Origin of the sequence: Rhodococcus jostii RHA1, from assembly GCF_000014565.1 — a bacterium.
GTDB classification, from domain to species: Bacteria; Actinomycetota; Actinomycetes; order Mycobacteriales; family Mycobacteriaceae; genus Rhodococcus_F; species Rhodococcus_F jostii_A.
Window position 1 is genome coordinate 2,346,004 of record NC_008268.1, and the last position, 55,092, is coordinate 2,401,095.

Consider the following 55,092-nt stretch of genomic DNA (forward strand, 5'->3'; position numbering starts at 1 on the left):
CGTCGCTGCGGATCATCTGGTCGACGAGTTCGTACCGCCCGGTCTCCGACGTCGTCAGCAGGACCGCGGCGGCGCCGTCGCCCAGGAGCGTCATCGGCGACCGGTACCGCGACCGGGTCGGGGTCTTCGCCGCTGCGACGACGAGGACGTTCTGGCACCGGGGGTCGCCGAGGAGCAACGCCGACGCGAGCGCGAACGCCGCCGAGACGGACACGCACCCAAGGTCACCCACACCGGTGGTGAACGCCTGGGTCGCGCCGAGCCGGTGCTGCAGGCGCGTGGCCTCGGACGCGAGCAGATACTGGGGAACCCGGCCCTGGACGAGCAGCAGCGCATCGAGCTGGGTGGCGTCGAGGCCCGCCTTCCGGAGTACCTCGTCCGCCGCGGCGTGCGCCAGATCCACCTCGGAGAGCCCGATTCCGATCCGCACCGTGTCGATGCCCAGTGCCAATGCGTGCTCGCGCTGCGCGATCGGCAGTTCGTCGAGCTCGGGCAGTCCGGCTACGGTGACCTCGTCGTCCGGGAACCAGAGCGCGACCGAGTCGATCGTGACCGGTCGGTCGGCCGTCATGGCGCACCTCCCCCGAGCACGTAGTCACCGATCTGGAGTTCGGCGACCTCCGTCGCGCCCTCGATGATCTGCATGACCTTGGCGTCGCGGAAGAAGCGCCCCACCCTGCTGCCGGGGGCGCATCCCACGGCCCCGAGTACCTGGACCGCCTGCTGGCTCACCGACGCGGCGACGCGGGCCGCGGCGTACTTCGCGGCGATCGTCGTGAACAGCGCGCTCGGCTCGTGGGCGTCGCGTTGTTCGGCGGCCCGTTCACACAGTGCGCGGGCGCCGGCGGCATCGACCCAGCTGCGACCGAGGATCGCGCGGACCGAGTCGTGCTCGGACAGCACGGCGCTGCCCTGCACCCGGGTGGACGCGTGCGCGACGGCGTCGGCGAGGCACCCGCGTGACATTCCGGCGCACCCCCAGGCGATGGTGTACCGGCCGTGGTCCAGGGCGGTGCCGACGACGTGGGACAGTCCGAATCCCGGCGGTGCGATCAGGTGGTCGGCGGGGACGACGACGCCGTCCAGCGCGATGTGTGCGATCCGGGCGCCGCGCATGCCCAGCTGCCCGTGGATCGGTTCGACGGTCACTCCGGGTGCGTCCGTTTCGACCAGTGCGGTCGTCAGCCCGGCCTGCGACCGGCCGAGGACGAGCAGTACGTCCGCGACCTCGCCGAACGTGACCCACAGTTTCCGTCCGGAGATCCGGTGATCCGAGCCGTGCGCTTCGAAACGGGTAGTCACAGAGGAGAGGTCGCTGCCGGCTCCGGATTCGGTGGCGGCGAATCCGGCGAGGAGTTCGCCGGTCGCCAGGGCCGGCACCCACTGTGCCCGCTGTTCGGCGGTGCCCCACCGGTCGAGGGCGGCGTTCACCATCCCCTGCACGGTCAGCAGCGAACGCAACGACGTGCAGACCGCCCCGAGTCTTTCTGCGACCGAGCCCAGTTCGGCCGCGTTCAGGCCGAGTCCCCGGCAGTCCGTCGTCCGGTCCAGCCCGAGGACCCCCGCCCGCGCGGCGGCCTCGATGACGTCGACCGGCAGCCCGGTCTCGTCCCAGGTGCCGGCGTCGGTCTCGGCGGAGGCGACCAGTGTGTCGATACCGATCACGGCGACGCCCCGTCCGTCGCACGAAGCTGCTCGCCCCGCTTTCTCCGAATGAAGCCCGCTACCCGCGCTGCGGTACGGAAGTTGTCGAGATCGAGATCCTCCACCTCGACCACGACGTCGTGGGAGCCCTCGATGTACGTGACGATCTCCAGGGCCCGCAACGAACTCACCAATCCCAGGGTGAAGTAGTCGTCGTCGGGACCGAGTTCCGTCGACGTGATCGAGCTCAGGTACTGCCGTAGCTGCTCGACCAGCTCGTCACGGGACTCGGGCACAGGGGCATTTGCTGTGTCCATGGGCGTGGGATTCCCATTTGGACCAGCGTTCAATCATCGTGCCCTCAGGCGGCCAGCAGGCCCGGCAGTCCCCACTCCGCTGCGAGCAGCTCGTAGGAGCGCAACCGGTCGCCGTGATCGTGGGTGACGCTGGTGATCACCAGTTCGTCGGCGTCGGTGAGCCTTCGCAGACTGTCGAGTCGGTCCGCGACGGTGGCCGGCGCCCCCACGAACTGGGTGATCAGCCGGTCCTCGACCGCCGCGCGTTCCGCCTCGCCGAGCGGTGCCGTGTGCGCCGGGTCCGGATACGGGATTGCTCCGTGGCCGCTGCGGATGCTGTGCGTCCAGTGCGCGAACGTCGACGCCAGTTCCTTCGCCGTCGCGTCGTCCTCCGCCACGACCGCGTCGGCGGAGACGACGACGTACGGCTTCTGCAGGTTCGGCGACGGGCGGAACGCGGCGCGGTACGCCTCGACCGCCTCGATGGTCGTCGACGGGCTCACGTGGTAGTTCGCCCCGAAAGGCAGCCCCAACCGCCCGGCCAGTTCGGCGCTGGGCCCTGCGCTGCTGCCGAACACCCATACCTCGACGTCGGCGCCCTCGCCCGGGCTGGCGTGAAGTTCGATCCCGTCCGGGGTGCTGTACGTGCCGCCGAGCAGTGCCAGGATGTCGTCGACCTGCTGGTCGAACGCCGGCGACAGCGCGCCCGGCTGCTGCAGTACCGACTGCGCCGCCGTGAGCCGCGGAGACAGCAGGAGCCCGGACGGATCGAACGGTGCGGGGATCACGACGCCGTCGCGGATCTCCGTTTCCCGGCGGGGCGGGGCCGGCAGGTTGTTGCGTTCCGCAACCGCTTTCAACGCCTCGGCCCGGCGCTGACCCGACCGTCCGAGCCCGAGGTCCAGACGACCCGGGTACAGCGCGTCGACGGTGCCGAACGCCTCGACCACGGCCGCTGCGGTGGTGTGGCCCAACTGCACCGCGGCGGCGCCGACCCGGAGGGTGCTGGTCGCCGCGGCCAGGATCCCGACGAGCACGGCCGGCGAGGAACTGGCGACGCCCACGAAGTGGTGTTCGGCAACCCAGTACCGCTTGTATCCCCACGCTTCGGCGTGCCGGGCGAGGTCGACGGTGTTCCGCAGCGCGGTGCGGGCGGTGGTGCCCTCGCTGACGGGCGACAGGTCGAGGACGGACAACGGAGTGGTCATGAGGGCACCTTCTGGAGAGAGCGGGGATTGACAGCGCGATGGCTGCGCGGGGCACCGAGTCCGAGGTGCTGCCGCAGCGAGGCGGTGGTGTATTCGGTGCGCAGGACGCCGCGGTCCTGCAGCAACGACACGACCGTGTCGACGAACAGGGCGAGTTCGTCCGGGGTGAGAGAGGAGGGCAGGACGAACCCGTCCGCTGCGTCCTCACGGACCCACCGGACGATCCGGTCCGCGACGGACGTGGCGGTACCCGCGAACGGCGTGGCGGACAGAACCTTCACCGCACCGGCGGTCCTGCCTGCCTCGACCGTGCGGCGTGCGAGGTCGTCGTAGAACTCGCGACCGGCCTCGAACGTGCCGAGCGGCGCGATGATCACGTCACCGTGCCGGGCGGCGAGATCCCGGGCCTGCGGGCCGTCACCCGACACGATCACCACCGGTTGCGCTTGCGGGCTCCGGGGGACGGTGAAGCGTCCACCGATGTCGAAGTGCCTGCCCCGGTGGTAGAACGCGCCTGCGGTGGGATCCGAGACGAATCGCCCCGCGCCGCGGTCGATGGTCACGACCCCCTCGGCCCAGGAATCCCACAGCGTGCGTGCGGTGTCGACGAACTCCGCGGCCCGCTCGTCGCCGAAGGCCCCGGTGTTCCACGCCGCCCGCCCGCCGGACAGGTGATCGAGTGAGGCCAGCCGGCGGGCGACGTCGTACGGTTCGGCAGAGGTCGTGTCCAGCGTCGCCGCGAGCCCCACCGTGTCGGTGAACCCGGCCAGCGCGTTCGCCGCGGTGACGCCGTCGGCGAGGAAGAAGTCGAATCTCCCCCGCTCCGCGGTGCGGGCGGCATCCGCGAGGACGGCGAAGTCCGTCCGGCCGGCGGGTGCCGCCGCCCCGAGCACGACCTGCTTCTCGGCCATGCCTACCGCGGGTTCTTCTCGCCGGCCTCGACCGCGAGCGTCAGCCGGTTCTCGGCGGGCGCGACCGGGCAGGTGGCGTAGTCGGTGAACGCGCACGGCAGGTTGGCCGCCCGGTTGAAATCGAGGATCACCCGGCCGTCGGAGGCGGGAGCGTCCACGGCCAGTGACCGCGCCGCAGGGTACGTGCTGACCCCGCTGGTGGCGTCGGTGAACAGAATGTGCAGCCCACCGTTCTTGCCTGCGAACGCGACGAGTTCGTGTGCGGCGCCGTCGTACTCGAATTCCAGCGTCCCCAGCGCCGTGTGGTGGTGCTCGAGCCCCTCGACGACCGCACCCGTCGTGACGACGCGCGATTGCGGGAACGGGCTGAACGTCGCCGGCACGGCCCACTGCCGCGCGGGCAGGAACGTCGGGATGCCGGTGAACGCGGCGAGGGTGCCTGCCTCGGGGTCGTGGATCCGGAGGGCGACGTCACCGGTTCTCCGGATCACCTCGATGTTGCGGCTCCCGTGCCGCACGAGCAGACCGGGTGCACCCTCCAGGGGTGCGAGGGTCGCCGTGCCGTCGACGGGTTCGCCGTCGACCTCGAGCCCGGCGTCGGCGGTCGCCGTGATCACCACACCGTCCGCGTCGGCCCGCCACTTCCCGGGCAGGTCGGGGAACGTGGTGTCGGTCTCGACGAGCCAGTGCAGGGCGGTGAGACTCAGCCATCCCAGCGGATCGCGGAAAGACTCCTCCCGCCCCGAATGCCAATCCTGCCAGTCCTGCTCGAATGTCGCGCCTGCCGTGACTGCGGTCATGATGCCCGAACTCCTTCTGTCTGGTGATGCGGATGGCGCAGTCCGAGATGACTGCGCAGGGTCGTCCCCGAGTACTCGGAGCGGAAACTGCCGCGGTTCTGCAACTCCGGGACCACCTTCTCGACGAACTCGTCGAGCCCGGCCGGAGTGAGGTGCGGTACCAGGATGAAGCCGTCGCACGCGTCCGCCTGCACGTAGCGGTCGATCTCCTCGGCCACCTGGGCGGCGGTGCCGACGAACTGCTGGCGGGTGGTGACCGCGATGATCAGTTCCCGGATGCTGAGCTTCTCGGCTTCCGCTTTCGCCCGCCACGCGGCAGCGATCTCGCGTGGGTCCTTCGCGTGCCGCACCCGGCCGCGGGTGATGTTCGTGTCGTCGGCCGGTTCGACGTCCGGCAGCGGACCGTCCGGGTCGTACGCGGAAAGGTCTCGGCCCCAGACCTGTTCGAGAAACGCGATCGCCGTCTGTGGGCCCACCTGCTGGTGCCGGATGTGAACGGCGCGCTCGGCCGCGTCCGCCGCGGAGTCGCCCAGCACGAACGTCGCCGCCGGCAGCACCTTGAGATCGCCGTGGCTGCGCCCGTACTTCGCCAGCCTGCTCTTGACGTCCGTGTAGAACTTCTGGCCGTCCTCGAGCGACCCGTGGATCGTGAAGATCGCGTCCGCCTGCGCGGCGCCGAATTCGCGGCCCTGATCGGAGTCGCCCGCCTGCAGCAGCACCGGGTGCCCCTGCGGGCTCCGGGGAATCGTGAACCGTCCCCGGATGTCGAACTGGGAGCCGGAGTGCGTGACGTCGCGGATCGAGTTGTCCGCGGCGAACACTCCCCGGGCGCGGTCGATCTGCAGCGCATCCTGATCCCAGCTGTCCCAGAACTTGCGGGCGCCCTCGATCAGTTCGCCTGCGCGGACGTACCGGTCGGCCGTGTCGAGGTATCCCCCGCGCCGGAAGTTCTCCCCCGTGAACGCGTCCGAGGACGTCACCATGTTCCACGCGGCCCGGCCGTCGGACAGATGGTCGAGCGAGGCGAATTGCCGTGCCAGCTCGTACGGTTCGTTGAATGTGGTGTTGATCGTCCCCGCCAGGCCCAGATGCGTGGTGACTCCGGCGAGTGCGCCGAGCACCGTCAACGTGTCGGGGCGGCCCACCACGTCGAGGTCGTGGATCTGTCCTCGGTGCTCACGCAGGCGCAGGCCCTCGGCAAGGAAGAAGAAGTCGAACAATCCGCGTTCGGCGGTCTCCGCGAGGTGCACGAACGAGTCGAAGTCGATCTGGCTCTTCGATTCGGGGTCGCTCCACACGGTGGTGTTGTTGACGCCGGGAAAGTGCGCGGCGAGATGAATCTGCTTGCGCTGGTTGCTCATGATGTCAGTCCTGTCCGGCGAAGTGATTGACGGGACGGGCGAAGCCGAGCCGCTCCCGGAGCACTCCGCTGTCGGGCGCTCGGTCGCCCGGCCGCAGCAGCGGCAGGACGCGCTCGGTGATCTCGTTCAGGCCGGACGCCAGCGCCAGCGGCCGGAGGGTCACGCCGTCGACGCCCCCGGCGCCCACCACGTCGGTGATCAGGCGGGAGAGGCCCGGCGCGTCGCCGCGGTGGAGAATCGACGCCGGCTCGTACCGGCTGCCGGACCAGTTCTCGAGCTGGGCGAGGTCGCGTTCCGCGGCGTCGGCGGTGTCGGCGATCACCACCTCGACGTCGAGCAGGATCCGCAGCGAAGCGGGGTCCCGGCCGGCCTCGGCGGCGGCACGTCGCACGCGGTCCGCGACGTCACGGGCTGCGTCCACGGTGGGTGCGCCGATGCGGATCACGTCGGCGCGCGCCGCGGCGACCCGGGTGGAGTGCTCGTCCCGCGCGCCGATCACGATCAGCGACTGCCCCTGCGGCGACCGCGGCGTGATCGAGGGACCCTTCACGGAGAAGTGCGTGCCCTCGAAGTCGATGTAGTGCAGCTTGTCCCGGTCGATGAAGCGGCCGGTGGCGACGTCGCGGATCTCGGCGTCGTCCTCCCAGCTGTCCCACAGCAGGCTCACGACCTCGATCGCGTCGGCCGCCTCCGCCCACAGACTCTCGGCATCCTGTGCCTCCTTGCGTCCGAACAGATTCGCCTGCGCCTGACCGGCCGACACGTCCACCTGCCATCCGGCGCGGCCGAGCGACGCGTGGTCGAGGCTCGCGATGGCCTTGGACACGTGGAACGGTTCGGTGTGGGTGACGGTCACCGTGGGAACCAGCCCGATCCGCTCGGTGGACGCGACGGCCCGTGCCGCGATCGCCACGGCGTCCAGTTGCCCACGCTGCTCGGCATGTCCCGTCGTGGCGATCGCGAAGGTATCGCCGACGAACGCGAGGTCCACTCCGGCCGAGTCGGCCAGCCCGAGCAGGCCGGTCCAGTAGCCGGCGGTGAAGAGGTCCTCGGCGCGCGAGTCCGGACGACGCCAGGACTGTGGGTGAATCCCCGTGCCGTACAGATCGACGGCGACGAGCGGGTCGTGTGGCTCAGGCATGAATCGATTCCTCCAGCTGTGCGGAACGTGGACGCACGACGGATCGTCCCGGGATGGCGTCGAGCAACTGCCGGGTGTAGTCGTGGCGGGGATTGTCGAATATTTCTGCCGCGGTGCCCGATTCGACGATGCGACCGGACCGCATCACCGCGACCGTGTCGCTGATCTGCCGGACCACGGCGAGGTCGTGCGAGATGAATAGGTAGCTGAGCCCGAGTTCCCGCTGCAGGCCCTCGAGCAGCCCGAGGATCTGCGACTGCACCGAGACATCCAGTGCGGACACCGGTTCGTCGAGCACGACGAGTTCCGGGTGCAGCGCGAGCGCGCGGGCGATGGCGACCCGCTGCCGTTGCCCACCGGACAGCTCCGCCGGTCTGCGTTCGAGGTAGATCCGCGGCAACGCGACCTGTTCGAGCAGTTCGGTGACTCGTGCCGCCCGTTCCGCCCGGGTGCCGACACCGAACGCGCCGAGCGGTTCCGCCACGATGTCCGCGATCGCCAGTTTCGGATCGAGGGACGCGTAGGGGTTCTGGTACACGATCTGCACTCGGCGGCGCAGGGCTCGCAGCGCGCCGCCGCGCAGGGTGGTGATGTCCCGGCCGTCGAACTCGACGCGGCCTGCGGTGGGAGATTCCAACCGGATCGCAATCCGCGCCACCGTGGACTTGCCGGACCCGGACTCCCCCACCAGCGACAGCGTGCGCCCGCGGGGAACCTCGAACGACACGTCCTGGACGGCGTCGATGGCAGTGCGCCGGTCGATCCGGAATGTCTTGGACACCCCGGACACCCGCAGCAGGACAGCAGGGTCGGCTCCCGTCTCCGCGGCGCGGCTGGGCCCCCGTCCCACCGCGAGACTCGGCGCCGCGGCCAGCAGGGTGCGGGTGTACTCGTGCCGGGGGTTCTCGAGGACCTCGCGGGTGGGGCCCGCTTCCACCACCTCGCCCTCGCTCATCACCACGATCCGGTCGGCACGGTCGGCGGCGACACCCAGATCGTGCGTGATCAGCAGGACCGCGGTGCCGGCCTCGGCGATCCGCGCGTCGAGGTGATCGAGAATCCGGCGCTGCACGGTGACATCGAGTGCGCTGGTCGGCTCGTCCGCGATCACGAGTTCGGGGCTGCACGCCAGCGCGATCCCGATCAGTACGCGCTGCCGTTGCCCGCCCGACAGGTCCTGCGGGTACTGCCTCGCCCGCACCTCGGGCTTGTCGATCCCGGCCTCGGCGAGAATGCGCACCGCCTCGATGCCTGCCGTCCGGCGGTCGGCGAGACCGTGGATCCGGAGCACCTCCGCCACCTGGGTGCCGACCCGCAGGACGGGGTTGAGCGACGTCGTCGGGTCCTGGGGAACCAGGCCGATCCGGGCGCCGCGGACCCGCTCGAGTGCGCGCTCCGACTTGGTGTCGAGACGCTCACCGTCGAACGTCACGGTGCCGGCCACGGCCCGCCCGGATCCGCTGAGCAGTCCGAGGATGGCGTGCGCCGTGGTGGACTTTCCGGAGCCGGACTCGCCGACCACGGCCACCACTTCTCCGCGCGAGACCGTGAGGTCGACGCCCTTCACGGCCACGACGGGATCGCTCACGCTCCCGTACGCCACCCGCAGTCCGGAGACCTGGAGGAGCGGCGCCGTGGCACCTGCCTCAGCACTAGTAGTCGAACTCATCGCACTTCCCTCTGTTCGAGTGCATGTCCGAGTCGGTGCGCCGACAGCACGACGGCCACGATCACCAGTCCGGGCAGGGTGGTCATCCACCACGCGGTGGCGAGGTAGTTCCGGCCCTCGGAGATCAGCGAGCCCCATTCCGGGGTGGGCGGCACCGCGCCGAACCCGAGGAAGCTCAGCGACGACACCGCGAGGACCGCCATCCCGAACTCGACGGCGGCAAGTGCCACGACGGGCGCGTACGAGTTCCGCAGAACGTGGCGGCGCAGCACCGTGTGCCAGCGGACACCCGACGCGAACGCCGCCTCGACGTACAGCGACCGGCGCACTCGCAGCACCTCCGAACGCATCACGCGGGCGAAGTTCGCGATCAGCGACACGCCCACCGCGATGGCCACGTTGACCGTGCCGAACCCCAGCGCGGTCACCAGAGCGAGCGAGAGCAGCAGGGCAGGGATCGACAGGAGGACGTCGACGACGCGCATCAGGGCGGCGTCCAGCGCACCGCCGACGGCACCGGACAGCAGGCCGATCAGCGAACCGACGACCAGTGCGATACCCACGGCCAACAGCGTTGCGGTCAGCGACAATCCGGCGCCGTGGACCACGCGGGTATACACGTCACGGCCGATGTTGTCGGTGCCGAACCAGTGCGCGGCACTCGGCGCCTGCAGTTTCTGGGCGGGCACCCCGACCAGCGGGTCGCCGCTCGCGAACACCGACGGCGCCACCGCGAATCCGACCGCGACGAGGAGCACGGCGGCCGAGGCCACCAGCACGAGATTGCGACGCAGCCACGTCACCACGCGGCGTCCGCGGCTGTCCGACTCGGACGCGATCACGGGAGGCGGTTCGACCGGCGGAGTGCCGAACCCCTCGGCCTCGTCGATCAGTTCCCTGGTGAGGATGTCAGACATGAACCTTCTCCTCCACATCCGCGGAGTCGGTGCTCCAGCCGGAACTGCGTCTGCCCTCGACGATCCTGGGATCGATCAGCGGATAGAGCAGATCGACGGCGAGATTGACGAGTACGTAGACGACCGAGCTCAGCACCACGATTCCCTGGACCACCGGAATGTCCTGCGCCATCACGGACGTCTGGGTGAGCCGCCCCACGCCGGCGCGCGAGAACACCGTCTCGACGACGACCGATCCGGCCAGCAGATTACCCACGAGCACACCGGCGATGGTGAACGCCGGAATGCTCGACAGGCGCAGCGCGTGCCGGGTCTGAATCTGCCAGCGGGACGCACCCTTCGCCCGCGCGGCTTCGATGAACGGCTGTCGCCACGTGGTCTGCAGACTCGCCGCGAGCACCTGCGCGATCACGGCGCCGGTCGGCAGCGCGAGCGTCACCGCCGGGAGCACCAGTGTCGCGATCCCCTGGTCACCGAACGCCGGGAACGCCTTCAGCCGGAACGAGAACAGCTGCAGCAGAATCAGTCCCACCCAGAACGTCGGCACCGCGACACCGAGCGGAGGCAGTGAGAACAGCAGATTCCGCACCCAGTGGACCCTGGTGTAGGTGGCGAGGAACGCGACCGCTGCCCCGACCACGACCGCGAGAACCAGCGCCGCCGACGCCAGCGCGAGCGTGCTGGGGACCGCGTTCCCGATCGCCTCGGTCACCGATTGCCCGGTGGCGATCGAGTACCCGAAGTCACCGCGGACGGCGTGGCTCAGCGAGTTCCAGTACTGCACCCACACGGGCTGGTCGAGGCCGTACCGCGCCTGCAGCTCCGCGACGGCGGCCGCGTCGACCGTCGTTCCGGTGGACGCCGAGTCGACGGCGATACTCACCGGGTCGGACGGCAGCAGGAACAGCACGGCGAACGACACGGTGAACGTCGCCCACAGGACGGCGATCGCCTGCAGCACGCGGAGTCCGAGGTAGCGAATCATGGCTCAGCGTCCGCTGATCCAGGTGTCGAAGAACTGGAGCCGGGCCGAGGCCTCGAACTTCAGGTCCTGCACGTTGGGGCCGGCGCCGATCGCCTGCGACAACTCCACCGTGGGGATCCACAGGCCGTTGTCGAGCACCTGCTGCTGGGCGTCGGCGACGAGCGCGCTCCGCTCGGTGGTGTCGGTGGCGGCGAGTTGCTTCGCGAGCACGTCGTCGAGCGCGGGAATGGGTCCGCGGTTGTTCAGGTTGCGGCCGTCGAGGCCGAACTGGGTGCGGAGGATGTCACCGTCGGCGCGGGTGCTGTTGTAGTAGGTGGCGTCGAAGTCCTTGGAATTCTGGCGGGCGGTGGCCTCCGGAGTGGACACGAGATTCAGCTGCAGATCCACTCCCACCTCTTTGAGCTGCTGCTGCACCAGTTCGAGGATGGCCTGGTTGCCGGCGAACACGGAGCTGAACAGAACGGGGAAGCTCAGCTTCTGACCGCCCTTCTCGCGGATGCCGTCGGCACCGGGAACCCAGCCCGCCTGATCCAGGATCGACTTCGCCTTCTCCGGGTCGTACGTCACGTCCGGCAGCGCCACGTAGCCCGGGGTGCGGCTGGCCAGCGTGCTGGTGGCGGGTTTGAAGTTGGGCCCGAGTACGGTGTCGACCAGTTCCTGCCGGTTGATCGCCGGGACCAGCGCGCTGCGCACGACGGGGTCGACGAGCGGTCCGCGAGTCACGTTGGGCTGGAAGCCGAACGGGGTCCCGGGGTTCGACGTGGTGAGCACCTGCCCGCCCGCGCCTTCGATCTGCGGGGCGTCCTGCGGCAACGCGTCACTGATCGCGTCCAGCTGTCCCGAGGACAGGCTGCCCGTGCGGACACCGGATTCGGGCACGACACTGAACTCGATGGTGTCGAGGTACGCCTCGCCGTCGTGGCCGAACACGTCCGAACCCCAGTTGTATCCGGCGCGCTTGGCGAGGGTCACCGACTTGTCCTGCTGGTAGTCGGCGTACGTGAACGGCCCGGTGCCCGAGATGTTGCCGGTGCACCGCTCTTCGGCGGACTTCGCGACGGACGCATCGGACAGGATGCCCAGCTGCGGGGTGGACGACGCCTGCAGGAACTGCGCGTTGGGTGCGGCGAAGTCGACCTGCGCGGTCAACGGGTCGATCACGGTGGTACCGGTGTAACCGGCGAGGTAGCTGGCACCGAGCGGGGCCTTGGCGCCGGAGAGGGTCTTCACGATGGCGTCGAGATTCTTCTTCACCGACTCCGCGGTGAAAGGTGTTCCGTCACTGAACGTGACCCCCTCCTTCAGGTGGAATGTGAAGGAGGACGCGTCGGCGTCGGTTTCCCAGTTCTCGGCGAGCCACGGTTTGAGTTCGCCCGTCTCCGGGTCCTGGTCGGTGAGCGAGTCCACCACCTGACGAGCCACGTAGATCGTCTGATTCGTGCCCGACTGCGCGGGGTCGGCGCACGTCGGTGCCTGGGAGAGGCCGTAGCGGAGTGTTCCGCCCGGCTGTGCGGGGCCCGCATCCGCGGAGGAACTGCTGGAACCGCCACCGCAGGCGGTGAGCGCCGTGGCCAGCACGGCGGCGGCGCCGATACCTGCTGCGATGCGGGCACCGCGGTGGGGCGAGGACAAAAGCACTGATGGCACCGAGAACTCCGTGATCTCGAAGAAGTGCCGTGCGCGCTGCCCGTCGTATCGGCAGCGCTCACGCGCACAGGAAGGTGAAGGACACCGGATCCGACGCGGATGCGGTGTGAAGAGCCGGAACCCCGAGGGATCGAGGTGGCAGGTCAGCTGTGACAGATCGAGGTGGACAGCCGGCAGAGATCGACGTGCAGGCGCCCCCAGGCGCTCACGAAACCTTCGGTCAACATCGTTCCTCCATCGATCCCGGCGGTAGCACCCGCACCCGCAGGGCGGGGGGTTGCTGCGACGTCAACGAGCCAGGTCTCTCGGTCGCTCTGGATGGTCGTTACCGAGTGTAAGAGATCGCCGGTCGTGGCGCCACACGGACCCCCGCTACCCGACCACCTGCCGGGACTCGACCTCCCGCCGCGACAGGGCGGGCCGGAGCCCGAGGTGCTCACGCAGGGTGGAGCCTTCGTATTCCGTTCGGTACGAACCTCGCTCCTGCAATTCGGGCACCAGCAGGTCGACGATCTCGTCGAGTCCGGTGGGCACCAGATACGGCGAAATGTTGAACCCGTCCGTGGCGCCACTGCGAACCCACCGGGTGAGTTCGTCGGCGACCTGCCCGGGAGTACCGGCGAAACCGGAGCGCTGGGTGGTCGCGATCGCAACCTGACGCAGCGACAGGCTCTGCGCCTCTGCCAGGGCCCGCCATTCCCGGGCGATGGCGAGCGGATCCTTTCCGTCACGCGCCGCCCCACGGGTGACGGAGATCGGCGCGGGCACCGGATCGAATTCGGGCAGTGGGCCGTCCGGGTCGCGATCGGACAGATCGCGGCCCCACACCTGACCCACCAGCGACAACGCCGTCTGCCCGGTGTACTGGCCCTCGAGAACCCAGCGCACCTTCTCCTCCACCTCGGACGCGTTCTCCGCGAGCACGATCTGCGTGCCCGGCAGAATCTTGACGTCGTCCTCGGGACGCCCGGCACGACGCAATCTCGCCCTGATGTCCTCGGCGAAAGCGAGCGCCTCGTCGAAATGCGTTCCGTGCCGGGAGAAGATCACGTCGGTGTGCGCGGCCGCGAAGTCCCGGCCCGCCGGTGAGTCGCCGGCCTGGAAGATGACGGGATGCCCCTGGGCGCTGCGCGGCAGCGTCGGAGTGATCGTGACGTCGAACTGCGACGTGCGCCGGGACACCTCCCGCACCCCGTCCGGGGTCGACCACGACGGTGCGTCGGTGCTCGTCGCGACCGCGCCGTCGGCCCACGCATCCCAGATCGCCCGGGCGGTGTCGAGGAACTGCCCGGCCCGCTCGTACCTGTCCGCGTGATCGAGGAAGCCGCCGCGCCGGAAGTTCTCACCGGTCCACGCGTTGTCCGTGGTGACGGCGTTCCAGCCGGCACGGCCACCGGACAGCAGGTCCAGCCCGGACAGCCGCCGGGCGAGGTCGGCCGGCTCGTTGTAGGTGGTGTTCTGGGTGGCCACCAACCCGATGTGCCGGGTGATGCCGGCCAGCGCCGAGAGCTGGGTGATCGCGTCGGGCCTGCCCACGATGTCGAGATCGAGAATCTTCCCTCCCTGTTCCCGCAGGCGCAGGCCCTCACCGAGGAAGAAGGCGTCGAACAGGCCACGCTCGGCGGTCAGTGCCACCCGCCGGAACGTTTCGAAGTCGATCTGCGATCCGCTCGACGGATCGGACCAGATCGTCGTGTGGTTGACGCCCTGGAAGAAGACACCGAAGTGCACCTGGGCGCCGGGTCTGGCGTACGAGTTGTCGGTCATGTTCTCCACAACCTTTCAGCGAGAAGAGTCTTCGAGGCGCTCGGCCTGGAATCGGGTGACGGGACGGTCGAGGCCCAGCGTGCTGCGCAGGGTCGAACCGGGGACGGGACGGTGGGCGATGCCGGCACGGAGAAGTGCCGGGACCACGTACCGCGCGAGCACCGGAAGATCCTCGTCGACGACGGCGGGATGCAGGCGCACACCCTCGACGTGCGCATCCAGGGCGCGGAACAGTTCCACCAGCCCGCTGGCATCGCCGGCGAACGACAACCGTCCGCTCGGCGGGGCAGGCGTCGACGAGCCGAGCGCGACATCCAGTTCGGCGACCACCAGCGGTGCGCCGCCGACCTTCGCGCGCCCGGCGGCCTCGACGGTGTCCTCGAGTGTCGGTCCGGACACCAGCACCACGTCGACCAGCGACGGATCGGTGTCCCCCTCGACGCCGAACACCACCAATTGCCCCTGCGGTGGCCGGGGCACGATGGCCGGACCCTTCACCGAGTACGTCTCGCCCCGGAAGTCGATGTAGTGCAATCGGTCGCGGTCGACGAAACGCCCGGTGGCGTAGTCGCGGATCACCGCGTCGTCCCCCCACGAATCCCACAGGTCCCGGACCACGGTGATCGCGTCCCGTTCCTCCCGCGCGAGGTCGGCGGGTGCGGTGACCTCGGCCCGGCCCAGTGCGCTCGCGACCCGCGGGTCGGTGTCGCGTGCCGGGATCCAGCCGCCGCGACCACGCGACGCGTAGTCGAGCGTCGCGAGTTGGGAGGACGTGTGGAACGGCTCGGCGTACGTCGTGCCGACGACCGGTACGAGTCCGATCGTGCTGGTGGTCGCGGCAACGAACGCCGCGCGGTTCACCGCGTCGATCCGGCCGACGGGTCCCCCGTGGGCGCCGGGCGGCAGCAGGGAATCGTCGAAGGAGGCGAACGTGAAGCCGGCGTTCTCGGCTGCCGCGACGCGGTCCGCCACCGTTCGCCCGGTCAGCAACCGGTCGGGTGTGTGCGCGGCGCGCCGCCAGGCTTCGGGATGCGCACCCTCGCCATCGAGTTCGATGCCCAGAAACAGGCTCATGCGTCTTCCTCCTCGGTGCCGGCCGCGAGGGGGCGGCTCGGAATGGTCTCGCGCAGCGTGGGTGCCACCTCGGCCTGGAACAGCTCCAGGCTTTCGCGGTGCTGCTTGTCGCTGCCGACGCGGTCGGCGCTCAGGTGGATCACCTCGTGGCCGAACTGCTCGTGGTAACGCTGCACCTTGTCGATCACCTGCTGCGGGCTGCCGATCAGTGCGGAGCTGCGTTCGACGAAGTCCTCCACGGTCTCGAACACCACCGGAAGCCCTGCCCTGCGGGCGAAGTCGAGGCGAGCCGCGTGAATCGGCCGCCACACGTCCAGCGCATCCTGCGAGTTCGCCGTCACGTAGAACCCGGCCGTTCCAGCGCCGACGAGGGCGTCGGCGGGATCGTGACCGTAGTGCGCCCACCGTTCGCGGTAGTGCCGGACGAGTTCGGCGTACGAGTCGATGGGATACGTGACGTTCGCCGAGAAGATCGGATCACCGTAGCGGGCGGCGAGATCCACCGACTCCTTGCTCGTCGCGCTGCCGTGCCAGATCCGGATCCGCCGCTGCAGCGGGCGCGGAAGGGCGACAGCGTGCTCGAGAGACGGCCGGAACGTGCCTTCCCACGTGACGTCCTCGCTCTCCCACAACTGCCGGAACAGTTCGTAGCCCTCGCGGTTGCGGTCCCACTGGTCGTCCGGGGTGACGTGGAACAGCTCCGCCTGCGCGGTGCCGTTGCCCTTGCCGATGATGAGCTGCAACCGGCCGCCCGACAGGTTGTCCAGCGTCGAGTAGTCCTCGAACGCGCGGACCGGGTCGAGCAGGCTCAGCGTGGTCACCGCCGTCCACAACTGCAGCGTGCTGGTGCGCGCCGCGATGGCGCTGAGCACCACGGGCGGGGACGACGACAGGAAAGGATGCTCGTGGCGCTCGCCCACCGCGAACCCGTCGTACCCCAGTTGCTCGGCGAGGACGGCTGAGTCCACAACCTCCTGCAGCCTGGCCGCGGTGCCGATCCTCTCCCCGGTCACCGGGTCCGGGTGGTGGGTGATCAGGCTCATCAACAGAAACTTCATACAGACTCGTACTCCTTTGCGGCCCAGGCGGAAGGCAGAGCGGTAGGGGTGTGCAGGATCTTCTCGAATCCGTGGATTCCGACGTCCTGCGGTGGGAGGGAGCGGTCGAACAGCGCCGTGTACCCCGCGGCCAGGTACAGGGCCACCGCCTCGGGCTGCCGCGGCCCCGTGGTGAGGAAGATGCGGGAATACCCTGCTCGGGTGATCGCGGCCTCGAGCTCCCGCAGCACGATTCGTCCGAGGCCGCGACGGCGGTGCGCCGACGAGGTCCAGATCCGTTTGAGTTCGGCCGTCGTGTCGTCGTAGCGGCGGAACGCCCCGCCCGCCACGGATGTCCCGTCCTCGACCAGAACGAGCAACGCGCCACCCGGTGCGGCGAACTCCTCCGCCGGATACGTGCTGAGATCGTCGTAGATCTCGTCGCGGGTGCGCCCGTACCGGGTGCTGTACTCGATCGCCAGTTCTTCGAGCAGCGGCGCGGCCAGCGGATCGGCCTGATCGACGAACACGGTCTGCACGGATTCGGCCCTCTCGGTCACCGGTCCTCCTGTCAGCTGGTCTTCGGGAGTCCGGGCGGGTTGACGACCGACGTGTCGACGGCCTCGCTCGCGATGTTCCAACGGTCGAGAACCTGTGCGTACGTACCGTTCTCGATGATGTGGTTGATGGCCTCGTTGACGGCGGTCACCAGTCCGTTGTCCTTCTTGGTGAGCACGGCGATCTCACCCTGGAGGGCGTCGCCCGCCCCCGAGAACGTTCCGGCGATCTCGCTCTCCCCGGCCTGCGCCACGTGAAACGACGAGGACGGGTTGGGCCCGAAGTAGGCGTCGATCCGGCCCGACGCGAGGGGCAGGTAGTAGTCGGTGACGTTCTGGTAGTACGTGATGTCGGTCGGTTCGAGCCCCGCCGCGACGTTCTGCTCACTCCACTTCACCAGCAGCGCTTCCTGATTGGTTCCGGAGGAGACCGCGATCTTCAGACCCGCGACGTCCTTGGGCTCCTTGATCTGGATGCCGCTGCCCTTCTTCGTCTCGAACGCGACCGTGTCGAGGCGGTACGTCGAGAAGTCGTACTTCTCCTTCCGCTCCTCGGTGACGGTGACGTTGGAGATGAAAGCGTCGGCCTCCCCCGAATCGATGCGAACGAAGTTCTGCGCCCAGTCCGCGGCCTGGAGATCGACCTTCAACCCGAGAACGTCGCCGATCAGGTACGCAAAGTCGGTCTCCGAGCCGATGAGCGTCTTGTCGTCGTCGGCGTAGAAACGCAGGGGCGGGGCGGAACCGGCGCTGCCCGTCACGATGAGGGTGCCGCGGTCGCGGATCTGCTGGGGGACCTTCGCGGCGATCGACTCGACCTCGTCGGTGGTGATGCGATTCTGGTCGGCGGTGAGGTTGTATCCGGCAGCCGAGGTCGGCCCCGATCCCTCGTCCTCGACGTCGCCGCCCCCGCACGCGGCGGCGAGCAGCGCGACGGTGGTGAGGGCCGAGGCCAGAATTTTCGTACGGAACCGTGCGGTGGACATGTGTGCCTTTCGGGTTTCCACACCGAGGTGTGGAGAATCAGAGAACTCGGGAGAGGAATGCTGTGGTGCGGTCGTGCTGCGGGTTGTCGATGACCTGCGAGGGCGGGCCCTGTTCCACCACGACGCCGGCATCCATGAAGACCGCCGTGTCGGCGACCTCCCGCGCGAAGCCCACCTCGTGGGTGACGATCACGAGGGTCGCGCCGTCCCGTGCCAATTGCTTGATCACGGCGAGGACCTCGCCCACCAGTTCGGGGTCGAGGGCCGACGTGGGCTCGTCGAACAGGATCACCGCCGGGCGCAGTGCGAGGGCCCTGGCGATCGCGACCCGCTGTTGCTGGCCGCCGGACAGTTGTCGCGGGTACTCGTGAGCCTTGTCACCCACGCCCACCCGTTCGAGCAGCGCAATCGCCTCGGCCTCGACCTCGGCCCGGTCGCGGCCCTGCGCCGACACCGGCGCCTCGATCACGTTCTCCAGCACCGTGAGGTGGGGGAACAGATTGAAGTTCTGGAAGACGAATCCGATCCGGGAACGCTGCTTCAGGATGTCGCGTTCACGCAGTTCGTGCAGTTTGCTGCCCTTGCGCCGGTAACCGATGAGGTCGCCGTCGATGCGAATGGTGCCGCGGTCGACCTTCTCCAGGTGGTTGAGCGTGCGCAACAGCGTGGACTTGCCGGAACCCGACGGCCCCAGGATCACCGTCACCTCGCCCTTGCGGACCAGCAGGTCCACACCCCGCAGGACTTCGAGTGCGCCGAAGGACTTGTGGACTCCGCGAACTTCCACCGCGTACTCCGCCGGATGGGCTTCGGTTGTCATTTCGTGGCACCTCTCGGTACGGAGACGCCGGCGTCACGGATCTCGGCAAACTTTCGGGTGAGCTTCTGCCACGGAGTCGGCGGCAGCGCCCGTGCCGATCCACGTGCGTAGTGCCGCTCGACGTAGTACTGGCCGATCGACAACAGCGTGGTCAGGATGATGTACCAGATCGTCGCGACCATCAGCAGTGGCACGACGCGGCCGTTGCGGCCGAAGATCACCTGAACCTGGTAGAACAATTCGGCAATTGCCATCGTCGACACGATCGAGGTGCCCTTGAACAGGCTGATCACCTCGTTCGCGGCGTTCGGCAGGATGCCGCGCATCGCCTGGGGCAGAACGATCTTGAAGAACTGACGTCGGCGCGGGATGCCCAGCGACTGCGCCGCTTCGATCTGCCCGTGGTCCACCGAGATGATGCCGGAGCGGATGATCTCGGCGGAGTACGCGGCCTGGTGCAGGGCCAGACCGATGACGGCGGCGGTGAAGCCGCTGATGACACCGTTGACCTCGAACGTGAAGAAGCCCGGACCGAACGGAATGCCCAGCGACAGAGTCTGATACAGGTACGTGATGTTGAACCAGAACAGAAGCTGCACGATCAGCGGAATCGACCGGAACGCCCAGATGTACACCCAGGCGATCACCTGCAGCACCGGGTTGTGCGACAAGCGGCTGACCGCCAGCACCACACCGAGTGCGAATCCGAGGATCGTCCCCCACAGTGTCAGCTTCACCGTCATCCACAGGGCCTGCAGCACGGAGCCGGCGGTGAAGTACTTGGCGAACGTCGCCCAGTCCCATCCCGGGTTGGTCGCGAGGCCGTGGACGAACTGGGCGAGCAGTACCAGCACGGCTGCGCTGACGACCCACCGCCACGGATGCCACCTCCGCGCCACTTCCAGCGCGGCGTCCCCGTCGCCGGAGGGCACTGAATCGAGGGGCGCGGCCGAACGCGCCCGGACGGGGGCGCTCACGCTCCCTCACCACTTACGACAGACATCACTGAGGCGGCCTTTCACCTGGAAACGGGACTGCAGGAGGGCGCGTCTTCCGCGGGATGCGGGCGCGCGTCAGGCACTCACCGGGCGAAATGCCCGGTGAGCGTGCTGTGAGACCTCGTCAACAGTGGCAGGAGGTGGTCCGGCACAGGTCGATGTGCCGTCTGCGCCACGCAGGGCGCGCGAGGTAGTTCATGTGCTGCCTTCCATCGATCCCGGCGGTAGCACCCGCACCCGAAAAATTCGGAAGGGTTGCTGCGACGTCAACGAGCCAGGTCTCTCGGTCGCTCTGGATGGTTGAAGCGAACACTAGCCGCATTCCCGAACCCCGTCAACACGGGGTATTTCCCTGCAACACAGGGAAAATGGTGCCGATCGCCCGCAAGAATCACCGTGCGCAGAAGTACTGACAGACGGAGATCCATGCGGTTGGATGATGCGTGCAGCCCTGTATCTCCGTGGTCGTGCGACCCGGCTGCCGGGCCTTCCGAGGCCCTTGTAACGTCGCCTCGGTGACACCACTCGAAGTCATCGCGATCCTGGTAGCCGGTGTAGGCGCGGGCGCGATCAACGCCATCGTCGGCAGCGGCACGCTCATCACCTTCCCCACCCTGGTGGCGTTCGGGTTCCCTCCGGTGACCGCCACGATGTCGAACGCGATCGGCCTGGTCGCCGGTGGCGTGTCCGGCACGTGGGGGTACCGGCGGGAACTGGCCGGGCAGGGGCCGCGGCTGCGGTGGCAGATCCCGGCGTCACTGTGCGGTGCGGTTCTCGGCTCGTGGCTACTGCTCCACCTACCCGAAACTGTGTTCGAACTCGTCGTCCCGGTGCTGCTGATCCTCGCCCTGATCCTGGTGGTGTTGCAGCCGAAGATTCAGGCCTGGGCGAAGCAGCGCGGCAGCCACGAGGCGGGGCTGAGCCCGGCGCGCCTCACCCTGCTGACCGTCGGGACGTTCGCCGTGGGAGTGTACGGCGGATACTTCACCGCCGCGCAGGGCATCCTGCTGATGGGTGTGATGGGCGCGATCCTGCCGGAGAGCCTGCAACGGATGAACGGCGCGAAGAACCTGCTCTCGCTCATCGTCAACGTCGTCGCCGCGACCGCGTACACGCTCGTGGCCTTCGACCGGATCAGCTGGGCGGCCGCCGGCCTGATCGCGGTGGGCTCGCTGCTCGGAGGCGTCCTCGGCGCCCGTTACGGCCGCAGGCTGTCGCCGACCGCATTGCGGGGAACCATCGTCGTCGTCGGCCTCATCGGTCTGTTCCGGCTGCTCGCATAGTCGCGCATGCACCCTCCCGCTCCCTCATACTGAGTCGGTGAGCAAAGACGTAGAGCACCCGGGCTGGACCTATCTGATGGACATGGACGGCGTTCTCGTCCACGAAGAGCACCTGGTCCCCGGGGCAGACCTGTTCCTGGCCGAACTCCGGGAGTCGGGTACCCCGTTCATCGTCCTCACCAACAATTCGATCAGGACTCCGCGCGATCTCCGCGCCCGTCTGCTCCGCACCGGCCTGGACATTCCCGAGGAATCGATCTGGACGTCCGCCCTGGCCACCGCGACGTTCCTGGCGAGCCAGCGACCCGGTGGCAGCGCCTACGTCGTCGGCGAATCCGGGCTCACCACCGCACTGCACGACATCGGGTACGTCCTCACCGACAACGATCCCGACTACGTGGTCCTCGGCGAGACCCGCACCTACTCCTTCGAGGCGATCACCACCGCAATTCGGTTGGTGGAGAAGGGCGCTCGCTTCATCGCCACCAACCCCGACCCCACCGGCCCGTCCCGGGAGGGTTCCCTTCCGGCCACCGGATCCGTTGCCGCACTGATCAGCAGGGCCACCGGTCGCGACCCGTACTACGTGGGCAAGCCGAATGCTCTGATGATGCGCTCGGCGCTGCGGGCCATCGGCGCGCACTCCGCGAACACGCTGATGATCGGCGACCGCATGGACACCGACATCGTCTGCGGGCTCGAGGCCGGGCTGCAGACCATCCTCGTCCTCACCGGAATTTCGACGCGGGATTCGGTGGAACTGTTCCCGTACCGTCCCACCGCGGTGCTCAAATCGGTCGGCGATCTGGTCGGCCGCACGTCGGATCCGTTCGGCGATGCGGCTCCGCCGCCCGTGAGTACTTCTTAACCGCGGGACGTTAACAAGTACTCACGGGTGGCGGCAGCCGGTGATGCCCCTGATCGTCGCTGCCCTGTACGTCCCGAACGTGATCCGGTTCCCGTCCCCACCGGCGAACGTCACGTCGTGATGTCCGGGTCGGTCGGCCTGCACGTCGAGCCGGTCCATTCCGGCGTCGGCGGTGATCGCACGGGCCGCGGCCAGCACGGCGGGCCAGTCGGCGTCGCGGATCGGGGTGTCGGACAGCAATACCGGCGTGGTGACGGATTGCCCCTCCGTGTACGCATACGGTCCCGGGCATCCGCCGCCCTGGCTGCGTTCGCGATGCCACCGCCACCGGACATCCGGTGCAATCGCTGCGACGGCCTCGCTGATCCGCATCAGCGCGTCGGTGACCTGCCGCTCGGTGACCGCGAGTGTCGGCCGGTCGCTCAGTCTCGCTGCCGCCGCCGCAACCTCCTGGTCGCTGAAGTTGTACGGGTTGTCCGTCACGCCACCACATCCGCTCGTCAGGATCGCCGCGCCGATCACGGCGACCGCCTTCCTTGCCCATTCGCCGCGGACCGTCACCGGACAGCCAGGTCCGGCATGCCGGCGACGATCACCGCCATGTTGTAGCCGGACGTCCGTAGCTCCCCATTGCCACTCGGCCGCGGATACTCGCTGTGCCCGCTGGCATCCTCCCGCCGCACGCCGTCCGGGGTCGCCGCCTCGCGCACCGACAGTTGCTCGAGGTCCGTCTGCACCGGATCGGGGCCGAGCCTGCCGAACCCGTCTGCCACGGTGATGGGGTCGTCGTGCGCGCGCATCACGAACCCGTGCCGGGGCGCCAACCCGAGATCCGATTCGTCGTTCGCGTCGAACCCGGGCGAACCGTAGAACACGGCGTCGTCGACCGGTTGCCGCGGTCCCGCATGCTGCAGGGCCAGGCCCTGGGTGTACGAACCGTACGAATGGCCGAGCGCGGTGATGTGCGGATCGGGCGTCTGCGAGGCGACGTCGAGACCCTCGTAGAACGAGGCGAGCTTCGGGGCACCGGCGGTCGCGCGGTCGGACTGCCAGGAATCGAGGAGCCACCCGCGCCCGAGATTCTGGTCGATGAACGGCACGTCGTAATTGCCCGGACCGGTGGTTGTCGGCGGCTGATACCCCAGCCACGCAATCGTCGACACCGTGTCGCTCGTGCGGCCTGCCAGGTCCAATTGCCGTTCGGTCTCGGCCCTCAGCGCCGCCGCCTCCTCGGTCATCCCGCGCAGCGAGGCGGCGGTCGTGTCGATGCCCGGCGTGGTGACGGCGATGTGGTCGGCGGTGTCCGGGTCGCCGAGCGCGAACGCGGCCATCGTCCGGTCACCCGACTGCAGGTCCAGCAGCATCAGCCTGCCGTCCGGGTGATCACGCACGAGTTTCTCGAGGTCGTCGAGGTCCCGCAACTTCTGCTCGGCGTACCACAACTCGGCGTCGTCGTCGGTGAACGCTCCACCGAACATGCTGCGGTCCAGCCTTTCCCGGAGCCGGTCCCGTTCCCTCTCCCACCGCGACCGCTCGTCGTCGAACCGGCTCACGTTCGCCTCGTGCCGCACCGCGGACGGGATGCCGTCGCGATCACCCACCCATTCGGGATGCTGCTCGATCACCTTGCGGCGCTGGGCTACCGGCAGGGCGTCCCAGTACTCGCGGTTGTCCAGAGGTGAGCCGTCCCGTGGGGGCGCCGGGGCGGACAGTCCGGTGCCCGGGCGATCCGCCTCACCGGGTTCGGCCACGCCGTCCGCGGCCCGCGTCAGGACCGCGGCCGCGTCGGCGACGAGGTCTTCCGCCTGCAGAATCAGCGCCCGGGCCGCGGCCCGGAGTTCGTCGCGCCGCGCTGCCCCCGAGGTGTCGCCGGGCGGTCCCGGCGTCTCGGCGATGTCCCCGCTGTCCGGCAGAGCCATACCGTGGGCGGTGGCCGCTTCGCGGAGGCCGTCGAGTTCGGATTTCAGGTGCGTGACCGCGTCGACCAGGTCGCCGGCCAGCTTCCCGACGACGGCGATCGCCGCGGCCTCACCGCTCAGATCCTCCGCGACGATCCGGAACCGCCGACGTGCGGCGTCCACGGCGTCGTCGTGCCACGCCGGCAACCGGCCGATGTCGGCGAGACCGTCCTGCACGAAACGGATCGTCGCCGCCCGCACCGACAGCGACCGTTGCACGGCCTGCAGCGCGCGGGTGTCCCACTGGGCAATGTCCCTCAGATTCACGATCCCCCCCAGGATGCATAATGCCCGTACCCTAACGGATCGATCGCGTCCGCGGGAGTCCGATCTCGTCTCGACCGACACGAAGGATCGAAAATGAGCGGTTCCATCCACGTCGACACGGCGGCCCTACGAGCGGCGGCCGGTCAGCTCGACGTCCTGTTCGACGATGCGTCCTCACAGCTGAACACCACCGACGCGGCCCTCGCCGACTCGGGTGCCGCGTGGCCGGGGGCGGCCGGCGCCGCGTTCGGCCGGTTCACGTCCTACCTGGACGATCGGCGGGAGTTGCTGCAGCGGACTGTGGCCGAGATGTCGACGAACCTCGCCGAGTGCGCACGCCGGTACGACACCCAGGACGGAGCCACCGCCGAACGCCTCGACGCGGTCGCGCCGGCGACGAGCCTAGACCTGTAGGGCCCTATCCCAGCGCTTGCTCCAGATCCGTCAGCAGGTCGGCGGTGTCTTCGAGTCCCACGGACAGCCGGACGACGCCGTCGGTGATGCCCACGGCTGCACGACCTTCCGGGCCCATCGCCCGGTGGGTGGTGGTGGCCGGGTGGGTGATGAGCGACTTGGAGTCGCCGAGGTTGTTGGAGATGTTGACCAGCCGCAGGGCGTCGAGGAGTTCGAATGCCCGCTTCTTCGCTTCGCTCTCGGATGCGTTCAGCGCGAAGGTGACGACGGTGCCGCCGCCGCTCATCTGCCGCTTGGCGAGTTCGTGCTGGGGGTGTGATTCGAGGTACGGGTACTTGACCCAGTCGACCGCGGAGTGGCCCTCGAGGAACTGGGCGATCTCCAGTGCGGAGCCGACGGAGTGCCGCATCCGGATCGGCATCGTCTCGAGTCCCTTGAGGAGCGTCCACGCGTTGAAGGGGCTGAGCGCCGGCCCGGTGTGGCGCATGAGGTTCTGGACGGGACCTTCGATGTAGTCCTGCGGTCCGAGGATCGCCCCGCCGAGCACACGGCCCTGGCCGTCGATGTGCTTGGTGCCGGAGTAGACGACGATGTCGGCACCGAGTTCCAGGCTGTGCTGCAGCAGAGGCGTCGCGAACACGTTGTCCAGCACGACCTTTGCGCCGGCGGCGTGCGCGAGCTCCGCCACCCGGGGCACGTCGACGAGCGTCTGCATCGGGTTCGACGGCGTCTCGAAGAACACCGCGGTGGTCGGCTCGGACAGAGCCTTCTCCCACTGGTCGAGGTCTTCACCGTCGACGAACACCGTCTCCACGCCCCAGCGGGGCAGGATCTCGTTGCACACCACGAAGCAGGAGCCGAACAGGCTGCGCGCCGCGACCAGCCGGTCGCCGGCCTTCAGGAGCGCGCCCAGTGCGGTGAACACCGCGGACATGCCGCTGGCGGTGCCGAAACACGCTTCTGCGCCCTCGATGAGGCGTAGCCGCTCCTCGAACATCTTCACGGTCGGGTTGCCGTACCGGGAGTAGACGAAGTGGTCGATCTCGCCGGTGAACGACGCCTCGGCCGCTCCCGCGCTCTCGAACACGAAGCCGGAGTTCAGGAAGATCGCTTCGGACGTCTCTTCGAAACCGGAACGGAGGGTTCCTCCGCGCACGCTGATCGTGCCCTGGCCGATGTCGTCCGGCAGCGCCTTGTCGAACGCACCGCCTCGGGGAATTGCACTCACCACTGCCTCCACGGCAGGCCCAGCGCCCGCCAGCCGACCGCCCCACGATGACCTTCGGCGTCCAGGCCGCCTTCGAAACCGTCGAGCACGTTGTACGACGGGCCGATGCCCGCCGCTGTCGCGGCTTCCGCCGCACCGATGGACCGCTGGCCGGAGCGACACAGGAAGATCACCGGGGCGTTCTCGCCGCCCGCGATCCCGGCCTCCTTCAGCTGGTCCACGAAGTTGTCGTTACGAGTGCCCGTCGGGTAGCTGACCCATTCGATCAGCACGGTCTTCCGCCCGAGCGAGGTGGTGTCGGGGACTCCGACGTACTTCCACTCGGCGTCCGTCCGCACATCCACGAGCACAGCGTCGGGATTCTCGCGGAGCAGCTCCCAGGCATGCTCCGGCGTTATGTCGCCTGCGTAACTCACCATGTCAGCTTTTCACAACCCTGTTCGGTATGCCCTTCCGGGCAACGGTCAGTTGCAGACGACCCATGTCTCGCCGTCCCGTGTCAATTGCCAGGTATCCGTCGTCTCGCCCTTGCCGTCGTCGGCGCTGACCCGGACCTCCGCCCGGGCACGATCCCCGTTGACCTCGGACGATTCGACGCCCTTCAGTGTGATCTCGCCTTCCCGGTCGCGGAGCACCGACCGGTCGTCGGACCACGACGAGCAGACCAGCGTCTTCTGCAGATCGGCGTCGTCGTGGTTGTGGGCCTGGATGAAGTCGGCGACCGAGCGGTTGATGCGGTCCGCTTCCGTGACGTTCTCGTCGGCGGGCGAGAGCCTGCTGGACACGACGATGGCAACCAGGATGACGACGATGACGGTGACGGCGGCGATGAACGGCACCGCCGTGGTGCGGCGGGGATCCACCGGATCTTCGGTGCCTCCCGCGTCGCGCTGGGGCGATTCGCTCGAACCGGACATGACTTCCCTTCGATCTCGGCGTGGCCACGAGTGTATAGAGCAGCCCCTACAAATCTTGTTTGTGACCCCCCAACGCGAAGACGACTACCCTCTACAGGGGTGCGTCCCGAGAATGGGCTCTGCCCTGTCTGCCGCACCTCGGCCACCCGATTAGGCTGGGCTTAATTTAAGCTGAGGTTTCGTTGTCCGCCCATCAGAAGGTAGTTCCCTCCAGATGACTGATCAGACACGTCCGTTGCGCGTTGCGATCGTGGGTGCCGGCCCCGCCGGTATCTACGCAGCCGACGCTCTCATGAAATCCGATGCCGCGTCTGACGGCGGGATCAGCATCGACCTCTTCGAGCGGATGCCTGCCCCCTTCGGTCTGATCCGGTACGGCGTCGCACCCGACCACCCGCGCATCAAGGGCATCATCACCGCCCTGCACAAGGTGCTCGACAAGCCGTCGGTGCGCCTGCTGGGCAACATCGACTACGGCAGCGACATCACCCTCGAAGACCTGCACAATTTCTACGACGCGGTGATCTTCTCCACCGGCGCCAACGCCGACCGTGCCCTGAACATCCCGGGCATCGAACTCGACGGCAGCTACGGCGCCGCCGACTTCGTCTCCTGGTACGACGGCCACCCCGACGTCCCGCGCACCTGGCCCCTCGAGGCCGAGAAGGTCGCCGTCCTCGGTGTCGGCAACGTCGCCCTCGACATCGCCCGCGTCCTCGCCAAGACCGGCGACGAACTGCTGCCCACGGAGATCCCCGCCAACGTCTACGAGGGACTCAAGGCCAACAAGGCCGTCGAGGTCCACGTGTTCGGCCGCCGCGGACCGGCGCAGGCCAAGTTCACCCCCCTCGAGCTGCGTGAACTCGACCACTCCCCGACGATCGAGGTCATCGTCGATCCCGAGGACATCGACTACGACGAGGGCTCCGAGCAGGCGCGCCGCAACTCCAAGCAGGTCGACATGGTCGCCAACACCCTGCAGGACTGGGCCATCCGCGACGTGGGCAACCGTCCGCACAAGCTGTTCCTGCACTTCTTCGAATCGCCCACCGAGGTGCTCGGCGAAGACGGCAAGGTTGTCGGCCTGCGCACCGAGCGCACCCAGCTCGACGGCACCGGCAACGTCAAGGGCACCGGCAAGTTCAACGACTGGGACGTGCAGGCCGTTTACCGCGCGGTGGGCTACCTGTCGCAGAACATCGCCAAGCTCCCGTTCGACGAGCAGGCAGGCACCGTCCCGAACGAGGCCGGACGCGTCATCGCCGACGACACCGCCGAGGGCAACGACCGGTTCATGCCCGCCACCTACGTCACCGGCTGGATCAAGCGCGGCCCGGTCGGCCTGATCGGCCACACCAAGGGCGACGCGAACGAGACCGTCGCGAACCTGCTCGAGGACCGGTCCGGCTTCGCCGAGCCCGCCAACCCGTCCGAGGACGCGATCATCGAGTTCCTCGAGGGCAAGCAGGTCCCGTACACCACGTGGCAGGGCTGGTACCGCCTCGATGCGCACGAGCGCAGCCTCGGCGAGCCCGAGGGCCGTGAGCGGATCAAGGTCGTCGAGCGCGAGGACATGCTCAAGGCCAGCGAGCCCGACAAGGCCTGATCTTCCGAATCGGTGTGAAGGGAACCTCCTGCGGGGGTTCCCTTCCGTCGTCTCAGGCCAGGTGTGACGACAGCGCCCGCAACGCCGTGAGCAGTTCCCCGGCGGACATCGCGTGGTCGGGGTCGACCAGCCACTGCTCCGCGACGCCGAGCAGCAGCGCCTGGTAGAGAGCGCCCAGTGTGTGTGCCCGGCCGGGCTCGATGCCCGCGTCACCGAAGAGTTCGACCAGCCCTTCGCGGGCGTCGGCGGTCGACGCCACCAGGTTCTTTCTCAATTCCGGCAGGGAGTCCAGGTGCCCGAGCAGTTCGAACTGCAGCATCCACAACCGACGATGGGCGGTGAACGACTCGATGACACCGGCCCAGATGGCTTCGAATCGTTCGGTCGGACTCATGCCGGGTTCGATCTTCTTCGCGGCGGCCGTCGCGAGGTCGTCACCCCAGCGCTCCATCTCCCGGTACAGGGCGGCGTGGAGCAGCGCCTCCTTGGTGCCGAAGTGATAGCCGATCGCCGCGAGGCTCACCCCGGAGGCCGACGCGATGTCCCGGGCAGTCGTCCGCGAGTAGCCCTTGTCGTACAGGCTGCGCGCGGCACCGTCGATCAGGTCTTCGCGATTTCCCATGACCTCACCCTAAAGAGTCTGAGACGTATGTGTAGGACGCTTGTACCAGCACTCGCGCACCGCTCCGCCACGCAGCGTGTCCCCCGCACAAGGCAGGATATAAGTCGTGTTTGACGCCCATGTTCACATCATCGACCCCCGGTTCCCGGTGGTCGAGAACCACGGCTACTTGCCGGAGCCGTTCACCATCGCCGACTACCGGGCGCGCACGGAAGGCTTCGGTGTGGATGGCGGCGCCGTCGTCACGGCCTCGTATCAGGGCACCGATCAGAACTACCTGAAGGCGGCGCTCGAGGAACTCGGCCCCAGCTGGGTGGGCGTCACCCAGATGGAGCCCGACGCCACCGACGAGAGCATCCTCGAACTCGACAGCGCCGGGGTGCGGGCCCTCCGATTCAATCTCCGGCGCAGCGCGACCGACGTGAAGCTCCTCACCAAACAGGCCCTGCGCGCATACGAGCTGGCCGGCTGGCACGCCGAGTTCTACGTGGACGCCACGCTGCTGCTGTCGCTCGAGCCGGTGTTCGCGAAGCTCCCCGCCGTGTGCATCGACCACCTGGGGATGTCGACACGGGGTCTGCCGTACCTGCTCGACCTGGTCGACCGCGGAGTTCGGGTGAAGGCCACCGGGTTCGGGCGGACCACCATCGAGGACGTCGGCGACGTGCTGCGCAAGATCCATGCCGTCAACCCCGAGGCGCTGATGTTCGGCACCGACCTTCCGGGTAGTCGTTCCCGAAGAGTGTTCCAGGACAGCGACATCGACATCGTCGCGGACGCGGTGGGTGACGACTTCGACGCCGTCATGGGCGGCAACGCACGCGCCTGGTACCGCTGCGACGCTCCCGGAGGAACCTGCTAGCACGCAGGACCCGTGTCAACACCCTTCCATCTGCACGCCGTTCATCGACACCATCTCGGCCACCGGCGGCGTCTGTGGCTGCGCCACCAGCCACGTGTTGTAGTTCTGCATCTCGTCGCAGTCCAGCTGTTCGCGGCGTTCCTGCCGCCGCTCACGCTGCCGATCGTCCATCTGGTCGTCGTTCCGGTCGACCGCGATGGCACCGGTGCTCGATCCGTTGGCCTGCCGTTCGAGCCCCCGGACGCCGTCGGCGGTCATGATCCAGCCGAGGGTGTAATCGGCGCCGTCGTGATTGGTGGTTGCGCGGAACATGCCTTCCTCCGCAGCGGCCGGGTGGGCCACGAACGCCTTGTCGGGCATGCCCGGCGCGCTGACCTGCCCCGTCACGGTGCCGTCACTCATCGACGCGGTGAGTGTGGCTCCGTCCGGCGAAGACAACGTCGCCTTGTCGCCGTCCATGGTGCCGGTCATCCACTTCCACATCTGATCACCGTCGCACAGGAAGGCGATCATGTCGTCCCCGGACCGGGCCAGCGCGACGTACGCGTCGGATCCGTCGACCGCACCGACGTAGGTCGGCTCCATCTGCGGGGTCATCACGAAAGGTGACGGAACCTTCTCCATCATGTTCGACGCGGGCGCCGCTTCGCCGCTGCTCGTGGCGGCTGCGCTGGTCGTGCTCGGCGCCGCCGAGTCGGACGAGTCGTCGCCGCAGCCGCTCAGGGAGAGGGCCACGGCAGCGAGGGGCACCAGGATCCAGGTCGTCTTCTTGTTCACGGCGTATTCCTCCGCTGGCCGGGAAGATCAACATCCGCATTTCATCATCGCAGGTGGAGGGCGCTTCTGGATACCCCTCCGCGACGATTTCGAACGACCTACGTCGCGACCACCGCTGCCAGCCACACACCCGAGGCGATCAGGGCGCCGAGCAGTTCGATCAGCATCGACAGTCCGACGGCCTTGCAGGCGTGCCACGTCGACGCCCACGCCCGGTTGTGCGCACGCAACCGGTAGAGCTCGGCCACATACGTTCCCGCGATGAAACCGAGGAACAACCCCACCACGGGAACGACGAAGAACCCCACGATCCCGGCCAGTCCGCCGACGATCAACGACCTGCCGGTAACCCCGGCGGTGCGCATCCGTTTACCGGGCCAGGTGTATTTGACGACGCCGCTGATCACGAGGAACACCGTTGCGACCGCGAATACCGTCCACGCCGTCGCGCCACCGGTCATGATGGCCCACACCAGGATTGCCGCGAAGATGAGGATCGTGCCTGGCAGGATCGGGATGACGATTCCGACGAGCCCGATGACGATGGCCAGGCCGACGAGGAGTTCGGCGCCCGGACTCACGCGACGGGCTCGACGCGGGACGCCGCCTCCCGCGCACGGCTGCGCGCGGTCTCGACGTCCGGTCCCGTGGACACGGCGACACCCATCCGCCTGCGCACGAAGCTCTCGGGCTTGCCGAACAGGCGGAGGTCCGTCTCGGGGACCGCCATCGCGTCGGCGACGCCATCGAAGCCGATACCGGTGGCGTCGACGCCGCCGTAGATCACCGCGGACGCACCGGGTGTCGTGAGGGTGGTGTCGACGGGCAGGCCGAGAATGGCGCGGGCATGCAGTTCGAATTCCGAGAGTCGTTGTGTCCGAAGGGTGACCAACCCAGTGTCGTGCGGTCGCGGACTGACCTCCGAGAAGTAGACGTCGTCGCCCTTCACGAACAGTTCCACACCGAAGATCCCGCGCCCACCCAGCGCTGCGGTCACCTTCTCGGCCACCTCCCGCGACCGGGCGAGTGCCGCGTCGCTCATCGGTTGCGGCTGCCACGACTCCACGTAATCGCCCGAGTCCTGCAGATGCCCGATGGGCTCACAGAAGAAGGTGCCCACCTCGCCGTCGGCGCCGATTGCCCGGACGGTGAGCTGGGTGATCTCGTAGTCGAAGTCGACGAACCCCTCCACGATGACGCGGCCGTAATTGATTCGGCCGCCCGCGAGCGCGTACTCCCAGGCCGTCTCGACGCCGCCGGTGTCGCGCACCGTGGACTGCCCCTTTCCGGACGACGACATCACCGGCTTGATCACGCAGGGAAAGCCGATCCGCTCGGTGGCCGCCCGGACCTCCTCGAGCGATTCGGCGAACTCGTAGGGCGACGTCGGCAGCCCCAACTCCTCCGCCGCGAGGCGCCGGATCCCCTCACGGTTCATGGTCAGCTGCGTCGCCCGTGCGGTGGGGATGACCACCGCGGTGCCGCGCTCCTCGACCGTGGCCAGCGCATCGGTGGCGATCGCCTCGATCTCGGGGACCACGAAGTGGGGTCGCTCCTCCTCGACGAGACGCAACAGCGCCTCCGGGTCGCTCATGTCGATCGTGTGCGCGCGGTGCGCCACCTGGTGGCCCGGCGCGTTGTCGTAGCGGTCGACGGCGATCACCTCGACCCCCAGCCGTTGGAGGGCGATGATCACTTCCTTGCCCAGCTCACCCGACCCGAGAAGCATCACGCGCGTCGCGCCTGCCGTCAGAGGTGTACCGAACCGTACGGGTGCCTGTTCACGCATGGTCACAACTATATGCGGGCACCGTTTCGCGCCGACGCCTACTTCAGCAGTCGCGACATCCGGCGGTCGGCGAGCACCTTGCCTCCGGTCTGACACGTCGCGCAGTACTGAAAAGACTTCTCCGCGAACGACACTTCCCGGATGGTGTCGCCGCAGACGGGACAGGGGAGGCCGGTCCGGGCGTGCACCCGCATCCCGGATCGCTTCTCCCCCTTCAGCCGCGCCGCGTCCTGGCCGAGCGACCTCTGGACGGCGTCGCTCAACACGGACCGCATCGCGTCGTACAGCACGTGCACCTGGTCTTCCGGCAGGGTGCGCGACGTGGCGAACGGGGAAATCTTTGCGGTGTGCAGGATTTCATCGGAGTACGCGTTACCGACGCCGGCGAGCAGCGACTGGTCGACGAGCGCATTCTTGATACGCGCCGACGTGGTGGACAGCAGTGCGGCGAACTCGGGTTCGGTGACGGCGAGGGCGTCGGGTCCGAGCCGGGCAATCCCCTCCACCTCCTGCGGGTCGTGCACCACCCACACCGCGAGCCGTTTCTTGGTGCCTGCCTCGGTGAGGTCGAACGCCGGCGTCGCGCCCTCCGGGGTGAAGAAGTGCACCCGCAGCGCCAGCGGACCCTTCCCCGGTTTCGGCGGCGCCGCCGACGGGTTGTCGGTCCAGCGCAACCAGCCCCCACGCGAGAGGTGGGTGACGAGCCACAACCCGGAACAGTCGAGCGCGAGGTGCTTGCCGAACCGGGCCGCACCCGTCACGTCGCGGCCCTGCAGGCCGGTGATCGGGGGGTCGAACGTCTTGAGCACGCTCAGGGCCGCCACGTCCACTCGGCCGACGACCGCTCCCACGGCATGTTCACGCAGGAACTCGGCTAACGCCTCCACCTCGGGCAGCTCGGGCATGGTCCCAGGCTAACGGTAGCGGAGCGCCGAAGTGTGGTCCTCCACGCTTTCTCACTCACCTGCGGAGGAGATAGGTGTCCATGATCCAGCCCTTGCGTTCGCGCAATTCTGCGCGAACCCGCTGGATCTCGTCCTCGACGTCGCGCAGTCGACCGGAGATCAGCACCTCGTCGGGTGTGCCGAGGTAGGCGCCCCACCAGATCAGGACGTCGTCGCCGGCGACCTGGGTGAACGTGCAATGGGCGTCGAGCATGACCACCGCGTTGTCGACGCCGTCGGGCAGACCCTCGGCCAGTCGCCTGCCGGTCGTGATGTGCACCGGTTCGCCGATCCGGTTGAGCACGATGCGGTGCTGCGCGGCCAGCGACTGCACGCTGGTGACGCCCGGAATCACCGAGTAGTCGAACGACACGTTGCCCCGGGCGAGCACCCGCTCGACGATCCGCAGCGTGCTGTCGTAGAGAGAGGGATCACCCCACACCAGGATCGCCCCGACCCCCGGCTCGGACGCGAACTCGGCCTCGAACAGCGCCGCCCGGCGCTCGTGCCAGTCGTCCACCACGCCCTCGTAGTCGGACGGCGTGCGGTCGCGGGGCGGATCGACGACGTCCACGACGCGGTACGGGCCGGCGACGTGCTCCTCGAGGATCGTGGTGCGGAGATCGACGAGGTCCTGCTTCTCGTCGCCCTTGCCGATGACGAAGAACACATCGGCCTTGTTCATCGCCTTGATCGCCTGGACCGTCACCTGGTCGGGGTCGCCGGCGCCGATGCCGATCACGAAGAGTTCACGCATGGGCGAAGGCTAGCGCTCGTGAGTGCGCAAGGAGTCCAGGGACCCGCAAACCACTCACGGGCGGCGGAGCCGCCTAAACTGGACGCCGTGACTGTGCCGACCCCGTACGAAGACCTGCTCCGACTCGTCATGGACACGGGTACCCCGAAGGCAGACCGCACCGGGACCGGCACGAAGAGCGTCTTCGGTCATCAGATGCGCTGGAACCTCGCGGACGGGTTTCCGCTGATCACCACGAAGAAGGTGCACCTCAAGTCGATCGTCTACGAACTGTTGTGGTTCCTGCGCGGCGATTCCAACGTGAAGTGGCTCCAGGACAACGGTGTCACGATCTGGGACGAGTGGGCGGACGCGGACGGCGAACTGGGCCCGGTGTACGGCGTGCAGTGGCGCAGCTGGCCGACCCCGTCGGGCGAGCACATCGATCAGATCACCCAGACCATCGAGACGCTGAAGTCGAACCCGGACTCGCGTCGCATCATCGTGTCGGCGTGGAACGTCGGCGACATCCCGCAGATGGCGCTGGCGCCGTGCCATGCGTTCTTCCAGTTCTACGTCGCGGACGGCAAGCTGTCGTGCCAGCTGTACCAGCGCAGCGCCGACCTGTTCCTGGGGGTGCCGTTCAACATCGCGAGCTACGCGCTCCTCACCCACATGGTGGCGCAGCAGGCCGGGCTCGAACCGGGCGACTTCATCTGGACGGGCGGCGACTGCCACATCTACGACAATCACGTCGACCAGGTCACCGAGCAGTTGAGCCGGGAGCCGTTGCCGTACCCCACGCTGAAGTTGAACAAGCGGGAGTCGATCTTCGACTACACCTTCGAGGACGTGGAGATCGTCGACTACCGGCACCACCCCGCCATCAAGGCGCCGGTGGCCGTCTAGTGGCGGCGCGGCAGGTCAAGCTGGTCTGGGCCCAGGGCGTCGGCGGCGTCATCGGCCTCGACAACACGATCCCGTGGCACGTCCCCGAGGACATGGCGTATTTCAAGCAGGTGACGCAGGGTCACCCGGTGATCATGGGCCGCAGGACGTGGGACTCGCTGCCGCCGAGGTTCCGGCCCCTGCCCGGGCGGCGCAACATCGTGATCAGCCGTCAGCCCGACTGGACTGCGGAGGGCGCCGAGTCCGCCGACGGGCTCGGCTCCGCGCTCGCGCTCACCGACGAGGACGTCTGCGTCATCGGCGGCGCCCAGATCTACACGGCGGCAATGCCGTTCGCCACCCAACTGCTGGTCTCCGAGATCGACGTCACGATCGACGGCGACGCCTGGGCACCCCCGATCGACGACTCCTGGCACGCGCAGGACACCGGTGAGTGGCTCACGTCGGCGAAGAACGGCACCCGGTACCGGTGGATCACCTACACGCGAGCATTACCTGCGAGGTAATCGAGAGCATTCGGCTTCGGCGCGAGTCTGAGTGACGTACCCGTTCACTCGTCTCACGTGAGGACCGCCGACATGATCGCCGCACTCGAAACCCGCACCGCTCTCTCCCCACTGCGCCTCGCCCTCCGCGTCGACGCCGTCGTCACCGGCGCCAACGGCGTCGCCTACCTCGCCGCCGCCACCGTGCTCGACGACGTCCTCGGCCCGACCGCCGGCTTCCTGCGTGCCATCGGCGTCTTCCTGCTCGTCTTCACCGCCGGGGTGTGGGCGGTGAGCGTGCCCGACCGTCCCTCGCGGGCCGCGGTGGAGGCCGTCGTCGTCGCGAACGTCGTCTGGGTGGGCGCGAGCGTGGCCCTGGTGCTCACGGAGTGGCAGCACCTCACCACCGTCGGCGTCGTCTGGGTGCTGCTGCAGGCCGTGGTGGTCGGCGCGTTCGCGGCAGCCCAGGGCTGGGCCGTCACCCGGCGCTGACCGGTCCCCTTTGCCGCCGCACCGTTACCCCATTCGACGGGTGACGGTGCGCGCAGTGGTTCATACTCACCTCATGGACAAGAAGTCACTGACCGCCCTTGCCCGTCAGCAACTGAAGTTGGCAGGCGGGACGTCCAGCGGCCGTAGTTCGCAGACCGTGTACGGCGGGCATCGGCGCAGCCTCCGACAGACCGTCATCGCCTTGGCCGCGGGTCAGAAGATGGCCGAACACGAGAGCCCGGGCGAGGCCACGCTGTTCATTCTCAGCGGCAAACTGAACCTCGTGTCCGGCGAGGACTCGTGGAAGGGTTCCACCGGCGACCTGCTGGTCCTTCCGACCGATCGGCACAGCGTCGAGGCGATCGAGGACGTCGCGTTCCTGCTCACCGTCGCCATGTGACGGTCGTGCTCGATCGTGTCGAGGAGTCCGTTCGAAGCCTGAACCCGGGTTACTTCGCGATCGTGATGGCCAGCGGCATCATCTCGGTGGGCATGAAGCTGGGAGGGTTCGACCTGATATCTGGGTGATCGGGCGTCACGTCGCGAACAAGGTTCCGGTGCGCTACGACGCCACCGTGTGGAGCATCGTCTTCCCACTCGGCATGGACGCGGTCGCGGGCATCTACCTGGGGCGTGCGGACCATCTTCCACTCGTCGGTATCGTCGGTAGTGCCGAACTGTGGTGTGCATTCACCGTGTGGTGCGTGGCGTTCGTCGTCATGGTGGTGCATCTCCGGCGGTCGGTGGTGCATGTCGGACCGGCAACAGCGAAGACGCAGGAGAACGCGTGACCGAATCCCAGCCCGTGATCGAGGTGTCCGTCGCCGCGGCGCCGTCGGTGGTGTGGCCTGCCCTGCGCGACCCTGAGTTGATCCGGCGCTGGCACGGCTGGGACTACGCCGGCCTGGCCGACGAGATCAGGGAAATTTACTTCGACGACGTGAAAGAGGACGCCGCCGCCTTCACTCTGGCCCTCAACGGCGCCGACAGGTTCAGCCTCCACGAGCACGAGGGCACCACGCTGGTGCGGATCACCCGCCCGCCCCGAAGCGGCGACCCCGCCGCCGACGACTGGTACGACGACGTCACCGAGGGCTGGACCACGTTCCTGCAGTTCCTCAAGTTCGGCATCGAGCGGCACGGACTCGCCGAGCGTCGCACGCTGTTCCTCGAAGGCCCGGTCGCGGAGCGTGATTCGGCGCGGCACCTGCTCGGCCTCGACAAACTCGAGGGCATGGCGGTCGGCGATCATTTCACCGTGGTCGCCGAGACGGGCGATCTGCTGCACGGGGTCGTGTGTTTCGTCGGCGAACACCAGACAGCGGTGAGTGTCGACGACCTCGGCCCGGGACTGTTGCAGTTCGGCGAGCAGCCCGTCAACGCGGCACGCCCCAACGGCGGTGCGCAGATCCTGCTGGCGGCCTACGACCTGGACGACGAGGAGTGGGCCGAACTCGAAGAGCGCTGGAGAGAGTGGTGGCAGGCCCGGCCGGGAGCCGGACCTGCCACCTGAGTTCTCGAAACGGTCAGGCGAGCACGGTGCCCAGCGTGGGCCACCAGATCGTGCTCTTGACGACGTTCGGTCCCACCTGATGGTTCAGCGAGCCGTACACCGCCGCCACGACCAGACCGCTGCCGAGCCCGGCGACCGGCGGCGAGGAGACGACCGTGGGAACCGCGACGTTGTTCTGGTCCAGCTTCACGATGCCGCTGGCACCGGTGGCGAAGCTGTAGTAGACGACGTCGAGTTCGGCGCCGGTCTGGTCGTTCGCGATGACGCCCGGTCCGCCGAAGAATCCGAAGCGGAACTGGTTGCTCATGTTGGTCGCCACGCCCGCGCCGTACAGCTGTCCGAGGACCGGACCGCCCTGCCCGGTGTCGGAGTACGCGGGGATCTGGAAGATCTGGCCCGGGAGGGCGATGTTCGTTGCCGCGGTGTCGGTCGGCGACGCGGCGAGTCGCTCGAGGGCGGCTTCGGCCTCGGGGTTACCGGCGGCGACGGTGCGCAGCGTCGCGATCGCGGTGGCCGGATCGACGACAGGGGCGGAATCTGCGGGCTGCGCCGACACGACACCGGTGAACATCATCGTCGCTGCCACTGCAGCGGTCAGACCTGCCGCGACCCGTCGTCCGAAGTGCCGTCGATTCATTCTTCTTCTCCCTCGTCACGTCAATGGGTAAGCATTAGTTCGAATGAGTAAACACTCGAGCCCTTATCGACGCCGCGGTTCGCGGCGTTACGCCGCCCCCCGACCTATGCTGCAGACATGGGATCGGACGGTGGGCACCAGGCGAGGATCAGTGAGTTTCGGGAGGGGCTCGCCGACGTGATCCCCACCCGCCGAAGTCTGCAGCGTCTGTTCGAGGCGGTCCTCGTGGTCGGGTCGGGACTCGAACTGGATTCCACCCTTCAACGCATCGTCACTTCCGCCACGTCCCTCCTCGACGCCCGGTACGGCGCGCTCGGCGTCCACGCCCCCGACGGGGGGCTTTCGGAGTTCGTCTACGAGGGCATCACGCCGGAAGAGCGCGCGCACATGGGCCATCTGCCCGAAGGCCTCGGTCTGCTGGGACTGCTGATCCACGACCCCCGCCCGGTGCGCCTCGCCAACCTGGCCGATCACCCGGGGTCGATCGGCTTCCCGCCCGATCATCCACCGATGAAGAGCTTTCTGGGCATGCCGATCATGATGCGGGGCAAGGTTTTCGGAAGTATCTATCTCACCGAGAAACTCAGCGGACCCGAGTTCACCGACGAGGACGAGGTGATCCTTCGTGCGCTCGCGACCTCGGCAGGCGTGGCGGTGGAGAATTCGCGGCTGTTCGAGGAATCGCGGACGCGGGAGCGGTGGTTGACGGCCGTCGCGGCGATCACGTCCCGGCTGATGGTCGGCGGATCACTCGACGAAACACTCCACACACTCGCCGCCGAGGTACGCGAACTGTCCAGCGGCGACGAGGTCTTCATCGTCGTCACGCTCGGCGAGGGCGCGGTGGTCGGCGCGGACAGCACGGTGCGGCCGCTTCGCAACAGCTTCCGAATCGCCACCCAGGCCGAGCCGTTCGCCGAGGTGCTGCGCTCCCGCACTCCCGCACTGCTGACGGGTCTCGACGGTCTCGCACCGTTCTCCGCCGAGGCGGGCCGGGCCGCGGTGCTGCCGTTGTCGACGGCGTCGGGGGTCGGCGGGGTCCTGGTGGTCACGGCGCGCGGCAACACCGCGTGGGATCCGGACGAGGTCGCCCGACTCGAATCGGTGGCCGACCTGGCTGCTGTCGCGGTGGAATTCTCCGATCAGCAGAGCAAGCAACGCCTGCTGTCGGTGCTCGCCGACCGCGACCGTATCGCGCGCGACTTGCACGACAACGTCATTCAGCGATTGTTCGCCACCGGCATGAGCCTGCAGAGCACGCACGCGGTCGGGGACGTTCCGGACGGCGTGCGCTCCATCGTGGCCACCGCGGTCGAGCAACTCGATCGGACGGTGCGCGAGATCCGCACCACCATCTTCGATCTGCAGGCCACCGGCATCGCGTCCGCGACCAGTCTGCGCCGTCGCCTCCTCGACGTGATCGGCGACCTCACCTCCCAGTCACCGATCGCGCCGAACGTCCAGTTCTCCGGCGCCATCGACACTCTCGTGCCCAGCCGCATTCACCAGCACGCGGAGGCGGTGCTGCGGGAAACCCTGAGCAATGCGCTGCGGCACGCGCGGGCCACCACCATCGACATCTCGGTGGTCGCTGGGGACGACCTCACCGTCACGGTCGCGGACGACGGCATCGGGATCGCCGACGGCGCCCGGCGCAGCGGACTGGACAACCTCGATCGGCGCGCCGAGCACTGCGGCGGCGTCTGCACCGTCGACGCCGAGGGTGGCGGAACCATCGTCACCTGGCGGGTTCCGTTGACGTGAGAAAGAATTCAGCGCTGGTTGCGTAATTCGGTGGCCAGCACGGCGGCCTGCGTGCGTCGTTGCATCCCGAGTTTGGACAACAGCCGCGACACATAGTTCTTGATCGTCTTCTCGGCGAGGAAGAGCCGCTCGGCGATCTCCCGGTTGGTGAGCCCCTCGCCGATCAACTCGAACACGGCGCGTTCCTGCTCGGACAGTTCCGCCAGGGGGTCTTCCCGGCGCGCGGACCTGATCCGGTTCATCAGCGCCGACGTCGCCCTGCTGTCGAGCAGCGAACCGCCCTCCCCCACCGTCCGCACGGCGGCAACCAGGTCGGTGCCGAGGATCTGTTTGAGGACGAATCCGGACGCGCCTGCCATGATGGCGTCGAACAGCGCCTCGTCGTCGGAGTACGACGTGAGCATCAGGCACTGCAGTTCGGGCAGGGCCGTGCGGAGGTCCCGGCACAGTTCGACGCCGTTTCCGTCGGGCAACCGGACGTCGAGCACGGCGACGTCGGCGCCGCTGCCCGGGATCCGTGCCATCGCCTCGCCGACGGACGCAGCCTCGCCGACCACCTCGAGGTCGGGCACGCTGCCGAGTAGATCGACCAGGCCTCGTCGCACGATCTCGTGGTCGTCGACCAGGAACACCCGCGTGGTCATATTTGCACCTCCACCGTCTTCTCCTCGAACCGTACCGCGCCGGCGACCGGTGCCCACCCCTCCGGGACCTCTCCCTCACGCATTCGGGACCTTCGACCCAAGCGCAGGCGCTGCGGCGCGCGGAAAGCTGAGGTTGCGGGGGAACACCCGGACACCACAAGTGGAGGTCGCGATGAACAGCTGGTCGCTCAGTGACATCGAGGTGGTCTCCCGCGCCATCGTCTCGGCCCCGTCGGTCCACGACACGCAGCCATGGGATCTGCGGCTCGACGGCAGGTGCGCGGAGGTCACGGAGCGTCGTGGATTCACGGACACACCACGCGCCGACCGCCTGATCTCGTGCGGTGCGGGTGTCGCGAACGTGGAACTCGCGTTGCGGGCGCTCGGCAAGAAAATCGAGACCGACCTGCTGCCCGATCCACGCAGGCCCGACCTCGTTGCGTCCGTTCGGGCCGTGGGCACAGCTTCCCCGTCGAGCACCGATCTGAGGTTGTTCTCCGCGATGGCCCGCCGCCGGAGCCATCGAGAAGCGTTCGCCGACATACCGGTTCCCGCGGCAACCATCGCCGACATCGTCGCCGCGGCGGAGACGGAGGGCGTCCGCGCTCGGCTACTCGCCGCGGACGAGGCGCCCGCGCTCGCCGACGTCCTTCTCTATTCCGCCGACCGGGTTCGGCAGGATCCCTGCCACCAGCGCGACCTCTTTCCGTGGACGTCGCACTGGCTGCCGCAGGGCGGTCACGAGTCGGTCGACGCGATCCACACCGTCGTCACCCGCGGCGTCCCCGACTCCGCACGGCTCGCCGCAGCCATCGAGAGCGAGACCGTCCTCGTGTTCGTATCGGACACGCAGGAGTCGATCGACCTGGTCCGCACCGGCATCGCGGTCGAACGGGCGTGGCTGACCGCCGTCGACGCCCGGCTGGGCGCCTCCATTCTCTCCCACCCGCTTCGCGTCGACGATTCGGCGCGCCGGCTGGCACGTCGACTCGACGTGCCGGGCCATCCACAACTGATCTTGCGAATCGGATACTGACAGAACAGAAACGGAGTGCCCTTGTGAGCCGCGTACTCACGGACCGCGAACTGCTGCACGAACTCGAGGACGTCGCCGAAGACAACGTCAACCGGCACCTCGTCATGGCCAAGGACTGGCATCCCCACGACTACGTCCCGTGGGACGACGGCCGCAACTTCGCGGCGCTGGGCGGCGACGACTGGAATCCGGAGCAGTCCCAGCTCAGCGACACCGCGCGGGCGGCGATGATCACCAATCTGCTGACCGAGGACAATCTGCCGTCCTACCACCGCGAGATCGCCCAGCACTTCTCACTCGACGGCGCCTGGGGCACGTGGGTGGGCAGGTGGACCGCCGAGGAGAACAAGCATTCGATCGTGATGCGGGACTATCTGGTCGTGACGCGAGGGGTCGACCCGGTAGCGCTCGAGCAGGCCCGAATGGACCACATGACCCAGGGCTTCGATCCCGGCGGCGGGTCCATGCTGGATTCGGTGTCGTACGTGACGTTCCAGGAATTGGCCACCCGGGTGTCGCACCGGAACACGGGTAAGGCGTGCGGTGATCCGATCGCGGACCGGATGCTCGCCCGGGTGGCGGCCGACGAGAACCTGCACATGATGTTCTACCGCAACATCGTCGGTGCCGCCCTGGACGTCGCACCCGATCAGGCGATTGCCGCGATCCACAAGGTGGTGACCAACTTCCAGATGCCCGGCGCGGGCATGCACAGATTCCGCCGCAACGCGGTCCTGATCGCGAAGGGCGGCATCTACGACCTCCGCCAGCACCTCGACGACGTCGTCCTGCCCGTGCTCCGCAAGTGGAACATGTTCGAGCGTAACGATTTCGGACCGGACGGCGAACGCTGCCGCGACGAACTCGCGGCGTTTCTGCAGAACCTGGAAGGCAAGGCCGCCCGGTTCGAGGAGTCCCGGGATCGCGCGCTCGCCCGCGAGGCACGCCGCGGCGAACGCGTCGCGGCCCGTTAACGCACCTCGAAGACCGGCGGGAACCGCGACGCGGCGTCGTCGAGTTCGGGCGCCGGAGCCCCCTTCAGGAAGCGGTCGACCATCCCTGCCACGAGGTCGTCGGTCGTGTCGACCACCTCCTGGCGGGGAGCCGTGCCGAGGCTGAAGCCGGCGGGCACGTCCATTCCGGGGGGATCGGGGATCGCCTGCGGGGCGTAATGTTCTGCCCCCAGAACCTGTCACGGCCTTCGGGGCTCTCGGCGTGACGCGAGTTGAGCACGCTGAGCAGTGGGGTGCCGGGATCCTGGGAGACGATCGGGCTCGCCGTGTTCGCGTACAGGAGCGCTCCGTCGACGTTGACGACGGGAAGGGAGCGGGTTTCGCCCGCGGCGAATCCGGCAGGATAGGTGACCGTCACCCGGATGGATCGCGCACGGCCGGGCGTTCATGGATGGTCGCGATCGCGATCCACCAGTTCGAGTGTGCTGACACCGACGTTCGAATCGCGCGCAGGCAGGCGCAGAAAGTTCCCGTGTCGGCACTCGAACCTCCTCTGCGAAGTCGAGCGAAGGCTACCGCACAGTCGTCGTGATCGGGGGCGCTAGCTTTCCGGCCGGACGATCATCACCGGGCAATCCGCGGTGTGGAGCAACGCATTGCTGGTGGAGCCCAGCAGCATTCCCTTGAATCCACCCCGGCCGCGGCTGCCCACGACGATCAGCTGCGCCTTCTCGGCGAACTCGCTGAGCACCCGCACCGGACGATCCCGCGCCACGACGCGTTCGACCGTCACGTCGGGATACCGCTCCTGGTATCCGGCGAGACGCTCCGACAGCACCACCTCTTCACCCGTCTGGATGCTGCTCCACAGCGGGTCCTCCGGGCTGGCGCCGAGCGACGGCTGCACACTCACATCGCTCCACACATTGACCGCGACCAGGCTCGCACCGCGGGCGGCGGCCTGCTCGAACGCCACTTCCACCGCCGCCTTGCTGCTTTCCGAGCCGTCGACGCCGACCACGATCGGCCCCTCCGTGGGCGGCTGCCCGTCCATGGTCCGCCCTCGCACGACCACCAGCGGGCAATGGCCGTGCGCGGCGACCGCGGAGGTGGTGGATCCGACCAGCAGACCGGTGAACTCACCGTGCCCGCGCGAGCCGAGCACCACCATGTGCGCGTGCGCGGAGAGCTCGATGAGTGTCTGACTCACCTTGCCCTCGTGCTGTTCGGTGGTGATGTCGAGCGGCTCGTCCACCGTCTGCTTGGCATGCACCCGCGCACTGCCCAACCGGGCCTTCGCCGTGTCCTCGAGTTCTTCCTTGAAACTCTCGGCCAGGTACGGCTCGGTGTAATAGAAGGCAGGAATGTGCACCACTGTCACGATGTGCAGCGGGAGCGACAGAGCGGCGGCGGCGCGCGCGGCCCACGCCACTGCGGCCGAGGCCGCCTCGGATCCGTCCACACCCACGACGATCGGCTTGATTCCGGTCATGGTCACCTTTCCTGATTCTTCCGGCTGGGCACTGCTGGGTTTACGGGGCTACCCGCAGATCTTGCGGAGCTTCTCGACCAACGCGACGCGTCCCGCACGATCCGCGGCGAGCGGGGTGACGGTGAGCGTGGTGACCCCGGACTCGGCGAAGGCGGCCACCCGCTCCGCGACGTAGCTCTCCGGACCGATCAGCGACACGGCCCGCACCAGATCGTCCGGCACCGCGGCGGCGGCCTCGTCCTTCTTGCCCGACAGGTAGAGGTCCTGGATGGTCTCGGCTTCCTTCTCGTAGCCGTACCGGACCGCGAGGTCGTTGTAGAAATTCTTGCCCTTCGCGCCCATGCCGCCGATGTACAGCGCCAGGCCCGGGCGGACCCAGTCGAGCATGTGCTCGACGTCGTCGCCGATGGCGAGGGCGGGCGACGCGAAGACCTGCAGCTCACCGAGGCTCGGGTCGCGCTTCGCCTTGCCCTTGGCCAGGGGCTCGCCCCACACGCTCGCCGCCTTCTCCGGGTGGTAGAAGATGGGTTCCCAGCCTTCGGCGATCTCGGCGGTGAGCTCCACGTTCTTCGGTCCGAGCGAGGCGATGACGATCGGGATGCGATCACGCACAGGGTGGTTGATGATCTTCAGCGGCTTGCCCAGCCCGGTGCCCTTCTCCGCGGGCAGCGGAATCTGGTAGTACTTGCCCTGGAACTCGACCTTCTCGCGGCGCCACACCTTGCGGCAGATCTCGACGACCTCGCGGGTGCGCCCGAGCGGGGCGTCGTACTTGACCCCGTGAAAGCCCTCGATCACCTGCGGGCCGGAAGCGCCGAGGCCCATCACGAAGCGTCCGTCCGACACGAAGTCGAGGCCGGCGGCCGTCATGGCGGTCAGGCTGGGCGTGCGGGTGTAGATCTGGAAGATGCCCGACGCGAGTTCGAGTGTCGTGGTCTTGGCGGCGAGGTAGCCGATCTGGCTCACCGCGTCGAACGAGTAGGCCTCGGGCACGAACGCGATGTCGAGCCCGGCTTTCTCCAGGTCGGCGACCTCGTCGACCGTCTCGGCGAAACCGCCGCTGTAATTCAAGCCCATACCAATGCGCACGTCGTTCCCCAATCCTGGCGTTATCTGCAACCTGTTCCTGCTTCAACCCAGACACTACTGCGAACAACCGCATCAGGGACGTGCAGGCCTCACGACGACTACCGGGCAATGCGCACCACCGACCAGGCTGTTACTGGTCGATCCGAGCAGCATCCCCTTGAATCCTCCGCGCCCCCGGCTGCCGACCACCAGCAGTTGCGCCTTCTTCGACCACTCGAGCAATCGTGCCCGCGGATTGTCGATGTACACCTCCCGGGTGACCTGCACGTCGGGGTACTTCTCCTGCCAGCCGGCGAGGCTCTCGGCGAGAACGGCATGTTCGTCCTCCTCGAGTCCCTGCGGCACCAGAGCCGCGGCCCGCGGGTCCTCGAACGCTTTCGGTCCGAGATCGCTCCAGACGTGGACCGCCACCAACGGCGCATTCCGCAGCGACGCCTCCTGGAAGGCCACGGAGATCGCCCGCTCACTGGTGGGGCTGCCGTCGACGCCGACCACGACGGGCCCGCCGGCGTGGGCGTCGCCGCGGACCACGACGACCGGGCAGTGCGCGTGGCTGGTGACGTTGATCGCCGTGTTCCCGAGCAGTGCGGTGGCGGCCGCTCCGGACCCGGACGCGCCGACGACCACGATCCGGGCGTTCTCGGACAGGTCGACGAGCCACTGGGCGCTGCTGCCGATCGACAGTTCGGTGTGGACGTCGATGATGGGATTGACCGCGAACGCCTGCTCCTGCGCTTCGGCGAGAATCGCCTTGCCGCTCGCTTCCACCCACTCGTACACGCCGCCCGAATCCATGTAGGGACCGCCGAACCCGTACGGAGCGAAATCGAGTGCGTGGATGATCTTCAGGTTCAGTCCACGTTCGGTGGCCAGTTCGGCGGCCACCCGAACAGCGGACTTCGAGGTGTCCGATCCGTCGACACCGACGACGACGCTGTTGCGGTCCCGTGTGCTCATGACTTCACACTATCCCCGGCTTCCGCTTCGCGTCTGCCGCCCTTCGCCTTTCGACGAGGGACTTAAGTCCCCACCATCTCGGGCTCTCCGCCCGTAGCCGCGGCGCCCGACTTCGGCGATGATGAGAAGGTGGGGTCGTATGCCCAACACGAATAATACTGGGCCACTGCATTTTTCGATCAAGTTCCATCGGAGCGACGTCGGTCACAAATGTGGTATCCAGGATGAGAATTAAACTACGTTCGGGTCATGCAACTCACACAGTTCACCGACCTCGGACTGCGGGTCGTCATGCGACTGGCCGTCGCCGGGGACGGCGAACGACCGGGGAGCCGGGCGATCGCCGAGGAACTGTCGGTGTCGTACGCCCACGCCGCCAAGGTCATTACCCGGCTGAGTGAGCTCGGCATCGTCGACGCACGCCGGGGACGCGCGGGCGGCCTGGCCATCACCGAACTCGGGCGCACCGCGTCCGTCGGCTGGCTCGCCCGCCGACTCGAAGGCGATGCGGAGGTCGTCGACTGCGACGGCGCCCAACCGTGCCCGCTGCGATCGGGGTGTCTGCTGCGGTCGGCGCTGCGACGCGCGCAGAACGCGTTCTTCGAGTCGCTGGACGCGCTCACCATCGAAGACCTCACCCGGTCCCCCACCGGAACCGTGCTGCTCGCCCTCCCGCGCGTAACCGCCGCCACAACTTCCCAGATTTCCCGAACGATCGGAGAATGACATGCTCTCGCCCACCTCGACGGACGTCATCCGCGCCACCCTGCCCGTGGTCGGCGCCGCGATCTCGGACATCACGACGCTGTTCTACCGCAAGATGTTCGACGCGCACCCCGAACTCGAACGTGACCTGTTCAACCGCGGAAATCAGAAACAGGGCGAGCAGCAGAAAGCGCTGGCCGGAGCGATCGCCGCGTTCGCGGCACTCCAACTCGAGCCCGATCAGGCGCGAGTCGACCTCATCCTGTCGAGAATCGCGAACAAGCACGCCTCACTGGGGATCGAGCCCACGCAGTACGCGATCGTACACACGCACCTGTTCGCGGCCATCGTCGAGGTCCTCGGGGACGCCGTCACTCCCGAGGTCGCTGCGGCCTGGGACGAGGTGTACTGGCTGATGGCGGAGACCCTGATCGCGATGGAGGCCGGCCTCTACGCCTCGGCGGGAGTGGCGGTCGGTGACGTGTGGCGGGACGTGCGGGTCCGCGAGCGCCGCCACGAGTCCGCCGACACGGTGTCGTTCGTGCTCACGTCCCTCGACGGCTCGCCGCTTCCGTCGTTCGCTCCGGGGCAGTACCTGTCCGTGGCGGTGCACCTGCCGGACGGCGCGCGTCAAATCCGCCAGTACAGCCTGTCGTCGGCCCCGTCACGCGGCGACTGGAGGATCTCGGTGAAACGAGCGGGCGAAGTGTCGAACTTCTTGTACCAGAACGTCTTCGAAGACGACATCGTGACGGTGTCGACGCCGTTCGGCGATCTCGTCCTGCAGGACGACGACGCGCCGCTGCTGCTCGTGTCCGCGGGAATCGGGTGCACGCCGATGATCGGGATGCTCAGCCACCTCGCCGACACCGAGGACAGCCGACCGATCTCGGTGCTCCACGCCGACCGGTCCGCGAGCAGTCACGCGCACCGCGCGGAGCTGACCGAACTGGTGGAACGTCTGCCGTTCGCGGTGATGCACCGCTGGTACGAAGACCTGGGCGCCCGGCGTCCCGAGGGCAGCCTGCGGGAGGGACGCGCGGACCTCGGCGAGGTCGCGATCGCGCCCGGCACGCGTGCCTACCTGTGCGGTCCGTTGCCGTTCATGCTCGGAATGCGGGAGGAGCTCCTCGCGAAGGACGTGCCCGCCGAGAACATCCACTACGAGGTGTTCGGCCCCGACAGCTGGTCGGCCACCGTGTGAGAGCCACGGCGGCGCCGTTCACACCGGCCAGGTGTGGACGGGGCTGCCCTCACGCATGTTCTCCACGTACTGACGCAACATGGCGGCCAGGGCTTCCGGGCGGCTCAGACCGGCGTTCTCGTGCCGGACCACCTGCGCACGCTGCCACGACGCCCCCGTCTGCCGAGTGACGCACCGGCCCTCGATGACGCTGAGGTAGCGGTCGCGGGCCTTCGCGGACAGCCCGAACGCGGCGAGCCCCTCGTCGGCGATCGGCAGCAGCCGCCGCAGGACGAGCTCGTCGGCGCCCGCGAACCCGACGCCGGGCCAGTACAACTCGGCGTCCATGCCGTACTTCGCGCCCGCGTGCAGGTTCTCCTCGGCCGCATTGAACGACATCTGCGACCAGACGGGCCGATCCGATTCGACGAGTCCGCGCAGCGCGCCGTAGTAGAACGCGGCGTTCGCCATCGTGTCGAGCACGGTCGGGCCCGCGGGCAGCACCCGGTTCTCGATCCGCAGGTGCGGCTTGCCGTCGTCGCTGTCGTACACCGGGCGGTTCCACCGGTAGATGGTGCCGTTGTGCATCTGCAGTTCGCTGAGGTCCGGCACCCGGCCCGCGTCGAGCTCGGCCGCCGGGTCGACGTCGGAGACCTCCGGCAACAGCGCCGGGAAGTATCGGGAGTTCTCCTCGAACAGGTCGAAGACCGACGTGATCCATCGCTCCCCGAACCACACGCGGGGCCGCACACCCTGGTTCTTCAGCTCCAGCGGACGGGTGTCGGTGGCCTGCTCGAAGATCGGGATTCGGGATTCGTGCCACAACGCCTTGCCGGCCATGAACGGCGCATTCGCGGCGAGGGCCACCTGGGCACCGGCCAGGCACTGCGCGGCGTTCCAGTGTGCGGCGAATTCGTCGGGCGCGACGCGCAGGTGCAGCTGCAGCGACGTGCACGCGGCTTCCGGGAGCACCGAATTGGCGTCCACCCTCAGCTGTTCGGCGAGCCGGCCCTCGAGCGGCACACCCTCGAGGTCGAGTTCGATGTCCTCCCCGCGCGCGGCGAAGATCTGATCGTTGAGCTGCTCGTAGCGGGGATTCGCGGTGATCCACTCTCGGCCGAGGTGCTCGAGTTGCAGCGTCGGCAGCATGCCCACCATCACCAGCTGGGCGTCGTGCCCGTGGATCCGCGCGTCGGCGACGTGCAGCGACGCCCGCAGGGTGCGTTCGAGTTCGAACGTCCCCTCACCGATCAGAGGACCCGGCCGAACGTTCATCTCGACGTTGAACTGACCGAGTTCGGTCTGGAACACGGCGTCGTCGTCGATCGACTCGAGGACCGCGAGATTGGACATCGCGGGTGTCATGTCGGCGTGAACGAGATTGAACTCGATCTCCATGCCCAGCATGGGCCTCGGCGGGTCGACGTCGTCGGCGAAAGCTCCCTCCCGCAGCATCCTCTCGAGCGCGTCGACGCACATGAGCACCTTCTGCCGGAACAGGCGCCGGTCTGCTCGGGTGAATGTCCGAGACGTCACTTCGCGACCCATACCACTCCCCAACTGCGCGTCGAACTGCGCTCACGGGGGAGCATATCCGTTCATCCCGCGCGAATGCGGGATGGCGGGCTAACCTCGAACCAGACGCTGGTGAGCGGAAGGACTTGAGATGACGCCTGACACCGACTCCAAGAAGAAGCCGGAGTTCTCCGTGGGCACCCGCGTGAAAACGCGGCATTCGGCCGATCACGAACTGGCCGAGAAGAAGTGGCCCCTGGAGGCCGGCGTCATCGTCGACGACTTCGCCGGCGTCCAGGACATCAGCAACGATTCGTACGGCCGGGACTGGGCCGTCTCACGACGCTGGGCGATCGCCCTCGACAGCGGACCACTCGTGTTCCGCAACGACGACGACCTCGAGCCGGAATAGGCCCTTACGCGTTGGCGCCTGCGTCGCCCCAGGTGACGGCCACGCCGCGGTCCTGCAGCCAGCGCCCCGGATCGACCTTGTTTCCGTTCGCGTCGTGTACCTCGAAGTGCAGGTGCGGTCCGGTGGACTGGCCGCGGTTGCCGACGTGGGCGATTTCCTGCCCGGCGGTGACGCGCTGCCCCACACTCACGGTGTAGTCGTTGACGTGTCCGTAGACGGTGACGGTGCCGTCGTCGTGCAGCAGACGCACCCACAGTCCGAAACCGGATGCCGCGCCGGCGTCGATGACCTGACCGTCGGCCGCCGCGAGCACCGAGGTGCCGATGGGCGCCGCGATGTCGATGCCGCCGTGGTGCGCTCCCCAGCGGGAACCGAAGTTGGAGGTCAGCTTGCCCGACACCGGCTGAACCGCGTGCGGCTTGACCGGGTTGACGTTGGACAGCCACTGTTGCGCCTGAGCGCCGAGGTCCGGGCCGCCGAGGTTCTGGGCGGCAGCACCGAGGTCTGCGGGCAGTTCGAAGCCGGCGGGAAGGACACCGGCCGGGATCTCGAACGGCAGACCCGGCAGGGTCTGCGCGCCGCTCGTCTCGTGGGAGTCGACGGGGGCGGCAGCAGCGTTTCCGGCGCCCAGCTGGGCTGCGCCGACCACGATGGCTCCGGTGGCGGCCGCAACAGTCGCGGCCTTGATGCCCACACCCGCTCCGGTCTGCTGGTTGCGATGGCGTCCGCGCGCCGAGTCCGGATCGATCTCGAAGCGAATGGAAGACCCGTTCGCCCGGTGGTGGGAACCCACAGTAAATACCTCGTCAGTCGTCGGATTGCAGCTCTCCCCGTCCGGGGTGGGCTCCTCTGTCTGGCGACGAATGTAACAAAACGATATAGGTCCGCGCCACCGTTACCGAACGTTTATGTTCAGCGGTCCTCGAGTTCGGCCTTGAATGCGGCGTAGCGGGCGCGGTGCGGGGCGCGCCTGCGGATCACCGCCCACGCGATCCCGAGCACGACGAACCATACCGGGGTGACGAGGAGAGCCTCGAGAGTGTCGGCCTCCTGGGTCAACGCCCAGATGAGGAACACGAAGAACGCCAGGACAACCCAGCACATCACCACACCGCCGGGCATCTTGAACTTCGACGCCTCGTGCAGTTCGGGCCGCCGCTTCCGGTACACGATGTAGCTGGCCAGGATCATCGTCCACACGAACATGAACAGCACCGATGAGATCGTCGTCACAGTTGTGAACGCCTCGATGACCGAGTCGCCGGAGAACAGTAGCGCGATCGCCGACAGCAGGAAGGCGCACGAAAACATCAGCGCATTGGCCGGGACCTTGCGGGAGGAGAGCCTGCCGAGCCGACCCGGCGCGTCACCCTCCTGTGCGAGGCCGTAGACCATCCGGGACGTCGAATAGATTCCCGAGTTCGCCGAGGACGCCGCGGACGTCAGCACCACGAACTGGATGACTCCGGCCGCGATCCCCAGACCGGCGAGAGTGAACATCGCGGTGAACGGGCTCTCGCCGGGCACGACCTCACGCCACGGCGTGACCGAGATGATCACGATCAGCGAGACCACATAGAACAGCAGGATGCGGATCGGGATGGAGTTGATGGCCTTCGGCAGGTTCTTCTCCGGGTCCTTCGCCTCGGCCGCGGTGGTGCCGACGAGCTCGATACCGACGAACGCGAAGACCGCAATCTGGAATCCAGCCACGAAGCCCATCGCCCCGGTCGGGAACATGCCGCCGTCGTTCCACAGGTTGTCGAAGCCGGCCTCGGACCCGTTGGGCGACGTGAAGTGCGTGAACACCATCACGAGTCCGACGACGATGAGGCTGACGATGGCGATGATCTTGATCAGCGCGAACCAGAACTCGGTCTCACCGAACGCCCGCACGGTCGGCAGGTTCAGCAGCAGCAGCGCCGCGATGGCGACCAGCGCCGGGATCCACAGCTGGAGGTCGGGCCACCAGTACTGCACGTAACCGGAGATCGCGATGATGTCGGCGATGCCGGTGACGATCCAGCAGAACCAGTACGTCCACCCGGTGAAGAACCCGGCCCAGGGGCCGAGCAGGTCGGCGGTGAAGTCGGAGAACGACTTGTAATGCAGGTTGGAGAGCAGGAGCTCACCCATCGCCCGCATCACGAAGAACAGCATGAAGCCGATGATCATGTAGACGAAGATCACCGACGGTCCGGCCAGCGAGATCGTCTTCCCGGATCCCATGAAGAGACCCGTGCCGATTGCTCCGCCGATCGCGATCAGCTGGATGTGCCGGTTGGCGAGCTGCCTGGAGAGATGCGGCTCACCGGCCGGTCCCGTCCCTGAGCCATCACCCGGTTCCGATCCGATCGAGCCCGTCGAGGAAGTGCGGTCAGCCATGGAACACCTGCAACCCTTCTCAGTCCTTGCTGTCACCGTCCGAAAGCGTGGGTCACGTTACGCCGGGACCGCTCGCGAACCACGATCGAGGACGGCATTCCGCATCGAGGGACTTGACAGAAGTCGAGTAGCCAAGGCTAACCTCAGTTCGTTACTTCGAGGCGAGGAGCCTGCACATGATCGAGGACCTGATCGAGATCGCGTACGCCCAGGGCGCAGTCACCTGCGTGGCTCAGGCCGCCGACGGCGTCGACGAGTACGAACTCGCCCGGGTCGATTCGGTCGCGTCCAGCGTCACGGTCACGGTGCGGGCCGACGGCAAATTCGCGAAGGCCACGAGCGTCGAGGGCTACCTCAGTCTCGGGCAGGTTGTCCGGGCATGCGGACTCGACTACCGGCACGCCTCGTCGAGCGCCCGCCAGTACATCCACTGATCAACCCAGGTGCTCCCCGAAGAAGCCGTCGATCCTCTTCCACGCGTCGGCGGCGGCTTCCGGGTCGGGCACCATCCCCGCGACCTTCACCAGGGGGCGCAGCACCTTCGGTCCGGCCACCTCGTCGTTCAAGAACGCGTGGCCGGCAGTGGGGTACTCCTTCACATCGTGAGCCACGCCAGCCTTCGTCAGCGCCGACTCCAACTTGGCCGCCGCATTCCGCAGAGCGAAGTCCTTGCCGCCGTAACTGGCGACCACCGGGCACGCACCCGCCACGGCCGCGTCGAGGTCGCGCGGCAGGACCCCGTAGTTCGGTGCCGCCGCATCGAACCCCGTGCGCAGGGTCATCAGGGCGAACCCGCCGCCCATGCAGAATCCGATGACACCGATCTTCCCCGTGCAGTCCGACGAGCCGGACAACCACTGACGGGCAGCCTCGATGTCGCCATACGCCCGGCCCTTCCCCGAGAGCATCGCCCGCATCGTCGACACCAGACAGCGTCGCGCACCGCCCGCACTGAACAGATCCGGTGCCAAAGTCAGAAACCCCGCAGCCGCCAGCCTGTCCGCCTGCCGGCGCATCACCTCGTCCAAGCCGAACGCCTCGTGCACCATCACCACCCCCGGCCACGGACCCTCACCGGACGGCCTCGCCAGATAACCGTGCAAGTTCAGCGAACCGTCGTGCCGCGCAGCGAGGTCGGTCAAGTCGATCTCGGACATGTGCGTCTCCCGTTCCGTCGTCACTTCCAGAACATCTGCGACAACCATGCCCTCCCCATCGCGAGCGCACCACCATTCCCGCTACACTCACCTCGGTGTGCGCCCCGCGCGTGCACCGCGCCTTCGTAGCTCAGGGGATAGAGCAACCCTCTCCTAAAGGGTAGGTCGCAGGTTCGAATCCTGCCGAGGGCACTCTCCTGCCTGCGGCAGTCCGCACTGCACACTGTTGTCGCGCCGCCGCTGCGGTAACGCAGATCACGCCGCGGCCGATACGCCGGGTAGGTCGGGACGACCCGAGGAGAGTCTCATGAACTGGGTGGACATCGACATTTTCCCACCGCCGATCGCCAACCTGCTGCACCCGTTGGCCGCGCTGACGAACAACGGGACGGGATCATGATCGGCATGCTGCCTGACCTGCCGTACATGGGATTGGATTGGGAGTTCTTCTTCCCGACCAATCTGTACATCGCCTTCATCAATTGGTGGAATCCTTTCTAGCGCACGGTAGCTCGGTCAGCGGGATCCGCGCCGACCGACATTCCGGGAAGCCGGTTATTGCGGACCGTGGCTGACCGCGATAGTTCGTATCGTCGCCGCATGACCACGACAGAGAACCGCCCGGCCGCCCTGCACTCCTATTTCGCCTACCGTGACGCCCCGGCCGCTCTGCGCTGGCTCGAGCGCGCGTTCGGTTTCGAGACCACCCTCGAATTCCCGGACGACAACGGCTGGATCTGCATTCCGAATTGCGACGAGGCGACGCGGCCATCATGGTCTTCAGCGACGACGGCGATTACGACCGGCCGGCGCTCCCGGCGAGACCGTCGGGCACGGTACGTATCTCAGCGTCGGCAGCGACAGCGAAGTCGACGAGGTCTATGCCACTGCGATCGAGGCCGCGCCACCTCGGTAATGACGGTGACACGGAAACGGATCGACGCGGCACTCCCGGTCGTCAGTCGATCGCGAAGAGCCGCGCCGCGTTGTCGTGGCACACCGCTCGCAGCCACGGCTCGCCGAGGTCGAATCGGGTGAGCCCCTCGAGTGCGTCGAGGTAGGGATACGGGATGTTGGGGAAGTCGCTGCCGAACACGATGCGTTCCTGCAGATCCGCCAACCGGTACACCTGGTCGCGCGGAAACGGTGTGGCCGCTTCGGTGTAGTCCGTGAACGTCATCGTCGTGTCGAGATACACGTTGCCGTACCGGTCGGCCAAGTCCAGGAATTCCCGGTACTCCGGCAGACCCATGTGGGCGATGATCAGGTGCAGCCTCGGGTACCGCGACAGCAACTCGGCGATCGGGCCGGGGCCCGTGTAGGTGCCGGGCGCCGGCCCCGACCCGCAATGAATGACCACCGGGACACCCGACTCCTGCAGTACACCCCACACGGGGTCGAGGAGCGGATCGTTCGGCGAGTAGTCGCCCACCTGGATGTGTGACTTGAAGACGCGCGTCCCCGACTCGACCGCCTCGGCGACATACGTGGCCGCGGACTCCTCCGGGTAGAACGTCGACGTCCGCAGACAGTCGGGGGTCTGTTCGGCGAACTCGACCGACCACTGGTTCAGCCACGCGGCCATCTCCGGCTTGTGCGGGTAGATCATCGACGTGAACCGCCTGACCCCGAACCCACGGAGGTGTTCGACGCGGACATCCTCTTCGTGCCGGTA

General features: G+C 67.9%; 62 protein-coding genes, 1 tRNA gene and 2 riboswitches (2 of these 65 cut by a window edge). Of the genes, 20 read left to right on the forward strand and 43 right to left on the reverse strand.

Annotation, left to right across the window (positions count from 1 at the left end; genetic code table 11):
* From RHA1_RS10800 to RHA1_RS53535, 21 genes are all read right to left on the reverse strand, one after another.
* Positions 1-571 carry the 5' portion of a 3-oxoacyl-ACP synthase gene (locus RHA1_RS10800; protein WP_011595011.1) on the reverse strand. 440 nt of this gene lie to the left of the window's left edge, so only the first 571 of its 1,011 coding nucleotides appear in the window; it begins with the start codon at positions 569-571; the stop codon falls past the left edge of the window.
* Positions 568-1,665 carry an acyl-CoA dehydrogenase family protein gene (locus tag RHA1_RS10805; RefSeq protein WP_009474880.1) on the reverse strand — a complete coding sequence of 366 codons (1,098 nt, stop codon included), beginning with the start codon at positions 1,663-1,665 and terminating at the stop codon, positions 568-570. Before RHA1_RS10805 ends, RHA1_RS10800 begins: the two co-directional genes overlap by 4 nt.
* Complete coding sequence (locus tag RHA1_RS10810) at positions 1,662-1,961, reverse strand: acyl carrier protein (protein ID WP_009474881.1); 300 nt, start codon at positions 1,959-1,961, stop codon at positions 1,662-1,664. The genes RHA1_RS10805 and RHA1_RS10810 overlap by 4 nt, the downstream gene beginning before the upstream one ends.
* 44 nt (positions 1,962-2,005) lie before the next feature.
* The gene (locus tag RHA1_RS10815; RefSeq protein WP_009474882.1) at positions 2,006-3,148 is read right to left on the reverse strand and encodes an LLM class flavin-dependent oxidoreductase; all 1,143 of its coding nucleotides are present in this window, start codon (positions 3,146-3,148) and stop codon (positions 2,006-2,008) included.
* Entirely contained in the window at positions 3,145-4,059 is a 915-nt protein-coding gene (locus RHA1_RS10820) for an LLM class flavin-dependent oxidoreductase (RefSeq protein WP_011595012.1), read from the reverse strand. The genes RHA1_RS10815 and RHA1_RS10820 overlap by 4 nt, the downstream gene beginning before the upstream one ends.
* 2 nt (positions 4,060-4,061) lie before the next feature.
* The gene (locus tag RHA1_RS10825; RefSeq protein ID WP_011595013.1) at positions 4,062-4,859 is read right to left on the reverse strand and encodes a DUF1684 domain-containing protein; all 798 of its coding nucleotides are present in this window, start codon (positions 4,857-4,859) and stop codon (positions 4,062-4,064) included.
* Entirely contained in the window at positions 4,856-6,220 is a 1,365-nt protein-coding gene (locus RHA1_RS10830; protein WP_011595014.1) for an NtaA/DmoA family FMN-dependent monooxygenase, read from the reverse strand. The genes RHA1_RS10825 and RHA1_RS10830 overlap by 4 nt, the downstream gene beginning before the upstream one ends.
* A 4-nt stretch (positions 6,221-6,224) precedes the next feature.
* Complete coding sequence (locus RHA1_RS10835) at positions 6,225-7,361, reverse strand: LLM class flavin-dependent oxidoreductase (protein WP_009474886.1); 1,137 nt, start codon at positions 7,359-7,361, stop codon at positions 6,225-6,227.
* On the reverse strand, positions 7,354-9,030 hold the full coding sequence (locus RHA1_RS10840) for a dipeptide ABC transporter ATP-binding protein (protein WP_011595015.1): 1,677 nt from the start codon (positions 9,028-9,030) through the stop codon (positions 7,354-7,356). The genes RHA1_RS10835 and RHA1_RS10840 overlap by 8 nt, the downstream gene beginning before the upstream one ends.
* The gene (locus RHA1_RS10845) at positions 9,027-9,947 is read right to left on the reverse strand and encodes an ABC transporter permease (protein ID WP_011595016.1); all 921 of its coding nucleotides are present in this window, start codon (positions 9,945-9,947) and stop codon (positions 9,027-9,029) included. Before RHA1_RS10845 ends, RHA1_RS10840 begins: the two co-directional genes overlap by 4 nt.
* Positions 9,940-10,932, reverse strand: a complete 993-nt coding sequence (locus RHA1_RS10850) for an ABC transporter permease (protein ID WP_011595017.1) — start codon at positions 10,930-10,932, stop codon at positions 9,940-9,942. The genes RHA1_RS10845 and RHA1_RS10850 overlap by 8 nt, the downstream gene beginning before the upstream one ends.
* 3 nt (positions 10,933-10,935) lie before the next feature.
* Positions 10,936-12,570, reverse strand: a complete 1,635-nt coding sequence (locus tag RHA1_RS10855; RefSeq protein WP_011595018.1) for an ABC transporter substrate-binding protein — start codon at positions 12,568-12,570, stop codon at positions 10,936-10,938.
* A gap of 152 nt (positions 12,571-12,722) precedes the next feature.
* Positions 12,723-12,806, reverse strand: a complete 84-nt coding sequence (locus RHA1_RS53530; protein ID WP_310794466.1) for a putative leader peptide — start codon at positions 12,804-12,806, stop codon at positions 12,723-12,725.
* 4 nt (positions 12,807-12,810) lie between these two features.
* Positions 12,811-12,904, reverse strand: a riboswitch (SAM riboswitch).
* A 47-nt stretch (positions 12,905-12,951) separates the two neighbouring features.
* Positions 12,952-14,346: an NtaA/DmoA family FMN-dependent monooxygenase gene (locus RHA1_RS10860; protein ID WP_011595019.1), complete on the reverse strand. Its 1,395-nt coding sequence runs from the start codon at positions 14,344-14,346 to the stop codon at positions 12,952-12,954.
* 15 nt (positions 14,347-14,361) lie between these two features.
* On the reverse strand, positions 14,362-15,420 hold the full coding sequence (locus RHA1_RS10865) for an LLM class flavin-dependent oxidoreductase (RefSeq protein WP_011595020.1): 1,059 nt from the start codon (positions 15,418-15,420) through the stop codon (positions 14,362-14,364).
* Positions 15,417-16,478, reverse strand: coding sequence for an LLM class flavin-dependent oxidoreductase (locus tag RHA1_RS10870; RefSeq protein ID WP_011595021.1), 1,062 nt, complete (start codon positions 16,476-16,478; stop codon positions 15,417-15,419). Before RHA1_RS10870 ends, RHA1_RS10865 begins: the two co-directional genes overlap by 4 nt.
* Positions 16,475-17,017, reverse strand: coding sequence for a GNAT family N-acetyltransferase (locus RHA1_RS10875; RefSeq protein WP_011595022.1), 543 nt, complete (start codon positions 17,015-17,017; stop codon positions 16,475-16,477). Before RHA1_RS10875 ends, RHA1_RS10870 begins: the two co-directional genes overlap by 4 nt.
* Before the next feature lie 11 nt (positions 17,018-17,028).
* A complete protein-coding gene (locus RHA1_RS10880) occupies positions 17,029-18,000 on the reverse strand; it encodes an ABC transporter substrate-binding protein (RefSeq protein ID WP_009474896.1) in 972 nt (323 codons plus the stop codon).
* A 37-nt stretch (positions 18,001-18,037) separates the two neighbouring features.
* Entirely contained in the window at positions 18,038-18,820 is a 783-nt protein-coding gene (locus RHA1_RS10885) for an amino acid ABC transporter ATP-binding protein (RefSeq protein ID WP_011595024.1), read from the reverse strand.
* The gene (locus RHA1_RS10890) at positions 18,817-19,797 is read right to left on the reverse strand and encodes an amino acid ABC transporter permease (protein ID WP_029539262.1); all 981 of its coding nucleotides are present in this window, start codon (positions 19,795-19,797) and stop codon (positions 18,817-18,819) included. The genes RHA1_RS10885 and RHA1_RS10890 overlap by 4 nt, the downstream gene beginning before the upstream one ends.
* 145 nt (positions 19,798-19,942) lie before the next feature.
* Positions 19,943-20,017 carry a putative leader peptide gene (locus RHA1_RS53535; protein WP_368681154.1) on the reverse strand — a complete coding sequence of 25 codons (75 nt, stop codon included), beginning with the start codon at positions 20,015-20,017 and terminating at the stop codon, positions 19,943-19,945.
* A 7-nt stretch (positions 20,018-20,024) separates the two neighbouring features.
* Positions 20,025-20,121: riboswitch (SAM riboswitch) on the reverse strand.
* A gap of 212 nt (positions 20,122-20,333) precedes the next feature.
* Here RHA1_RS53535 and RHA1_RS10895 point away from each other — a divergent pair.
* Positions 20,334-21,101 carry a sulfite exporter TauE/SafE family protein gene (locus tag RHA1_RS10895; protein WP_009474899.1) on the forward strand — a complete coding sequence of 256 codons (768 nt, stop codon included), beginning with the start codon at positions 20,334-20,336 and terminating at the stop codon, positions 21,099-21,101.
* 76 nt (positions 21,102-21,177) lie between these two features.
* Entirely contained in the window at positions 21,178-21,969 is a 792-nt protein-coding gene (locus RHA1_RS10900) for an HAD-IIA family hydrolase (protein ID WP_050787283.1), read from the forward strand.
* 21 nt (positions 21,970-21,990) lie between these two features.
* Here the strand turns inward: RHA1_RS10900 and RHA1_RS10905 are convergent, their stop codons facing one another.
* Together RHA1_RS10905 and RHA1_RS10910 are read right to left on the reverse strand one after the other, a co-directional pair.
* Positions 21,991-22,530 carry an LppA family lipoprotein gene (locus RHA1_RS10905; RefSeq protein WP_011595028.1) on the reverse strand — a complete coding sequence of 180 codons (540 nt, stop codon included), beginning with the start codon at positions 22,528-22,530 and terminating at the stop codon, positions 21,991-21,993.
* Positions 22,527-24,194: an alpha/beta hydrolase gene (locus RHA1_RS10910; RefSeq protein ID WP_011595029.1), complete on the reverse strand. Its 1,668-nt coding sequence runs from the start codon at positions 24,192-24,194 to the stop codon at positions 22,527-22,529. The genes RHA1_RS10905 and RHA1_RS10910 overlap by 4 nt, the downstream gene beginning before the upstream one ends.
* Positions 24,195-24,287: 93 nt before the next feature.
* Here RHA1_RS10910 and RHA1_RS10915 point away from each other — a divergent pair, with 93 nt between their 5' ends.
* Positions 24,288-24,608 carry a type VII secretion target gene (locus RHA1_RS10915; protein ID WP_011595030.1) on the forward strand — a complete coding sequence of 107 codons (321 nt, stop codon included), beginning with the start codon at positions 24,288-24,290 and terminating at the stop codon, positions 24,606-24,608.
* A 4-nt stretch (positions 24,609-24,612) separates the two neighbouring features.
* Here RHA1_RS10915 and RHA1_RS10920 read toward each other — a convergent pair whose 3' ends face one another.
* The 3 genes from RHA1_RS10920 to RHA1_RS10930 are packed head-to-tail and all read right to left on the reverse strand — an operon-like array spanning position 24,613 to position 26,753.
* On the reverse strand, positions 24,613-25,836 hold the full coding sequence (locus RHA1_RS10920) for an O-succinylhomoserine sulfhydrylase (RefSeq protein WP_011595031.1): 1,224 nt from the start codon (positions 25,834-25,836) through the stop codon (positions 24,613-24,615).
* On the reverse strand, positions 25,833-26,252 hold the full coding sequence (locus RHA1_RS10925) for a rhodanese-like domain-containing protein (RefSeq protein WP_005562410.1): 420 nt from the start codon (positions 26,250-26,252) through the stop codon (positions 25,833-25,835). Before RHA1_RS10925 ends, RHA1_RS10920 begins: the two co-directional genes overlap by 4 nt.
* A 48-nt stretch (positions 26,253-26,300) precedes the next feature.
* Entirely contained in the window at positions 26,301-26,753 is a 453-nt protein-coding gene (locus RHA1_RS10930; RefSeq protein WP_009474906.1) for an Rv0361 family membrane protein, read from the reverse strand.
* 214 nt (positions 26,754-26,967) lie between these two features.
* On the opposite strand from RHA1_RS10930, the gene RHA1_RS10935 reads away from it, so the two are divergent.
* Entirely contained in the window at positions 26,968-28,359 is a 1,392-nt protein-coding gene (locus RHA1_RS10935; protein ID WP_009474907.1) for an FAD-dependent oxidoreductase, read from the forward strand.
* Between the two features lie 52 nt (positions 28,360-28,411).
* On the opposite strand, the gene RHA1_RS10940 is transcribed toward RHA1_RS10935, so the two are convergent.
* Positions 28,412-28,981 (reverse strand): TetR/AcrR family transcriptional regulator, encoded by a 570-nt coding sequence (locus tag RHA1_RS10940; RefSeq protein ID WP_011595032.1) that lies wholly within the window; start codon positions 28,979-28,981, stop codon positions 28,412-28,414.
* Between the two features lie 106 nt (positions 28,982-29,087).
* On the opposite strand from RHA1_RS10940, the gene RHA1_RS10945 reads away from it, so the two are divergent.
* Positions 29,088-29,843 (forward strand): amidohydrolase family protein, encoded by a 756-nt coding sequence (locus RHA1_RS10945; RefSeq protein WP_011595033.1) that lies wholly within the window; start codon positions 29,088-29,090, stop codon positions 29,841-29,843.
* Positions 29,844-29,858: 15 nt separating this feature from the next.
* Here RHA1_RS10945 and RHA1_RS10950 read toward each other — a convergent pair whose 3' ends face one another.
* The 5 genes from RHA1_RS10950 to cobF all read right to left on the reverse strand — a co-directional run bounded on the left by RHA1_RS10950 (position 29,859) and on the right by cobF (position 34,110).
* Complete coding sequence (locus RHA1_RS10950) at positions 29,859-30,620, reverse strand: hypothetical protein (RefSeq protein WP_011595034.1); 762 nt, start codon at positions 30,618-30,620, stop codon at positions 29,859-29,861.
* Between the two features lie 98 nt (positions 30,621-30,718).
* Positions 30,719-31,201: a DUF456 domain-containing protein gene (locus RHA1_RS10955; RefSeq protein WP_011595035.1), complete on the reverse strand. Its 483-nt coding sequence runs from the start codon at positions 31,199-31,201 to the stop codon at positions 30,719-30,721.
* Positions 31,198-32,409, reverse strand: a complete 1,212-nt coding sequence (gene purT / locus RHA1_RS10960; RefSeq protein WP_011595036.1) for a formate-dependent phosphoribosylglycinamide formyltransferase — start codon at positions 32,407-32,409, stop codon at positions 31,198-31,200. The genes RHA1_RS10955 and purT overlap by 4 nt, the downstream gene beginning before the upstream one ends.
* Before the next feature lie 38 nt (positions 32,410-32,447).
* Positions 32,448-33,314, reverse strand: a complete 867-nt coding sequence (locus RHA1_RS10965; RefSeq protein ID WP_009474913.1) for an Fpg/Nei family DNA glycosylase — start codon at positions 33,312-33,314, stop codon at positions 32,448-32,450.
* A 55-nt stretch (positions 33,315-33,369) separates the two neighbouring features.
* Complete coding sequence (cobF, locus tag RHA1_RS10970) at positions 33,370-34,110, reverse strand: precorrin-6A synthase (deacetylating) (protein WP_011595037.1); 741 nt, start codon at positions 34,108-34,110, stop codon at positions 33,370-33,372.
* Positions 34,111-34,197: 87 nt separating this feature from the next.
* Here cobF and RHA1_RS10975 point away from each other — a divergent pair, with 87 nt between their 5' ends.
* The 7 genes from RHA1_RS10975 to RHA1_RS11000 all read left to right on the forward strand — a co-directional run bounded on the left by RHA1_RS10975 (position 34,198) and on the right by RHA1_RS11000 (position 37,488).
* Positions 34,198-34,998 (forward strand): thymidylate synthase, encoded by an 801-nt coding sequence (locus RHA1_RS10975; RefSeq protein WP_011595038.1) that lies wholly within the window; start codon positions 34,198-34,200, stop codon positions 34,996-34,998.
* A complete protein-coding gene (locus RHA1_RS10980; RefSeq protein ID WP_009474916.1) occupies positions 34,998-35,504 on the forward strand; it encodes a dihydrofolate reductase in 507 nt (168 codons plus the stop codon). The genes RHA1_RS10975 and RHA1_RS10980 overlap by 1 nt, the downstream gene beginning before the upstream one ends.
* Before the next feature lie 72 nt (positions 35,505-35,576).
* Positions 35,577-35,975, forward strand: coding sequence for a hypothetical protein (locus RHA1_RS10985; RefSeq protein WP_011595039.1), 399 nt, complete (start codon positions 35,577-35,579; stop codon positions 35,973-35,975).
* Positions 35,976-36,048: 73 nt separating this feature from the next.
* Positions 36,049-36,375: a cupin domain-containing protein gene (locus tag RHA1_RS10990; protein WP_005254209.1), complete on the forward strand. Its 327-nt coding sequence runs from the start codon at positions 36,049-36,051 to the stop codon at positions 36,373-36,375.
* Complete coding sequence (locus tag RHA1_RS52880; RefSeq protein ID WP_272942755.1) at positions 36,372-36,503, forward strand: hypothetical protein; 132 nt, start codon at positions 36,372-36,374, stop codon at positions 36,501-36,503. The genes RHA1_RS10990 and RHA1_RS52880 overlap by 4 nt, the downstream gene beginning before the upstream one ends.
* On the forward strand, positions 36,500-36,766 hold the full coding sequence (locus RHA1_RS10995) for an SLAC1 family transporter (RefSeq protein ID WP_011595040.1): 267 nt from the start codon (positions 36,500-36,502) through the stop codon (positions 36,764-36,766). Before RHA1_RS52880 ends, RHA1_RS10995 begins: the two co-directional genes overlap by 4 nt.
* Complete coding sequence (locus RHA1_RS11000; protein WP_011595041.1) at positions 36,763-37,488, forward strand: SRPBCC family protein; 726 nt, start codon at positions 36,763-36,765, stop codon at positions 37,486-37,488. Before RHA1_RS10995 ends, RHA1_RS11000 begins: the two co-directional genes overlap by 4 nt.
* A gap of 13 nt (positions 37,489-37,501) precedes the next feature.
* Here RHA1_RS11000 and RHA1_RS11005 read toward each other — a convergent pair whose 3' ends face one another.
* A complete protein-coding gene (locus tag RHA1_RS11005; RefSeq protein WP_011595042.1) occupies positions 37,502-38,125 on the reverse strand; it encodes a hypothetical protein in 624 nt (207 codons plus the stop codon).
* Positions 38,126-38,242: 117 nt separating this feature from the next.
* On the opposite strand from RHA1_RS11005, the gene RHA1_RS11010 reads away from it, so the two are divergent.
* The gene (locus RHA1_RS11010) at positions 38,243-39,889 is read left to right on the forward strand and encodes a sensor histidine kinase (RefSeq protein WP_011595043.1); all 1,647 of its coding nucleotides are present in this window, start codon (positions 38,243-38,245) and stop codon (positions 39,887-39,889) included.
* An 8-nt stretch (positions 39,890-39,897) separates the two neighbouring features.
* Here RHA1_RS11010 and RHA1_RS11015 read toward each other — a convergent pair whose 3' ends face one another.
* Positions 39,898-40,533: a response regulator transcription factor gene (locus RHA1_RS11015; RefSeq protein WP_011595044.1), complete on the reverse strand. Its 636-nt coding sequence runs from the start codon at positions 40,531-40,533 to the stop codon at positions 39,898-39,900.
* Between the two features lie 172 nt (positions 40,534-40,705).
* Here RHA1_RS11015 and RHA1_RS11020 point away from each other — a divergent pair, with 172 nt between their 5' ends.
* Positions 40,706-41,569, forward strand: a complete 864-nt coding sequence (locus RHA1_RS11020) for a nitroreductase family protein (RefSeq protein WP_011595045.1) — start codon at positions 40,706-40,708, stop codon at positions 41,567-41,569.
* 23 nt (positions 41,570-41,592) lie between these two features.
* The gene (locus tag RHA1_RS11025; protein ID WP_011595046.1) at positions 41,593-42,543 is read left to right on the forward strand and encodes an acyl-ACP desaturase; all 951 of its coding nucleotides are present in this window, start codon (positions 41,593-41,595) and stop codon (positions 42,541-42,543) included.
* Here RHA1_RS11025 and RHA1_RS50400 read toward each other — a convergent pair.
* The 4 genes from RHA1_RS50400 to RHA1_RS11040 form a co-directional block, all read right to left on the reverse strand.
* Complete coding sequence (locus RHA1_RS50400) at positions 42,540-42,707, reverse strand: hypothetical protein (RefSeq protein WP_011595047.1); 168 nt, start codon at positions 42,705-42,707, stop codon at positions 42,540-42,542. The two genes, RHA1_RS11025 and RHA1_RS50400, sit on opposite strands and share 4 nt — an antisense overlap.
* Before the next feature lie 416 nt (positions 42,708-43,123).
* Positions 43,124-44,014: a universal stress protein gene (locus RHA1_RS11030; RefSeq protein ID WP_009474929.1), complete on the reverse strand. Its 891-nt coding sequence runs from the start codon at positions 44,012-44,014 to the stop codon at positions 43,124-43,126.
* Between the two features lie 48 nt (positions 44,015-44,062).
* Positions 44,063-45,103 carry an LLM class F420-dependent oxidoreductase gene (locus tag RHA1_RS11035; RefSeq protein ID WP_011595049.1) on the reverse strand — a complete coding sequence of 347 codons (1,041 nt, stop codon included), beginning with the start codon at positions 45,101-45,103 and terminating at the stop codon, positions 44,063-44,065.
* Between the two features lie 72 nt (positions 45,104-45,175).
* Positions 45,176-46,060 carry a universal stress protein gene (locus tag RHA1_RS11040; RefSeq protein ID WP_011595050.1) on the reverse strand — a complete coding sequence of 295 codons (885 nt, stop codon included), beginning with the start codon at positions 46,058-46,060 and terminating at the stop codon, positions 45,176-45,178.
* A 249-nt stretch (positions 46,061-46,309) separates the two neighbouring features.
* Here RHA1_RS11040 and RHA1_RS11045 point away from each other — a divergent pair, with 249 nt between their 5' ends.
* Positions 46,310-46,786, forward strand: coding sequence for an RrF2 family transcriptional regulator (locus tag RHA1_RS11045; RefSeq protein WP_011595051.1), 477 nt, complete (start codon positions 46,310-46,312; stop codon positions 46,784-46,786).
* A 1-nt stretch (position 46,787) separates the two neighbouring features.
* Positions 46,788-47,969, forward strand: coding sequence for a globin domain-containing protein (locus RHA1_RS11050; protein WP_011595052.1), 1,182 nt, complete (start codon positions 46,788-46,790; stop codon positions 47,967-47,969).
* An 18-nt stretch (positions 47,970-47,987) separates the two neighbouring features.
* Here the strand turns inward: RHA1_RS11050 and RHA1_RS11055 are convergent, their stop codons facing one another.
* The gene (locus tag RHA1_RS11055; RefSeq protein ID WP_011595053.1) at positions 47,988-49,496 is read right to left on the reverse strand and encodes a glutamate-cysteine ligase family protein; all 1,509 of its coding nucleotides are present in this window, start codon (positions 49,494-49,496) and stop codon (positions 47,988-47,990) included.
* 118 nt (positions 49,497-49,614) lie between these two features.
* On the opposite strand from RHA1_RS11055, the gene RHA1_RS11060 reads away from it, so the two are divergent.
* Entirely contained in the window at positions 49,615-49,875 is a 261-nt protein-coding gene (locus tag RHA1_RS11060; protein WP_005251602.1) for a hypothetical protein, read from the forward strand.
* Between the two features lie 4 nt (positions 49,876-49,879).
* On the opposite strand, the gene RHA1_RS11065 is transcribed toward RHA1_RS11060, so the two are convergent.
* Positions 49,880-50,668 (reverse strand): M23 family metallopeptidase, encoded by a 789-nt coding sequence (locus tag RHA1_RS11065; RefSeq protein ID WP_011595054.1) that lies wholly within the window; start codon positions 50,666-50,668, stop codon positions 49,880-49,882.
* A gap of 119 nt (positions 50,669-50,787) precedes the next feature.
* Entirely contained in the window at positions 50,788-52,260 is a 1,473-nt protein-coding gene (gene cycA, locus RHA1_RS11070) for a D-serine/D-alanine/glycine transporter (RefSeq protein WP_011595055.1), read from the reverse strand.
* A gap of 176 nt (positions 52,261-52,436) precedes the next feature.
* Here cycA and RHA1_RS11075 point away from each other — a divergent pair, with 176 nt between their 5' ends.
* Positions 52,437-52,694 carry a hypothetical protein gene (locus RHA1_RS11075; RefSeq protein WP_011595056.1) on the forward strand — a complete coding sequence of 86 codons (258 nt, stop codon included), beginning with the start codon at positions 52,437-52,439 and terminating at the stop codon, positions 52,692-52,694.
* Here the strand turns inward: RHA1_RS11075 and RHA1_RS11080 are convergent, their stop codons facing one another.
* Positions 52,695-53,465: a dienelactone hydrolase family protein gene (locus tag RHA1_RS11080; RefSeq protein ID WP_011595057.1), complete on the reverse strand. Its 771-nt coding sequence runs from the start codon at positions 53,463-53,465 to the stop codon at positions 52,695-52,697.
* A gap of 71 nt (positions 53,466-53,536) precedes the next feature.
* Here RHA1_RS11080 and RHA1_RS11085 point away from each other — a divergent pair.
* Positions 53,537-53,609 (forward strand) — tRNA-Arg (locus RHA1_RS11085).
* Between the two features lie 766 nt (positions 53,610-54,375).
* On the opposite strand, the gene RHA1_RS11090 is transcribed toward RHA1_RS11085, so the two are convergent.
* Positions 54,376-55,092: the 3' portion of an amidohydrolase family protein gene (locus RHA1_RS11090; RefSeq protein WP_009474941.1), read on the reverse strand. The gene runs 159 nt beyond the window's last position; the window shows 717 of its 876 coding nt (coding positions 160-876); the start codon falls outside the window, past its right edge; the stop codon is at positions 54,376-54,378.

Excerpts from the sequence above, each read along its gene's own strand:
- RHA1_RS10935 (WP_009474907.1), top strand. The coding sequence starts at position 26,968 with ATGACTGATCAGACACGTCCGTTGCGCGTTGCGATCGTGGGTGCCGGC.
- RHA1_RS10830 (WP_011595014.1), bottom strand. The coding sequence starts at position 6,220 with ATGAGCAACCAGCGCAAGCAGATTCATCTCGCCGCGCACTTTCCCGGC.
- RHA1_RS11060 (WP_005251602.1), top strand. The coding sequence starts at position 49,615 with ATGACGCCTGACACCGACTCCAAGAAGAAGCCGGAGTTCTCCGTGGGC.
- cobF (WP_011595037.1), bottom strand. The coding sequence starts at position 34,110 with ATGCGTGAACTCTTCGTGATCGGCATCGGCGCCGGCGACCCCGACCAG.
- RHA1_RS11045 (WP_011595051.1), top strand. The coding sequence starts at position 46,310 with ATGCAACTCACACAGTTCACCGACCTCGGACTGCGGGTCGTCATGCGA.
- RHA1_RS10915 (WP_011595030.1), top strand. The coding sequence starts at position 24,288 with ATGAGCGGTTCCATCCACGTCGACACGGCGGCCCTACGAGCGGCGGCC.
- RHA1_RS11030 (WP_009474929.1), bottom strand. The coding sequence starts at position 44,014 with ATGACCGGAATCAAGCCGATCGTCGTGGGTGTGGACGGATCCGAGGCG.
- RHA1_RS11075 (WP_011595056.1), top strand. The coding sequence starts at position 52,437 with ATGATCGAGGACCTGATCGAGATCGCGTACGCCCAGGGCGCAGTCACC.
- RHA1_RS10860 (WP_011595019.1), bottom strand. The coding sequence starts at position 14,346 with ATGACCGACAACTCGTACGCCAGACCCGGCGCCCAGGTGCACTTCGGT.
- RHA1_RS10835 (WP_009474886.1), bottom strand. The coding sequence starts at position 7,361 with ATGCCTGAGCCACACGACCCGCTCGTCGCCGTCGATCTGTACGGCACG.
- RHA1_RS11040 (WP_011595050.1), bottom strand. The coding sequence starts at position 46,060 with ATGAGCACACGGGACCGCAACAGCGTCGTCGTCGGTGTCGACGGATCG.
- RHA1_RS10815 (WP_009474882.1), bottom strand. The coding sequence starts at position 3,148 with ATGACCACTCCGTTGTCCGTCCTCGACCTGTCGCCCGTCAGCGAGGGC.
- RHA1_RS53530 (WP_310794466.1), bottom strand. The coding sequence starts at position 12,806 with ATGTTGACCGAAGGTTTCGTGAGCGCCTGGGGGCGCCTGCACGTCGAT.
- RHA1_RS10940 (WP_011595032.1), bottom strand. The coding sequence starts at position 28,981 with ATGGGAAATCGCGAAGACCTGATCGACGGTGCCGCGCGCAGCCTGTAC.
- RHA1_RS11055 (WP_011595053.1), bottom strand. The coding sequence starts at position 49,496 with ATGGGTCGCGAAGTGACGTCTCGGACATTCACCCGAGCAGACCGGCGC.
- RHA1_RS10985 (WP_011595039.1), top strand. The coding sequence starts at position 35,577 with ATGATCGCCGCACTCGAAACCCGCACCGCTCTCTCCCCACTGCGCCTC.
- RHA1_RS10850 (WP_011595017.1), bottom strand. The coding sequence starts at position 10,932 with ATGATTCGCTACCTCGGACTCCGCGTGCTGCAGGCGATCGCCGTCCTG.
- RHA1_RS50400 (WP_011595047.1), bottom strand. The coding sequence starts at position 42,707 with ATGGACGTGCCCGCCGGCTTCAGCCTCGGCACGGCTCCCCGCCAGGAG.
- RHA1_RS10865 (WP_011595020.1), bottom strand. The coding sequence starts at position 15,420 with ATGAGCCTGTTTCTGGGCATCGAACTCGATGGCGAGGGTGCGCATCCC.
- RHA1_RS10870 (WP_011595021.1), bottom strand. The coding sequence starts at position 16,478 with ATGAAGTTTCTGTTGATGAGCCTGATCACCCACCACCCGGACCCGGTG.
- RHA1_RS11020 (WP_011595045.1), top strand. The coding sequence starts at position 40,706 with ATGAACAGCTGGTCGCTCAGTGACATCGAGGTGGTCTCCCGCGCCATC.
- RHA1_RS11010 (WP_011595043.1), top strand. The coding sequence starts at position 38,243 with ATGGGATCGGACGGTGGGCACCAGGCGAGGATCAGTGAGTTTCGGGAG.
- RHA1_RS10845 (WP_011595016.1), bottom strand. The coding sequence starts at position 9,947 with ATGTCTGACATCCTCACCAGGGAACTGATCGACGAGGCCGAGGGGTTC.
- RHA1_RS10990 (WP_005254209.1), top strand. The coding sequence starts at position 36,049 with ATGGACAAGAAGTCACTGACCGCCCTTGCCCGTCAGCAACTGAAGTTG.
- purT (WP_011595036.1), bottom strand. The coding sequence starts at position 32,409 with ATGCGTGAACAGGCACCCGTACGGTTCGGTACACCTCTGACGGCAGGC.
- RHA1_RS11080 (WP_011595057.1), bottom strand. The coding sequence starts at position 53,465 with ATGGTTGTCGCAGATGTTCTGGAAGTGACGACGGAACGGGAGACGCAC.
- RHA1_RS10965 (WP_009474913.1), bottom strand. The coding sequence starts at position 33,314 with ATGCCCGAGCTGCCCGAGGTGGAGGCGTTAGCCGAGTTCCTGCGTGAA.
- RHA1_RS10900 (WP_050787283.1), top strand. The coding sequence starts at position 21,178 with ATGGACATGGACGGCGTTCTCGTCCACGAAGAGCACCTGGTCCCCGGG.
- RHA1_RS10930 (WP_009474906.1), bottom strand. The coding sequence starts at position 26,753 with ATGTCCGGTTCGAGCGAATCGCCCCAGCGCGACGCGGGAGGCACCGAA.
- RHA1_RS11050 (WP_011595052.1), top strand. The coding sequence starts at position 46,788 with ATGCTCTCGCCCACCTCGACGGACGTCATCCGCGCCACCCTGCCCGTG.
- RHA1_RS10820 (WP_011595012.1), bottom strand. The coding sequence starts at position 4,059 with ATGGCCGAGAAGCAGGTCGTGCTCGGGGCGGCGGCACCCGCCGGCCGG.
- RHA1_RS10885 (WP_011595024.1), bottom strand. The coding sequence starts at position 18,820 with ATGACAACCGAAGCCCATCCGGCGGAGTACGCGGTGGAAGTTCGCGGA.
- RHA1_RS11005 (WP_011595042.1), bottom strand. The coding sequence starts at position 38,125 with ATGAATCGACGGCACTTCGGACGACGGGTCGCGGCAGGTCTGACCGCT.
- cycA (WP_011595055.1), bottom strand. The coding sequence starts at position 52,260 with ATGGCTGACCGCACTTCCTCGACGGGCTCGATCGGATCGGAACCGGGT.
- RHA1_RS10880 (WP_009474896.1), bottom strand. The coding sequence starts at position 18,000 with ATGTCCACCGCACGGTTCCGTACGAAAATTCTGGCCTCGGCCCTCACC.
- RHA1_RS11015 (WP_011595044.1), bottom strand. The coding sequence starts at position 40,533 with ATGACCACGCGGGTGTTCCTGGTCGACGACCACGAGATCGTGCGACGA.
- RHA1_RS10840 (WP_011595015.1), bottom strand. The coding sequence starts at position 9,030 with ATGAGTTCGACTACTAGTGCTGAGGCAGGTGCCACGGCGCCGCTCCTC.
- RHA1_RS10810 (WP_009474881.1), bottom strand. The coding sequence starts at position 1,961 with ATGGACACAGCAAATGCCCCTGTGCCCGAGTCCCGTGACGAGCTGGTC.
- RHA1_RS10825 (WP_011595013.1), bottom strand. The coding sequence starts at position 4,859 with ATGACCGCAGTCACGGCAGGCGCGACATTCGAGCAGGACTGGCAGGAT.